The 57671-nt window shown below is 62.5% G+C and carries 48 protein-coding genes, 4 tRNA genes and 2 pseudogenes (1 of these 54 running past the window's edge); 6 read left to right on the forward strand and 48 right to left on the reverse strand.

The window, feature by feature from the left end:
* Positions 1-533 (forward strand): transposase (locus tag AB5750_RS01050; protein ID WP_368154880.1); only part of this gene is annotated, 533 nt, incomplete at its 5' end.
* A 232-nt stretch (positions 534-765) separates the two neighbouring features.
* Here AB5750_RS01050 and AB5750_RS01055 read toward each other — a convergent pair.
* From AB5750_RS01055 to AB5750_RS01195, 30 genes and pseudogenes are all read right to left on the reverse strand, one after another.
* Positions 766-2109, reverse strand: coding sequence for a bifunctional folylpolyglutamate synthase/dihydrofolate synthase (locus tag AB5750_RS01055; protein WP_368145259.1), 1344 nt, complete (start codon positions 2107-2109; stop codon positions 766-768).
* A 275-nt stretch (positions 2110-2384) separates the two neighbouring features.
* On the reverse strand, positions 2385-5081 hold the full coding sequence (locus AB5750_RS01060; protein WP_368145258.1) for a valine--tRNA ligase: 2697 nt from the start codon (positions 5079-5081) through the stop codon (positions 2385-2387).
* A gap of 286 nt (positions 5082-5367) precedes the next feature.
* Entirely contained in the window at positions 5368-6777 is a 1410-nt protein-coding gene (gene clpX, locus AB5750_RS01065; RefSeq protein ID WP_368145257.1) for an ATP-dependent Clp protease ATP-binding subunit ClpX, read from the reverse strand.
* A gap of 1 nt (position 6778) precedes the next feature.
* On the reverse strand, positions 6779-7399 hold the full coding sequence (locus tag AB5750_RS01070; protein ID WP_022095182.1) for an ATP-dependent Clp protease proteolytic subunit: 621 nt from the start codon (positions 7397-7399) through the stop codon (positions 6779-6781).
* Between the two features lie 163 nt (positions 7400-7562).
* On the reverse strand, positions 7563-8864 hold the full coding sequence (gene tig, locus AB5750_RS01075; protein WP_368145255.1) for a trigger factor: 1302 nt from the start codon (positions 8862-8864) through the stop codon (positions 7563-7565).
* Between the two features lie 87 nt (positions 8865-8951).
* Positions 8952-9035, reverse strand: a tRNA-Leu gene (locus AB5750_RS01080).
* A gap of 140 nt (positions 9036-9175) precedes the next feature.
* Positions 9176-11386, reverse strand: coding sequence for a xanthine dehydrogenase family protein molybdopterin-binding subunit (locus AB5750_RS01085; RefSeq protein WP_438266009.1), 2211 nt, complete (start codon positions 11384-11386; stop codon positions 9176-9178).
* Positions 11387-11563: 177 nt separating this feature from the next.
* Positions 11564-12007 (reverse strand): annotated as a pseudogene (locus AB5750_RS09690) ((2Fe-2S)-binding protein); the annotation flags it as partial.
* Positions 12007-12909, reverse strand: a complete 903-nt coding sequence (locus AB5750_RS01090; RefSeq protein ID WP_368145252.1) for an FAD binding domain-containing protein — start codon at positions 12907-12909, stop codon at positions 12007-12009. The gene AB5750_RS01090 and the pseudogene AB5750_RS09690, both read right to left, overlap by 1 nt.
* A gap of 242 nt (positions 12910-13151) precedes the next feature.
* The gene (gdhA, locus tag AB5750_RS01095; RefSeq protein WP_195232019.1) at positions 13152-14507 is read right to left on the reverse strand and encodes an NADP-specific glutamate dehydrogenase; all 1356 of its coding nucleotides are present in this window, start codon (positions 14505-14507) and stop codon (positions 13152-13154) included.
* A gap of 257 nt (positions 14508-14764) precedes the next feature.
* Complete coding sequence (locus tag AB5750_RS01100; protein ID WP_368145250.1) at positions 14765-15160, reverse strand: putative Se/S carrier protein; 396 nt, start codon at positions 15158-15160, stop codon at positions 14765-14767.
* A 15-nt stretch (positions 15161-15175) separates the two neighbouring features.
* On the reverse strand, positions 15176-15808 hold the full coding sequence (gene mobA / locus AB5750_RS01105) for a molybdenum cofactor guanylyltransferase (RefSeq protein ID WP_368145248.1): 633 nt from the start codon (positions 15806-15808) through the stop codon (positions 15176-15178).
* A gap of 155 nt (positions 15809-15963) precedes the next feature.
* A tRNA-Sec gene (locus AB5750_RS01110) sits at positions 15964-16060 on the reverse strand.
* A 149-nt stretch (positions 16061-16209) separates the two neighbouring features.
* Positions 16210-18177 (reverse strand): selenocysteine-specific translation elongation factor, encoded by a 1968-nt coding sequence (selB, locus tag AB5750_RS01115; RefSeq protein WP_368145246.1) that lies wholly within the window; start codon positions 18175-18177, stop codon positions 16210-16212.
* Positions 18174-19631, reverse strand: coding sequence for an L-seryl-tRNA(Sec) selenium transferase (gene selA, locus AB5750_RS01120; RefSeq protein WP_368145244.1), 1458 nt, complete (start codon positions 19629-19631; stop codon positions 18174-18176). Before selA ends, selB begins: the two co-directional genes overlap by 4 nt.
* Before the next feature lie 52 nt (positions 19632-19683).
* Positions 19684-21801 (reverse strand): molybdopterin-containing oxidoreductase family protein, encoded by a 2118-nt coding sequence (locus AB5750_RS01125; RefSeq protein WP_368145242.1) that lies wholly within the window; start codon positions 21799-21801, stop codon positions 19684-19686.
* A gap of 122 nt (positions 21802-21923) precedes the next feature.
* On the reverse strand, positions 21924-22763 hold the full coding sequence (locus tag AB5750_RS01130) for a formate/nitrite transporter family protein (protein WP_368145240.1): 840 nt from the start codon (positions 22761-22763) through the stop codon (positions 21924-21926).
* A 39-nt stretch (positions 22764-22802) separates the two neighbouring features.
* Positions 22803-23306 carry a hydrogenase maturation peptidase HycI gene (gene hycI, locus AB5750_RS01135; protein ID WP_368145239.1) on the reverse strand — a complete coding sequence of 168 codons (504 nt, stop codon included), beginning with the start codon at positions 23304-23306 and terminating at the stop codon, positions 22803-22805.
* Positions 23306-23887, reverse strand: a complete 582-nt coding sequence (locus AB5750_RS01140) for a formate hydrogenlyase maturation HycH family protein (protein ID WP_368145238.1) — start codon at positions 23885-23887, stop codon at positions 23306-23308. The genes hycI and AB5750_RS01140 overlap by 1 nt, the downstream gene beginning before the upstream one ends.
* The gene (locus AB5750_RS01145) at positions 23888-24670 is read right to left on the reverse strand and encodes an NADH-quinone oxidoreductase subunit B family protein (protein WP_368145236.1); all 783 of its coding nucleotides are present in this window, start codon (positions 24668-24670) and stop codon (positions 23888-23890) included. It abuts the gene before it with no gap.
* A gap of 2 nt (positions 24671-24672) precedes the next feature.
* Positions 24673-25389, reverse strand: coding sequence for a formate hydrogenlyase complex iron-sulfur subunit (locus AB5750_RS01150; protein ID WP_070097519.1), 717 nt, complete (start codon positions 25387-25389; stop codon positions 24673-24675).
* Between the two features lies 1 nt (position 25390).
* Positions 25391-27163 (reverse strand): hydrogenase large subunit, encoded by a 1773-nt coding sequence (locus AB5750_RS01155; protein ID WP_368145235.1) that lies wholly within the window; start codon positions 27161-27163, stop codon positions 25391-25393.
* Positions 27164-27167: 4 nt separating this feature from the next.
* Positions 27168-28733 carry a hydrogenase 4 subunit F gene (locus AB5750_RS01160; RefSeq protein WP_035138046.1) on the reverse strand — a complete coding sequence of 522 codons (1566 nt, stop codon included), beginning with the start codon at positions 28731-28733 and terminating at the stop codon, positions 27168-27170.
* A gap of 3 nt (positions 28734-28736) precedes the next feature.
* Positions 28737-29390, reverse strand: coding sequence for a hydrogenase 4 membrane subunit (gene hyfE, locus AB5750_RS01165; protein ID WP_368145233.1), 654 nt, complete (start codon positions 29388-29390; stop codon positions 28737-28739).
* Positions 29391-29400: 10 nt separating this feature from the next.
* Entirely contained in the window at positions 29401-30858 is a 1458-nt protein-coding gene (locus tag AB5750_RS01170; protein WP_368145232.1) for a hydrogenase 4 subunit D, read from the reverse strand.
* Between the two features lie 16 nt (positions 30859-30874).
* Entirely contained in the window at positions 30875-31798 is a 924-nt protein-coding gene (locus AB5750_RS01175) for a respiratory chain complex I subunit 1 family protein (RefSeq protein WP_055309580.1), read from the reverse strand.
* Positions 31799-31815: 17 nt separating this feature from the next.
* A complete protein-coding gene (gene hyfB, locus AB5750_RS01180) occupies positions 31816-33834 on the reverse strand; it encodes a hydrogenase 4 subunit B (protein WP_368145230.1) in 2019 nt (672 codons plus the stop codon).
* A complete protein-coding gene (locus AB5750_RS01185; protein ID WP_022095203.1) occupies positions 33827-34444 on the reverse strand; it encodes a 4Fe-4S dicluster domain-containing protein in 618 nt (205 codons plus the stop codon). Before AB5750_RS01185 ends, hyfB begins: the two co-directional genes overlap by 8 nt.
* A gap of 78 nt (positions 34445-34522) precedes the next feature.
* Complete coding sequence (fdhF, locus tag AB5750_RS01190; RefSeq protein ID WP_195444593.1) at positions 34523-36745, reverse strand: formate dehydrogenase subunit alpha; 2223 nt, start codon at positions 36743-36745, stop codon at positions 34523-34525.
* Between the two features lie 74 nt (positions 36746-36819).
* The gene (locus tag AB5750_RS01195) at positions 36820-37338 is read right to left on the reverse strand and encodes a 4Fe-4S dicluster domain-containing protein (RefSeq protein ID WP_022095206.1); all 519 of its coding nucleotides are present in this window, start codon (positions 37336-37338) and stop codon (positions 36820-36822) included.
* A 427-nt stretch (positions 37339-37765) separates the two neighbouring features.
* Here AB5750_RS01195 and AB5750_RS01200 point away from each other — a divergent pair, with 427 nt between their 5' ends.
* The 3 genes from AB5750_RS01200 to AB5750_RS01210 all read left to right on the forward strand — a co-directional run bounded on the left by AB5750_RS01200 (position 37766) and on the right by AB5750_RS01210 (position 38558).
* Positions 37766-38020, forward strand: a complete 255-nt coding sequence (locus AB5750_RS01200) for a type II toxin-antitoxin system RelB/DinJ family antitoxin (RefSeq protein WP_368145229.1) — start codon at positions 37766-37768, stop codon at positions 38018-38020.
* Positions 38021-38081: 61 nt separating this feature from the next.
* On the forward strand, positions 38082-38240 hold the full coding sequence (locus tag AB5750_RS01205) for a hypothetical protein (RefSeq protein ID WP_368145228.1): 159 nt from the start codon (positions 38082-38084) through the stop codon (positions 38238-38240).
* 30 nt (positions 38241-38270) lie between these two features.
* Positions 38271-38558 (forward strand): hypothetical protein, encoded by a 288-nt coding sequence (locus AB5750_RS01210; RefSeq protein ID WP_368145227.1) that lies wholly within the window; start codon positions 38271-38273, stop codon positions 38556-38558.
* A gap of 110 nt (positions 38559-38668) precedes the next feature.
* Here AB5750_RS01210 and AB5750_RS01215 read toward each other — a convergent pair whose 3' ends face one another.
* From AB5750_RS01215 to AB5750_RS01290, 16 genes are all read right to left on the reverse strand, one after another.
* Positions 38669-39670: a hypothetical protein gene (locus tag AB5750_RS01215; RefSeq protein ID WP_368145226.1), complete on the reverse strand. Its 1002-nt coding sequence runs from the start codon at positions 39668-39670 to the stop codon at positions 38669-38671.
* A gap of 332 nt (positions 39671-40002) precedes the next feature.
* A tRNA-Gly gene (locus AB5750_RS01220) sits at positions 40003-40076 on the reverse strand.
* A gap of 6 nt (positions 40077-40082) precedes the next feature.
* A tRNA-Pro gene (locus tag AB5750_RS01225) sits at positions 40083-40159 on the reverse strand.
* Between the two features lie 91 nt (positions 40160-40250).
* Entirely contained in the window at positions 40251-41609 is a 1359-nt protein-coding gene (gene brnQ, locus AB5750_RS01230) for a branched-chain amino acid transport system II carrier protein (RefSeq protein WP_368145225.1), read from the reverse strand.
* Between the two features lie 68 nt (positions 41610-41677).
* A complete protein-coding gene (locus AB5750_RS01235) occupies positions 41678-42817 on the reverse strand; it encodes an aminotransferase class V-fold PLP-dependent enzyme (RefSeq protein ID WP_368145223.1) in 1140 nt (379 codons plus the stop codon).
* Positions 42814-43065, reverse strand: coding sequence for a putative Se/S carrier protein (locus tag AB5750_RS01240; protein ID WP_368145222.1), 252 nt, complete (start codon positions 43063-43065; stop codon positions 42814-42816). The genes AB5750_RS01235 and AB5750_RS01240 overlap by 4 nt, the downstream gene beginning before the upstream one ends.
* A 19-nt stretch (positions 43066-43084) precedes the next feature.
* Entirely contained in the window at positions 43085-43711 is a 627-nt protein-coding gene (yedF, locus tag AB5750_RS01245) for a sulfurtransferase-like selenium metabolism protein YedF (protein ID WP_368145221.1), read from the reverse strand.
* 59 nt (positions 43712-43770) lie between these two features.
* On the reverse strand, positions 43771-44820 hold the full coding sequence (gene selD / locus AB5750_RS01250) for a selenide, water dikinase SelD (RefSeq protein ID WP_368145220.1): 1050 nt from the start codon (positions 44818-44820) through the stop codon (positions 43771-43773).
* A 70-nt stretch (positions 44821-44890) separates the two neighbouring features.
* The gene (locus AB5750_RS01255; protein ID WP_368145218.1) at positions 44891-45655 is read right to left on the reverse strand and encodes an acyl-CoA dehydratase activase; all 765 of its coding nucleotides are present in this window, start codon (positions 45653-45655) and stop codon (positions 44891-44893) included.
* A 155-nt stretch (positions 45656-45810) separates the two neighbouring features.
* Entirely contained in the window at positions 45811-46974 is a 1164-nt protein-coding gene (locus tag AB5750_RS01260) for a double-cubane-cluster-containing anaerobic reductase (RefSeq protein ID WP_368145217.1), read from the reverse strand.
* A 154-nt stretch (positions 46975-47128) separates the two neighbouring features.
* The gene (locus tag AB5750_RS01265) at positions 47129-48412 is read right to left on the reverse strand and encodes a double-cubane-cluster-containing anaerobic reductase (RefSeq protein ID WP_368145215.1); all 1284 of its coding nucleotides are present in this window, start codon (positions 48410-48412) and stop codon (positions 47129-47131) included.
* Between the two features lie 429 nt (positions 48413-48841).
* A complete protein-coding gene (locus tag AB5750_RS01270; protein WP_368145213.1) occupies positions 48842-49912 on the reverse strand; it encodes a sulfate/molybdate ABC transporter ATP-binding protein in 1071 nt (356 codons plus the stop codon).
* 3 nt (positions 49913-49915) lie between these two features.
* Positions 49916-51397, reverse strand: coding sequence for a molybdate ABC transporter permease subunit (modB, locus tag AB5750_RS01275; RefSeq protein WP_368145212.1), 1482 nt, complete (start codon positions 51395-51397; stop codon positions 49916-49918).
* 116 nt (positions 51398-51513) lie between these two features.
* Entirely contained in the window at positions 51514-52389 is an 876-nt protein-coding gene (gene modA, locus AB5750_RS01280; protein WP_368145210.1) for a molybdate ABC transporter substrate-binding protein, read from the reverse strand.
* A 203-nt stretch (positions 52390-52592) separates the two neighbouring features.
* Positions 52593-53072 (reverse strand): MogA/MoaB family molybdenum cofactor biosynthesis protein, encoded by a 480-nt coding sequence (locus AB5750_RS01285; RefSeq protein ID WP_217750452.1) that lies wholly within the window; start codon positions 53070-53072, stop codon positions 52593-52595.
* A gap of 10 nt (positions 53073-53082) precedes the next feature.
* Positions 53083-54345 carry a molybdopterin molybdotransferase MoeA gene (locus tag AB5750_RS01290; RefSeq protein WP_217750453.1) on the reverse strand — a complete coding sequence of 421 codons (1263 nt, stop codon included), beginning with the start codon at positions 54343-54345 and terminating at the stop codon, positions 53083-53085.
* Between the two features lie 211 nt (positions 54346-54556).
* On the opposite strand from AB5750_RS01290, the gene AB5750_RS01295 reads away from it, so the two are divergent.
* Positions 54557-55978, forward strand: a complete 1422-nt coding sequence (locus tag AB5750_RS01295; RefSeq protein ID WP_368145209.1) for a chloride channel protein — start codon at positions 54557-54559, stop codon at positions 55976-55978.
* An 87-nt stretch (positions 55979-56065) separates the two neighbouring features.
* Positions 56066-57028, forward strand: a complete 963-nt coding sequence (locus AB5750_RS01300) for a diacylglycerol/lipid kinase family protein (protein ID WP_368145208.1) — start codon at positions 56066-56068, stop codon at positions 57026-57028.
* An 87-nt stretch (positions 57029-57115) separates the two neighbouring features.
* On the opposite strand, the pseudogene AB5750_RS01305 reads toward AB5750_RS01300, so the two are convergent.
* Positions 57116-57424 (reverse strand): annotated as a pseudogene (locus AB5750_RS01305) (peptide chain release factor-like protein); the annotation flags it as partial.
* Between the two features lie 156 nt (positions 57425-57580).
* Positions 57581-57671 carry the end of a xanthine phosphoribosyltransferase gene (locus tag AB5750_RS01310; RefSeq protein WP_368145207.1) on the reverse strand. 488 nt of this gene lie beyond the right edge of the window, so only the last 91 of its 579 coding nucleotides appear in the window; its start codon lies beyond the right edge, outside the window; it ends in the stop codon at positions 57581-57583.

Below are 57671 nucleotides of genomic sequence, written 5' to 3' on the forward strand. Positions count from 1 at the left end.
CGACGACCGCCGCCGCCCTGGTCGTGGCCGCCGGCGACAACCCCGGCAGGCTGAAGGGCGAGGCGGCGTTCTCGATGCTGTGCGGCGTCTCCCCGATCCCCGCGTCGAGCGGGAAGACGGAGCGGCACAGGCTCAACCGCGGCGGCAACCGGCAGGCGAACTGGGCGCTCTACGAGATCGCGATCAAGCGCATGGCGTACGACGAGAGGACGAGGAGGTACGTGGCGAGGCGGACCTCCGAGGGGAAGTCCCGGAGGGAGGCGGTCCGCTGCCTGAAGCGCTACATAGCGCGGGAGGTGTACCGCGTGCTCATGGACCCGAATCCCGACGGCGCCGCGCCGGAAGGCCCCGAGCTCGCGAAGATGCGCAAGGCGATGCGGGTGACCCAGAAGCAGGCCGCCGCGGGGCTCGGCATGTCCGCGGCCTCACTCGGTCACCTGGAACATGGGAGACGGCGGTCGACGAAACTGGAGAGGAGGTATTACGAGCTCCTGTGCGAATTGAAGGGAGCGCTCCCGCAAACTGCCTATTGACAACTTATAGGAGCGTCGGTTTTGTTTTCGCGATTCTCGGTGTGGTCGAGGGTGACCGGTAAAACGTAGTAGATAGGCCCATTTCGTGGCAAACGAGACAACTCGGAGCACAGAGCAGCTAAAAAAGCCCCGTCCCAAATTGACTGCTTTTTAGCTGCGGTGAGATAGGGACTGTTTAAGGCTTCTGGCCCAGAAACAGTCCCTATTTCACCGCAACTGATGAGGGAATGGGTTAGCGTAGCAGGCCGGCTACTTCGCCGGCTAGGGTGATGGTGCCGGCTGCTACGAAGGGCTCGCCCGCGGCATCGAGGGCCGCGAGGGCCTCGGGCACGCTGGGATACACACCCGCGAGCTTGTCGGCGTCCACTAGGGCGGCGAGCTCCTCTGCCGGCAAGGCGCGGTCGGAATCGGTCTGGGTCACGACCACGCGCGGGAAGGCCGGGATCAGTACGTCGACGATGCCCGCCACGTCCTTGTCGGCCAGCGCAGCGCACAGCAGCGTGGGGCGATTCTCCACGCACGGATCGATCTCGTCCAGCGCGCTCACAAAGTTCTCGCAGCTCTGAGGGTTATGGCAGGCGTCGATCAGCTTGAGCGGATCAGTTCCCAGCACATCAAAACGACCCGGTGTGGGGCAACCCATAAGCGATGCATCCAGCACATCGTGGTCGAGCTCGCGACCCAGATACCCCTCGCACAGCATGATCGCACACGCGGCATTCTGCGGCTGATACGCCGGCTTAACCATGCTCGACGTATAGATGGCACGCGGCGTAGTACAGCTAAACTCCACGGTATCGCCCACGTGCTCCGGCACCTTGGTCGTGGCATGGTTCACCACCAGCGGCACAATGCCGCACTCGCAACAACGCGCATCCATCACGCGCTGAACACTCACCTCATGCGTGCCCTCGCCCAAAACAACCAGGCGCCCAGGCTTAATAACCGCAGCCTTCTCCCCCGCAATAGCCTCGAGCGTATCGCCCAAAATTCGTGTGTGGTCGAGCCCGATGCCGGTAATGGCAACGGCGACGGGATCGGTCGCGCTCGTAGCATCCCAGCGTCCGCCCATGCCAACCTCGAGCACGGCAACATCCACCGCAGCCTCGGCAAACACGACAAGCGCGGCAGCCGTCAGCAAGTCAAACGGCGTGATGGAATAGGCGCGCTCCCCCGCCGCCACACGACGGGCATTCACTCGATGTCCCGCCTCAACAGCGGCAGAAACGCCACGGGCAAACGCCTCATCGCTCACAACGCGCCCGTCAACCTCCATGCGCTCGGGATAACGCACCAGCTGCGGCGACGTATACAGTGCGGTCTTTAACCCCTCACCACGAAGGATGGAAGCCGAAAAACGCGTGGTCGAAGTCTTGCCATTAGTACCGGCAACCTGAATGCAATCGAAATACTCATCCGGACGCCCGAGCTCATCGAGCATATCGACAACCGTCTCGAGCAAAGGACCAGCATCCCCGGAAATCCGCCCCGTATCAGCAGCCAGCCCAACAGCCTCATCAAACGAAAGCAAATCAAACTCAAAAGGAACGGTATACAAGCCGGAACGCTTAGCCATAACCCAAAGTCCCCCATAACAGAAAAAGAGGCCCACCAAAAAGAATGAGCCCCTCGCGTTGGCAATATCAGCCTTTATCCGCTTGCAGCAAGATCAAGGCCACAACCCAGTGGCCCTACCAGGCAGCGGACGCCCCCGTAACCGCTGTGGGAGCGGTTTGGGGCTTTGCTCGATACAAGTTCCGCACGAGCCGAAGGCCACTTAATGTGGCCTTCGTGCGAGCAGGACTGTCCGCAGTAGCGAGCAATGCCCCAAACCGCGTCCCCCAGTAACGCCTACGAGAAGTCAGCCACCTGAGCAGTCAAAGCCGCCAGGATCTCCTTGAGCTCAGCTGCACGGTCCCTCTTCTTCTGGACCACCGCGGGCGCAGCCTTGGCCACGAAGCCATCGTTGGCAAGCGTCTTCTCGCAGCCGGCGAGCTCCTTCTGGGCCGCGGCAATCTCCTTCTCCAGGCGCGCCTTCTCGGCCGAAAGGTCAACCTTGCCCTCGAGCACCACAAAGGCCTCGACGCCGCTGTCGACCACGGCGATGCTCGCGGCCGGCTTCTCGACGTCGGTGCCCATGACCAGCGAGGCGGTGTTTGCCAGCGGCTCAATGGTCGAGCGCAGGCTCTCGAGCTTCTCGATGTCCTCGGCGCCGGCGCGCACGACCACGTCGAGCTCGGCCTTGGGGCTCAAGCGATAACGCGAACGCGTGGCGCGAGCGGCAGACACGACGGTACGGCACAGCTCAAACGCGCGCTCGGCGTCCTCGTCAACATACTTGGCGTAGTCGGCGGGCTCGGGCCACTTGGCGATCATGAGCGCCTCGGCGCGGTTCACGTTGCCCTCGGCGTCCAGATCGAGCACGCTCGCCGGCATGTTGTCCCAGATCTCCTCGGTGACAAACGGCATGAGCGGGTGCATCAGACGAATGGAGGTGTCGAGCACAAAGATCAGGTTGCGCTGCGCCTGCAGACGGCCCTCGCCCTTCAGACGGGCCTTGGTGACCTCGATGTACCAGTCGCAAACCTCGTTCCAGAAGAACTGCTGCACGCCGCGGGCCATGTCGCCAAAGGTGTAGTTCTCAATGCCCTCGGTGACCATCTTTACGGTCTTGGCCAGGCGGCTGAACATCCAGGCGTCGGCCGGCGTCTCCACGACGGGCTCGCCGGGCGTGTAGCCCTCCATGTTCATAAGCAGGAAGCGGCTGGCGTTCCAGATCTTGGTCACAAACGACTTAGCCTGGTCGGTACGCGGGCTGTCGATGAGCTTCTTGGTCTTCTTATCGATGTTCGCGTCAAACTTGACGTCCTGGTTGTTGGTGCACAGCGTCAGCAGGTTGTAACGCATGGCATCGGCGCCGTACATGCCAATGAGGTCCATGGGGTCAACGCCGTTGCCCTTGGACTTGGACATACGGCTTCCGTCCTTGGCAAGAATCGTCGGGTAGATGACGACGTCCTTAAACGGCACCTCGTCCAGGAAGTACAGCGAGCTCATGACCATGCGGGCAACCCACAGCGCGATGATGTCGCGTGCGGTGACGAGCGCCGTCGTGGGGTGATGTCCCTCGAGCAGCTCCGGCTTTTGCGGCCAGCCCTGCGTGGCGAAGGTCCACAGCTGCGAGCTGAACCAGGTGTCCAGCACGTTCTCGTCCTGATGCACATGATGGCCGCCGCACTTGGGGCACACGTCGGTGTCCTCGGTGAGGGCGTCCTCCCAGCCGCAGTCCTCGCAGTAGAACACGGGAATGCGGTGGCCCCACCACAGCTGGCGGCTGATGCACCAGTCCTTAAGATTCTCCATCCAGGTGGTGTAGGTCTGCGTCCAGCGCGCAGGGTGGAAGGTGACCTTGCCGGAGTTGACGGCGTCGAGCGCCGGCCCCTTGAGCTTGTCGACGGCGACGAACCACTGCTCGGACAGCCACGGCTCCAGAGCGGAGTCGCAACGGTAGCAATGCATGACGGAGTGGTCGAGGTCCTCGACGTGATCGAGCAGGTCGCGCTCCTCGAACCACTTGATGACGGCCTCGCGGCACTCGTCGCGCGTCATGCCTGTAAACTCACCATAGCCCTCGACGACCACCGCGTGCTCGTCGAAAATGTTGATCTGCGGCAGGTCGTGAGCCTGACCCATGGCGTAGTCGTTGGGGTCGTGGGCCGGAGTAACCTTAACGAAGCCGGAACCGAAGTTGGCGTCGACATGCCAATCCTCAAAGATGGGGATCTCACGGTCGACGATGGGAAGCTTGACGGTCTTGCCCACGAAGGCGGCCTTCTCGGGGTCCTTCGGGGAAACGGCGACGCCCGTGTCGCCGAGCATGGTCTCGGGGCGCGTGGTGGCGACGACGATGTAGTCCTGGCCGTTGACCGGCTCGGTCAGCGGGTAGCGCAGGTGCCACAGGTGGCCCTTCTCGTCCTTGTACTCTGCCTCGTCGTCCGAGATAGCGGTGGTGCAGTTGGGGCACCAGTTGACGATGCGCTTGCCGCGGTAGATCAGGCCGTCGTGATACCAGTCGCAGAAGACCTTGCGCACGGCCTGGGCATAGTCCTCGTCCATGGTGAAGCGCTCGTTATCGAAGTCGACGGAGCAGCCCATGCGCTTGATCTGCTCGACGATGATGCCGCCGTACTCGTGGGTCCAGTCCCAGCAGGCGTCGACAAACTTGTCGCGGCCAATCTCCAGGCGGCTGATGCCCTCGCTCTTGAGCTTCTTATCGACCTTGGTCTGTGTGGCGATACCGGCGTGGTCGGTGCCGAGCACCCAGCGCGTGGACTTGCCGCGCATGCGGGCCATGCGGATGATGGCGTCCTGGATGGAATCGTCGGTGGCGTGGCCCATGTGGAGCTTGCCGGTCACGTTGGGAGGCGGAATGGTGACGGTGCAGTCGCCCACGCCCTCACGGCGCTTGTAGTAGCCGCCGTCAAGCCACTTCTGCAGGATCGCCGGCTCGTTGGTCGACGGATCGTAGTTCTTGGGCATTTCTTCCATATATCTCTCCCTTGCCCGTCGGCGTGTCCGCCTGCTTGGTTTTCGCTCGGTCAGGTCCTGGGCTCGCACGAAGAGCACATTTAGTGCTCTTCGGCTCGTGCGGAATCTACGAAAACCAAGCAGGCGGACACGCCTTAGGTATCGATTACTTCAGTCTGAATGGACTTTGCTGAGACTTTAAACAAACACACAGAATAACACAGGTAGTTGGGGTTATTGCGTATATATAAAATAGCCTCCGACCGCGGGTGGTCGGAGGCTATTTGCAAGCACGTTTTAGGCTGGTTTAGCCGTAGATGCGCTGGGGCTGCTCTTCGCCCTTTACGGAGGCTTCGGTTACGACGACCTTGGCTACGCCTTCCTCGCTGGGGAGGTCGAACATCGTCTGCTGCAGCACGTCCTCGCAGATGGAGCGCAGGCCGCGGGCGCCGGTCTTGCGGGCAAGCGCCATGCGGGCGATCTCGTGCAGGGCCGCGTCCTCAAACTCAAGCTCAACGTCCTCGAGCTGGAACATCTTGCGGTACTGACGCACCACGGCGTTCTTGGGCTCGGTCAGGATCGAAACCAGGTCGTCCTCGTCGAGCGCCTGCGTCTGGGTAACGACGGGCGTACGTCCCACAAACTCGGGGATCATGCCAAAGGCGTTGAGGTCCTGCGGGAGCACCTGGCGCAGCAGGTCGTTCTCGTCGACCGAAGTGGGGCCGGCGATCTCGGAGTTAAAGCCCACGCCCTTGTTGCCCACGCGGTCGGCGATGATCTTGTCCAGGCCCACAAAGGCACCACCACAGATGAACAGGATATTGGTCGTGTCGATCTGCAGCAGCTCCTGCTGGGGATGCTTGCGGCCGCCGGTGGGCGGAACGCTTGCCACCGTGCCCTCAAGAATCTTAAGCAGCGCCTGCTGAACGCCCTCGCCCGAAACATCGCGGGTGATGGAGAGGTTCTCGGCCTTGCGGGCGATCTTGTCGATCTCGTCCACGTAGATAATGCCAACCTGCGCGCGCTCAATGTCGCCATCGGCGGCATTGATGAGCTTGAGCAGGATGTTCTCCACGTCCTCGCCTACGTAACCGGCCTCGGTGAGCGCAGTGGCGTCGGCGATGGCAAACGGCACCTCGAGGATGCGCGCGAGCGTCTGGGCAAGCAGGGTCTTACCGGTACCAGTGGGACCGAGCAGCAAAATGTTGGACTTGGCGAGCTCCACCTCGTCCATATCATCGTCGAGCTGCGAGTCCAAGCCATCGTCAAAGGCCGAAAGCGCGGCACCGCCCTCGATCACGCGGCGATAGTGGTTGTACACGGCAACCGACATGGCGCGCTTGGCGTCCTCCTGGCCCATGACATAGGCCGAAAGCTCGTCATAGATCTCATGCGGCGTCGGCACGTGCGTAATGACCTGACGGGCGTCGTCCTCCAGCTCAAAACCCTCGGCCTCGGGGTCAACGGCGGGCTGGGACGCAGCCTGGCCATGGTCGTTGAGGAAGCCCGGCAGCTTGCCGTTGCGGGCGGCGTCCATAAAGTCCGAAGCCAGCGACTCCTCCAGAATCTCGGAGCAGGCGGCAACGCACTCGTCGCAGATAAAGATGTTGGTCGGACCCTTAACAAGGCGACGAACCTGTCCCTGCTCTTTTCCGCAGAAGGAGCAGCGGATGGGGTTGCCGTTCTCGTCAAAGTTGTCCTGCATGTTACCTGCCATCCTAGGCATCCTTCGCGGCGAGATCTCGCGAGGTGACGATACGGTCGATCAGGCCGTAGTCGAGGGCCTCGGCAGCGGTCAGGTAGTTGTCGCGCTCGGTGTCGGCCTGGACCTTCTCGATGGGCTGACCCGAGGCGTCGGACAGGATCTGGTTGAGCTCGCGGCGAGTCTTCTTGATCTCCTCGGCAACGATCTCGATTTCGGTCTGCTGACCCTGGGCACCGCCGCTGGGCTGGTGAATCATGACCTTGGAGTGCGGCAGGCAGAAGCGCTTGCCCTTGGCGCCGGCCGAAAGCAACACGGCAGCCATAGACGCGGCCATACCGACGCAAATGGTCGAGACCTGCGGCTTGATAAAGTTCATGGTGTCAAGAATCGCCAGGCCGGAGTAAACCTCGCCACCGGGTGAATTGATGTAGAGCGAGATATCCTTCTCGGCATCCTGGCTCTCAAGATGCAGCAGCTGGGCAACGACCAGGTTGGCGCTGACGGAGTTGATCTCCTCGCCCAAGAAGATGATGCGGTCGTTGAGCAGGCGCGAATAGATATCGTAGCTGCGCTCGCCGCGCGGCGTCTGCTCGATAACGTATGGCACGAGGGCGGAATCGAACTTGGCGATCATACGCATCTCCATTTCTCTCTTGCGGACCAAATTGGTTCTAGATAAACGTACGGTGCCCGCATGCTATGCATTGGCTGGCACCGTACGAAGCAACCGGATAACCGGTGTATAACTTTACCCCATCACGGGCGCACGCATGCGCTCGCGGGCAATGTGGCGAGAATTACTCGGCGTCCTTGGCGGTCTCGTCGACCTCGGTCACCTTGGCGTTCTCGACCAGGTGGTCGACGGCCTTGGAGCGACGGATGGACTCGCGGACGGCAGGCATGCGGCCATCGGCGATGAACTCGGCCTTGGAAGCCTCGACGTCCTTGACGCCGGCCTTCTCGAACTCGGCGTTGATGTCATCCTCGGTGACCTCGATCTTGAGCTCGCGGGCGAGGGCGTCCAGAGCCAGGGACTCACGGGCAACGTCGTTGGCCTGCTTGTGCAGGTCGCCGATGAACTGCTCCATGGTCAGACCGGAAGCGGGCAGCCAGGTGTCGAGCGTCATGCCACGAGCAGCGAGGTTGGACAGGAAGTTCTGGCCGAGCTCCTCAAAGACGGACTGCTCGTAGTCGGCGTCCATCTCGTCGAGCTGCAGACGCTCGGCGAGAGCGGAGACGCAACGGTTCTCCTTCTCGGCCGGCAGGCGGGAAGCCTTGTCCTGCTCGATCTCGATCTTGATGGCGTCGCGCATAGCGTCGATGCTGTCAAAGCCAAAGTCGGACTTGACGAGCTCGTCGGTGAGCTCGGGGGTGTTGCGGACCTTGATGCCCTTGACGGTGACCTCGACGGTGTGGGTCTCGGCCTCCTCGCCCTCCTCGACCTCGTCGGTCCAGGTGACGGTCTTGACGTCTTCAACGTTGGCACCGATCAGGGCCTCGTTGAACTCCTTGGGGTTGCTGTCGCTACCGACGATGAGCATGCGGCCCTCGGCGGCAAAGTTGTCGGCGTTCTCGACGGCCTTGAGGTCGACGGTGACGTAGTCCTCGGCCTCGACGGCACGACCCTCGACGTCCTCGAAGGTGGCACGGTAGTTGAGGAGCATCTCAACCTGGTTGTTGATCTCGGACTCGGTGACCTCCGCAGGGGGCATCTCGATCTCGACAGCGTCGAAGGAGGAGAGCTCGGCAGCGGGACGCAGGGAGAACTCGACGGTGTAGGTGTAGTCCTCGTGATCCTTGGCGAGGTCGAGCTCCTTGTAGTCACCGTTCTTGGTGGGGACGATGTCCAGCTCGTTGAGGACGGCGGGCTCGTTGGCGGCGATCAGGTCGTTGGTGGCCTGAGCGAGGGTAGCCTCGGCGCCAAGAGCGGAGTCGATGACCGGACGGGGAGCCTTACCGGCGCGGAAGCCCGGGAAGCGGTACTTCTTGGCGGTATCCTTGTAGGCCTTCTTGATCGCGGCGTCGACGTCGGCGGCCGGGATGGTGACCGTAGCGGTGAGCTTGGCGTCCTTGACGTCAGAAGCGGTGATGTTCAACACGTTCCTCCTCATACTGCCCAGCTTATCTGAGGTGCTGGTACCTTTATGCAACAAGCGTCGCGAGGGCATAAGCCGACGCGGGTGCGTTGGTGCGGGCGAAAGGACTCGAACCTTCACGGGAATCCCACCAGAACCTAAATCTGGCGCGTCTACCAATTCCGCCACGCCCGCATGAGCGCACAGACTAGGAATGATAGCAGATACGAACGACAAGCGCACGCACACCTTTTACAGGCTCACGACCTCACCACGAGTGCAAAAGGCGGGACGAGTTGCCCCGTCCCGCCCATTACGACTTGTTCGCTGACCCGCTACTCCCCCAGCAGGGCCTTCTCGGGCGTGATCGGCAGCGAGCGAACCTGGTGGCCGGTGGCGTGCGCGACGGCCGAGGCCACGGCGGCGAGCGGCGTGTTGATGACGACCTCGCCGATCGACTTGGCGCCAAATGGGCCCGTCGGCTCGTAGCTCGGCTCAAAGGCCACGCGAATGCTGCCGATATCCAGGCGCGTGGGCAGCTTGTAGCTCATAAAGTTGCCGGTGCGCAGGCGGCCGCGGTCGTCGTGCTCGACAATCTCGTAGAGCGCGTGACCGATACCCTGGGCAATGCCACCCTCGGCCTGGACGCGCGCGAGCGCCTCGTTGATAACGGTGCCGCAGTCCACAGCCGCCGCGTAGTCCACCACAGTCACCTTGCCGGTGGCCTTGTCGACCTCGACCTCGGCAATGCCGGCCATAAACGGCGGGGGCGAAACGGGCAGGCAGGCTGAGGCGTGCGAGGTGAGCGCGTCGCCGCCCGCGATGTTCTTGACGCACAGGTTGGCAAAGTCGCGCAGCGTGAGGTAGCGGTTCTGCTCGCGCGCGGCACGCTCGTCGGACAGGCGCACGTACTGGCCATCGAAGACCACGTCGGCGACGTCCACGTCCCACATCTGGGCGGCCTTGGCGCAGATCTTCTCACGCAACTCGGTCGCGGCGTTCTTGGCGGCAAGGCCCGTCACGTACGTGCCCGAGCTCGCGTACGAGCCGGCGTCGAACGGCGACACGTCGGTGTCCACGCCGCGCACCACGATAAGCGAGCTCTCCACGCCCAGCTCCTCGGCGGCAATCTGCGCCAGAATCGTGTCGACGCCCATGCCGTTATCGGTGGCGCCGGTGCCGATGGTAATGAAGCCGTCCTCTTCCAGGCGCATGTCGATGCCGGCGATGTCCACGTTGGAGATGCCCGAGCCCTGCATAGTGAGCGCGCAGCCCAGGGCGCGCACGCGGTCGCCCAGGTCCATGGCCAGCGGCTTGTCGCGCCAACCGATCATGTCCATCGCGCGCAGCAGGCAGCGGTCGAGCGCGCAGGCGTTGAGCTTCTCGTTGTAGTACTGCGGCATGATCTCGCCCTCGTGCACGATGTTCTTAAGGCGCAGGTCGGCGGGATCCATGTGCAACATGTCGGCGAGCTCGTTGACGGCGCTCTCCACGGCAAACTGGCCCTGGGTGGCACCGTAGCCGCGATACGCGCCGCCGCGGTTGGTATTGGTGTAGACGGCGTCCCAGCTAAAGCGGCTCGCCTTCACGTGGTTGTAGATCGGCAGGCTCTTGTGGCCCGAAAGGCCAATCGTCGTGGTAGCGTGCTCGCCGTACGCGCCGGCGTTGGACAGCGTGTGCAGGTCGATGGCCGTAATGGTGCCGTCGTTCATGGCGCCCAGCTTAACGGTCATCTGCATCTGGTGGCGCGAGTTGCCCGCGGTGATGGTCTCCTCACGCGTGTAGCAGCAGTAGCTCGGACGACCGGTCTGCTGGGTCACGAACGCCACGAAGATCTCGCAGCAGCCCGTCTGCTTGGAGCCAAAACCGCCGCCGATGCGCGGCTTGATGACCTGCACCTGCGACTGCGGAATGTCGAGCGACTGCGCGACCATGCGGCGCACGTGGAAGGGCACCTGCGTAGAGGTGGTCACCGAGATGCGGCCGAAGGCGTCGGTCGTCGCGAAGGCGCGGAAGGTTTCCATGGGCGCGGTCTGCGTGGCTTGGCTGGTGTAGGTGCGGGTGAAGACGATGTCGCTCTGGGCGAAGGCCTCGTCAAGGTCGCCAAAGTCGCTCGTGCCGCTGCACACCAGGTTGCGCGGAACGTCGCCGCCCTGCGGGAACATAAAGGTCACGTCGCCCTCGGGGTGAACCACGATGTCATTATCGAGTGCCTGGGTAAAGTCGAGCAGCGGCTCGAGCACCTCATAGTCGACCTTAATGAGCTTGAGCGCCTTGTCGGCGGCCTCCTCGGTCTCGGCGGCGACAATCGCCACCTCCTCGTTTTGGTAACGCACCAGGTTCTCGAGAATCAGGCGGTCGTAGGGACTCGGCTGCGGATAGCTCTGGCCGGCGATGGTAAAGCGGCGCTTGGGCACGTCCTCGTAGGTGTAGACACCCACGACGCCGGGCACCTTCAGTGCGCGCGACGTATCGATGGAGCGGATCTTGGCGCGGGCATAGGGGCTGCGCTTGAGTTTGACGATCAGGGCGCCGGCGGGCACCATGTCGCCCGTGTAGACGGGACGGCCCTCGAGCAGCGCCTTCGAGTCTTTCTTGGGCTGCTTGTGGGTGATCTGCTTGTACGCGACACCGTCGGAGCTGGTGTTATTGACCGGCAGCTCGGGCATCTCGAAGCCCACCTGCACGCCGGACTCGTTGAGGAAGCGCACGATGGCACGCAGCTGGCTCTCGTAGCCGCTGCAACGGCAGAGGTTGCCGGCAAGCTGGCGCGACAGCTCCTCGCGCGTGGCGACGAGGCTCGGGTCCTCCTTGGCGGCGCGGGCAAGCGCCAGCACGTTCATGATGAGGCCGGGGGCGCAAAAACCGCACTGCTCGGCGCCTTCGGCGGCCATTGCGCGGGCGAGCGCCTCGGACTCGGCCTTAAGGCCCTCGAGCGTGGTGATGGTGTGGCCCTCAACACGGGCGGCGGGAACCGAGCAGCTCAGCACCGGGTCGCCGTCGAGCCACACCGTGCACAGACCGCAGTTGGTGGTCTCGCAGGCGCAGCGCACCGACGCGCAGCCCTGCTCGCGCAGCAGCGCAAAGAGCATGGTGTCGGGGGCAATCTGAACCTTGACCTTGCGGCCGTTGAGCGTAAAGGAAAGATCGATGAGTTTGGCAGCCATTAGCGCACCTCACTAGAATCGACGCCGGGCACGCGGCGGCAGGAATACTCGTCCGTGGCAAACTTGGGGACCCGCACGGTCTCGAACTCGCGGGCAAGCGCGGCAGAAAGCTCGATGCCGGCGGCGCGGCGCACGGCCTGAATCGCCAGCGGGGCAGAGATGCGGAGGCGGTAGTCGGCCGAGCCCCACAGGTTGGTGCCGTAACTCAGGGCACGCACGGATGCGGCCAGAGCGCGAAACTCATCCTCGGAAGGCTGCTCGTTGATAAGGCCGCACGCCTCGTCCTGCAGCAGGGTCGCGCGCAGCGGGCGGGCGCCCACGGTGACATGCCAGCTGTTGTCCCACCAGGCGGCGGTGACGTTTAAGGAGGGGAAGTCGGTCGCGGCCTTGCGCACGGCCTCGTAGCTCGCACGGTAATCGTGCTTGACGACCACCACGTGCTCGATCACGTCGCGCACATAGCCCATGTCCACGAACTCGGCGAGCGGCACGCGGCCGGCGCCCGTTAGCTCAACATAGGAATCGAGCGCAAGGAAGGCGGAGAGAACGTCAGAGAAGCCAAAGCGGCCGTAGATGCTACCGCCCACCGTGGCGGTGTTGCGCAGCTGCACGCCCACGATATCGTGGACGGCGAACTCAAAGACATTGTTGACAAGCACGTTGAGCCCAACATGACGCTCGAGCTGGCGCAGGGTGCACATGGCACCGATGCGAAATTCGGTCTCGGTCTCCTCGATCTGATCGAGTCCGCAGGCCGAAAGGTCAATCGCCGTCGCCACACGACGCGAACCCAGGCGCATCCAGATGCCGCCGCCCACAATCTTATTGTTGCGGTTCTTCTGCAAGAGCTCATAGGCTTCGGCCGCGTTTCCAACACGGACGTAGGTACCGAACTTGAGCACGTTCTCCCCCATCTCTTCACTTGTCCAGTACTTTTAAGTGTACCAAACGAGGAGCCGCACACCGTTTTAGGACAAAATCCACCCACCCATCCATAACTTGCGGTGATATACGGACTGATTAGCCGTTCTGGGACGCTAAACAGTCCGTATATCACCGCAAGTTATGAGGAGTCCTCCGGGATAGAAAAGGCTCCCAGCCGGAATGGCTGGGAGCCTCATCACAGGCTATGTCGAGCGAAGATTTAGCAGACGCCCTGGGCGAGCATGGCGTCGGCGACCTTCAGGAAGCCGGCGATGTTGGCGCCCATGACGAAGTTGCCCTCCTCGCCGTACTCCTTGGCGGTGTCGTCCACGTTGTGGAACATGCCGCGCATGAGCTGCTCGAGCTTGCCGTCGACCTCCTCGAAGGTCCAGGACAGGTGCTCGGCGTTCTGGCTCATCTCCAAGCCGGACACGAGCACGCCGCCGGCGTTGGCAGCCTTACCGGGCATAAAGGCGACGCCGTGCTCCTGGAAGTAGGTCGTGGCCTCGATGGTCGTGGGCATGTTCGCGCCCTCGCCGACCACCTTGCAGCCGTTGGCGACGAGCGCCTGGGCGTCCTCGAGCAGCAGCGTGTTCTCGCGAGCGCAGGGCAGCGCGATGTCGCAGGGCAGCTGCCACACGCCGCGGCCGTCACCCTCGTGCCACGTGGCATTGGGCTTCTCGTCGACGTACATGGCGAGCGTAACGCCCTTGTCGTGGCCGGAGCGCTTCTTGTTGTAGACATGCTCGAGCACGGTGTAGTCGATGCCGTCGGGATCCTCGACCCAGCCATGGGTGTCGGAGCAGGCCAGCACCTTGCCGCCGAGCTGGGAGACCTTCTGGACCGCGTAGATGGCGACGTTACCGGAGCCGTGAACGACGACGTTCTTGCCCTCGAAGGAGTCGCCGCGGCTCTTGAGGTACTCGTCCACAAAGTAGGCCAGGCCGTAGCCGGTGGCCTCGGTACGGGCGAGCGAGCCGCCAAAAGAGAGGCCCTTGCCGGTAAGGACGCCGGTCCACTCATTGGTCAGGCGCTTGTACTGACCGAACAGGTAGGCAACCTCGCGGCCGCCAACGCCCAGGTCGCCGGCGGGAACGTCGGTGTTGGGGCCGATGTGGCGATAGAGCTCGGTCATGAAGGACTGGCAGAAGTGCATGATCTCGTTGTTGGACTTGCCCTTGGGGTCAAAGTCGGAACCGCCCTTGCCGCCGCCCATGGGAAGGGTGGTCAGGCTGTTCTTGAGGATCTGCTCCAGGCCCAGGAACTTGAGCATGCCCAGGGTGACCGTCGGGTTAAAGCGCAGGCCGCCCTTGTAGGGTCCAATGGCAGAGTTGAACTCGACGCGGTAGCCGCGGTTGACCTGAACCTTGCCCTGGTCGTCGACCCAGGGAACACGGAACATGACGATGCGCTCGGGCTCGACGAGGCGCTCAAGCAGGGCGGCCTCCTCGTACTCGGGATGGGCGTCGAGCGCCGGCTGAATGGTGCCGAGGATCTCGGTCGCGGCCTGGATGAACTCAGGCTGCTCGGGATAGCGGGCTTTGAGCTCGTCGAGAACTTTCTGCGTGTAGCTCATGCTTCCTCCAATTGATGGAAAAGAAAAGTGTCGTTCGAGGCGCCCCATGCGCCGCGAGCTTTATCGAGTATGGATAATATCGCACTGTTGCAGCAAAGTTTCGCATAAGCCGACGAGCAGATGTTTCGTTTTGATTACGATGCAGGTAGAAGCGTTTTTGAGCACCTGACAAACAAATCACGTGTTTCGAAGCTGTTTCGTCCACATGTTCCGAACCACCACATTGGGGACAGGCACCTTTGTGGTGGTGTTGGTGGTTAGAGGACGAGCTGATGGTAGTCGGCGGGGGTTATGCGGCCTTCGGTGGCAGCACGGAAGGCGGCGAGCGCATCGCCCGAGAACGGCATGGCCCAGCACAGACCGCAACCCGCGGTAATGGAGCCGGGCAAAGGCATAATGCGCCCGGGCACGCCGGCATCCAGACACAGCTGTTCGCATTCCATCACATCAAAGGTGCTGTCAAACGACACGATGATCTTGCGTTCGTGGTCGAGGGCGTCACTGGACGGGCCTTCGCGGTGTGCCTCACGATACGCCGCGGCGGCCGCTTCCTCTTCCGCAGTATGTCCACAGCCACCGCAGCCGCAAGTACAAGGCTCGGACCCATCGCAAGCGCAAGGTTCCCCGGTATCGGGGCAAATATTGTGAGGCATGGCATCTCCCATCGTCTAGGCGAGCAGCTCGGCTGCCGCAAACTCCTCGGGTGTATTGACGTTTTCGAAGCAGAGCGTGGAGCCGGCAACCTCGACAATCTGGGGCTCATCCAGATAGCCGGCATGGACCCGGTCGATCAAACAGCGGATGCGTTGGCGGTCCTGGTCGAGCAACTCACGGGCAACCGGCGCGCAAGCCTGGCGGCACCACACGGCGCACAGCGGCTCAATCCCCCGCTCCTCGCGCGGTACGCACACATCGAGCGGGCCTTCCTTGACCCGATCCGAAAGCGCGCCGATCAGTTCTGGCGAGACGAACGGCATATCGCAGGCGACGATCGCCGCGAGGGGCAACCGAGCGGCATCCAGCGAGCTCGCGATGCCACGCATGGCACCCGCCGGCCCCTCAAGGTCCGACACTATTCGCGGCACCAGGCCGCCAAACGCGCGCTCCTCAAGGTAGACAAGCTCGCTGGGACGCGAAGTCGTCACGACCAACTCGCCGGCAACTGGCGCCAGCCGACCCAGCACGCGTTCGATGAGCGGCTCGCCGCAAAACAACATCCGCGCCTTGTCGCAACCCATGCGCGACGACAGCCCGCCCGCCTGGACGACGCAAGAAAGATCGGCTCGTCTTACGGTAGTCATACGGCAAAACACCCCCATCGGCATGCTCGAAACCCGGTGCACGAAGCTAAACGCCATAGCCCATAAAGCAGGCGACATGACGGCTCCATATCAAAACAAAACAGCGCCTTTGCGGCACGCAGCAAGACCGCGAGCACAAAAGCGCTGGTAGCGTATGGCGGGAACGTATGTGAATCGAACACATCCAAGACGTTTTGCACGCCTCGCAACGGTTTTGAGGACCGCGGAGCCCACCGGAGCCCATCCGTTCCCAAGTGCGGCGGTATTTTACCAAACCGAAACGGCTCCATCCCAAAAAGAGGAGCAATAAGTTGCGGTGGAATAGTTCCTGTATTTGCTGCCAAAGCCTCCAAATAGGAACTATTTCACCGCAACTGAGGAGGCGGGAGCGGGTGACCGGCCTAGCGCAGGGACCTCAGGCCGCCGGCGTCCTTGTCGAGCACCGTAAAGCGTACGGCATCCAGGTGCTCCAAGATGCTGATGGCGCGTTTGCGCGACACACCCAGCGCCTCGCGCAGCACACTCGTGGTGGCAGCGCCGCCGGCTGCCTCAATGGCGGCGGCGGCGAGCTCGCGCGCATGGGCCTCGGCGGCAGCGGACAGGGCGACGTCGCGCTCGACCTTCACGATCGAGCGGTTGAGCGAAAGCTCGCGAAGGGCACGCGTCATGGTGTCGCGATCGAGCTGCAACTGCTCGCCCACTTCGGGCAACGTCGGTGCATCGAGGCCGGCTTCGTTCAGCAAGGCAACGATACGTTCGCAGGCCTCGCGCACCACACGCGCCGCGGCGGCAGCGGAGTGCGGGTCGAATACCTCGGCACCCTCGGCGGCACACACGCCACGCGAGCAGCCCTCGGCAATCAGAGCCGCGGCAACGCCATCATCAGCGGCAGGCCACGCAGCATGGGCAACGGCGCCGGGCGTAAAGCCCGTCTCCTTGGGAGACGCCGCGTGCATGGCTGACAGGGTCGCCGCCAGTGCATCCATCGCAGCGTCGAGCACCACGGCGTCCGCCAAGTAGTCCGCATCACCCATAGCAAGCTTGCGAACAGAGCCCTGCGACACCAACCCGCGCAGTGCGGCATCGACCTCGCCGACACCAAGATCCAAAGCGTCAGTAACATCAACAGCCGTAACTGGCAGTATCTGCAGCGCCAGCCAAGCGCCCACACCGCCCGCGGTATCGCCGGACTCAAGCGCCGCAAACAGTGCGCGCTCGCCGGCAGAAAGCTCGCGCGAGCGATGGCAGCGCGAAAGCAGCACGCGCCCGCCGCCGATGAGCATAACGGGCGAATACGACAGCACCACGGCATGGTCTCCGGCACACAGCGGCAGTGGCTCCTCCAGGCGCACCTGCACGGTACGGGTCTCGCCCACCGCCATGGGGGCCTCGCCCTCCATGAACATGATGCGACCGACAACCTCGGCCGTACCCACCATCACGTGCACACGCGCGCCAGACTCGAGCACACGCGGCTTGGCTCCCTCGCGACCCAAATACGTAAACGTCATCATAAAGCGCATCGTCTGGCCAAAGCGGCCCGCCACGCCGAGCATCTCACCGCGATCGAGCGCGGCGACACCGTCGCCCACCAAGTTGAGCGCCACACGCTGACCGGGCAACGCCCGCGGTGTATCGCCATGCACCTGAATCCCGCGCACGCGACAGACCGTACGCGACGGCAGCACGACAAGCTCATCCCCCACCGCAACGGGCGCATCGTGCAACGTTCCCGTCACCACGGTACCGGCGCCCTTGATCGTAAAGCAGCGGTCGATAGGCAGACGCGGTGCGGCATCGGTGAGCTCGGCACGGGCACGGCAGGCACCCCAGCAAGCGGCAACCTGCTCGTCGAGCGCAGCCAGCAGGTCATCGATTCCCGCACCGGTCTTGGACGACACAGGCACGATCGGCGCGTCCGCAAACACGGTACCCGACAAAAAGTCATCGACATCGAGCTCGGCAAGCTCGGTCATCTCGGCGTCGGCCAGATCACACATCGTCAGCGCGACCACCATATGCGTGACGCCCAGCAGCTCCAGCACATGCACGTGCTCGCGGGTCTGCGGCATCACGCCCTCGACGGCCGAAACCACCAGCACGGCAACGTCGATGCCCGTGGCACCCTGCACCATGGCGCGCAGGTAATGCGCGTGGCCCGGCACGTCGACCAGGCCAACGATCTTGCCACTCGGCAGCGCCAGCTCGCCAAAGCCCAGCTCCACCGTCATGCCGCGACGACGCTCGACCTCCAGACGATCGGGATTCTTGCCGGTCAGCGCCTCGATCAGCGCCGACTTACCGTGGTCGACGTGACCCGCCGTGCCAACGATAACGGGACACTCCACCAGCGCTTGAACCTCACTCATCGTGCAACCGCCTTCTTAACGCACGCGGCGAGCGTCGATGCCGCCGTCTCGATATCGCGATCGCCCACGAGCGTACGGACGTCAAACAAAATGCGATCGTGCGAGGTTCGCGTGACGACCGGCGTGTCGAAGTCCTGGACAAGAGAGCGCTTGAGCGCATCGACCGTCAGGCGCTCGTCAACAAGACGCACGGCAACGCACATCGTGGGCAGCTCCACGGTAGGCAGCGAGCCGCCACCGGGGGTCGACGATTCCTCGACGATCTCCACCTGAACGGCGCACGGGCAACCGGCCTTATCGAGCCCGGAGACCATACGATCGCGCAGCTTGCGGGCACGTCGTTCCAAATGGGCCTGCGGCAGCGTAAGCATGCTGAGCACCGGAATATCACGATGGGCCACGTCGTCGCCGTCCATGTAGATACGCAGCGTGGCCTCGAGCGCCGTGAGCGCCAACTTGCCCGGGCGCAGGGCGCGCATAAGCGGATGCGACCCACAGGCCTGGACCAGATCGCGACGACCCATGATAATGCCCGCCTGTGCGGCACCGAGCAGCTTATCGCCCGAGCACGACACCAGATCGAGCCCTGCCGAAACCGAAGCCGGCGTGGTTTCTTCGCCGCCGCGCACCAAGATGTCGTCGGGCAACAGCGCGCCCGAGCCCTGGTCCTCGTAGAACAGCAGGCCATGCTTGTGAGCAAGCGCCGCAAGCTCCCGAGAACCCACCTCCTCGTGAAAACCCTCGATGCGATAGTTGGAAGGATGGACCTTAAGGATCATCGCCGTATCGGACGTGATGGCGCGCTCGTAGTCCGACAGGTGCGTGCGGTTGGTGGCCCCGACCTCAACGAGCTTGGCACCCGAGGCCTCCATAACATCGGGGATACGGAAGCTGCCGCCGATCTCGACAAGCTCGCCGCGGCTGACGATGACCTCCTTGCCTGCGGCATGGGTCGCCAGCACCAACAGCACCGCGGCGGCGTTGTTGTTGACGACCAGCGCGTCCTCGGCACCGGTGAGCGAGCGAATCAACTGTGCGGCGTGCTCCTTGCGCGACCCGCGCGAGCAGGTGTCGACGCTGTACTCGAGCGTGCTGTACCCGCGCGCAACCTCGGCCACGGCCTTTGCCGCCGACTCCGCGAGCGGGGCGCGGCCCAGATTGGTATGGATGACCACACCCGTGGCGTTGACGGCGGGGCGCAGGCTCGGCAGTGCGGAGCGATGCGCACGCCACTCGATGGCCGAGGCCAGCTCGCGCTTGGAACGCGGGGCGGCACCGGCACGAATCGCGGCGCGCTCCTCGTCGAGCTCGGCCGTGACGGCGGCATGCACCACCGCGTCGCAGGTCTCCCCAGCAGCCTTCACCACCGGCCACTCGGCAAGCAGCTCGTTGACGGAAGGAATGGCGCGCAGGCGGGCGCGCACCTCATCGGACATGTTCTGGCTATCGCTCATGTGCGGCCTTTCAAAAGAAACGTGGATCAGTCGAATACATCAGCTGAGTCAATTACTCGTCATTATCCCCGCGCGCGACAATCTTTTCCACGCGAACGGCGTTTTCTTGGGTGAGCGCGGCACCCGTCAACGGGTCCCAACGCAACGGCGTATGGTCGAGCGGGCCCACGCCCAAGCCTTGAGCGCCACCGGCATCGGCGTCAAACGAACGCCCACCGGGGGCGGCCGAGGTGAAGATGCACGCCGGATGCAGATACGGCGTCGTCTCCACACGCGCGCGGTCGCGGCCCATATCGCTCACGAGTTCGACGATCTCGCCGTCGGCGATGCCCATGTGCGCAGCAGCATCGGCATTCATCTGCACGGCATCCAGGTCCGACCCAGCCTCAGCGGCACCTTGGGCTGCAAGCCTTCGCGAGGTATGCGACTCAAAGGGACGGTTGCCGCTAATGAGGCGAAACATCCCCGGGCCAGGCTCCACCATGGGAGCGATCCAGTTGGGCACACGACCCAGACCGGCTCGTTCCCATACGTCGCTTGCCAGCGCAATTTTGCCGCCATCCAAGGGAATCGCCGGCTCGCCCGTACGCGACGGCAACGCAACACCCGTGTCGGCCCAGCCGCGCTCCTTGAGCTCGTACAGATTGATCCCAAAAGGCGCCACCTGGGCAGCCGCCAGATCGTCAGACGTAAACTGGAAGTACTCGCCCACGCCACACGCCTGCGCCAGACCGGTAAAAATCTCCCGACCGGGACGCGTGTCGTCATGCTGCACGGGCAACACGGCATTGCGGTAGAACACGCGCGCATCGTTGGCGCCCACAACTGTGCCCACACCGCGATCGGCCTCCAGATACGTCACGTCGGGCAGCACGAAGTCAGAAGCACGCGCCGTCTCGGACCAGCGAATATCAATCGTCACGAGCAAGTCGAGCTGCTGCAAAATACCCAACCAAGCCTGTGCATTACCATAGCCCGCACCGGGGTTACTGGCATAGACGATGAGCCCACGCAAATCGCCGGCAAGAATCGACTGACCGATGGTCGTACACAGGCCGCGCACCGGATCGACCAGTGGATAGCGCTCGGATCCCAGCTTGGACATGCGCGGCACCGGCGGCGTCGCAAAGCGTGCGGGATCAAGGTCGCCCAGCGCAAGCGGTGTGGGTGGATTGAGCGCGCCGCCCACATGTCCAATACAGCCCAGCAGCACATCGACCAAGCAGATAGCGCGCGCGGTCTGGGTGCTATTGGCATACGCGATGCCAATGCCGCCATGAAAGCCGGCGTCCACCACGGCATCAGGCGCGGCCGCAGCTAGATCGCGCGCCGTGGCGGCGATCTCTGCGGCCGGCACGTCGCACATCGACTCGGCCCACTCGGGCGTCCAAGCACGGGCCGCCTGCGCCAGCTCGTCAAAACCCGTGGTATAGCGGGTCACGAACTCGTGGTCATACAGGTCCTCGGCAATCAAGACATGCGCAATACCCAACAGCAGCGCCAAGTCGCAGCCCGGGCGCACGCGCAACCAGCGGTCGGCAAGTGCAGCCGAGCCGCTGCGCCGGGGGTCAACCACGATAATCTTCGCCCCACGGCGACGGGCATCGTTGAGCGCGTCAACGGCCCCCATCGTCGACGAATCGACAATGGAACGCCCCAGGTACATAATGCAATCGGTATGCGCCAGGTCGGAGGCGGGACTGTAGCCCAGGCTGTGCTCCCAGCCGGTAAGTCGGCTTACCTCGCAGGCACCGTCGGCACCGTACACGTTGGGCGAACCCAGCGCGTGCATAAGACGATAGCCCCAGTAGCGGTCGAACGAGGGCACGCCGAGCGTCATGCCCAGCGCACGGGGCCCGCGCTCGTCAACAATCCCCAAAAGACACTCGGCAATCTGGGCAAACGCCTCATCCCAGGAAATCGCATCAAACCCCGAGCCATCAGCTCGGCGGCGCATGGGATGCAAAATCCGATCGCGCTCAGCAAACGGCATGGACAGGCGATGCCGCCCGCGGGCGCACAGGGCACGCGCCGCGCATGGATGCCCCGGCACCGGCAACTCGGCCACCACACGACCGTCCTCAACGCGTGCCGCAAAGGCGCAATCGGCATAGCATCCCCCGCATGTGGTCACCACGGCGCGACCGTCACGCTTCACAGCAGATGCCATCTCGATTACCCCTTTCACCAGCCAAACAGAACAGGCCAACAGCCCGGCAACGAGCCCCAGACCAAAAAAGCCTCCCGCACGGCAACGCCCCGCGGGAGGCCCGACGTCAAACAGACGGTACCTTACGCCTCGGACTTCTTGGCGTAGATAAACCAGTAGCCGAGCGCAACCAGAACCGCGCCGCCCACGATGTTGCCCAGCGTGGCGGCGGACAGGTTAAACGCAATGCCCGCGGCGTTGAGTGCATCGGCCCCGGCGACCTCGGCACCATAACCGCATGCATGCATCACGGCACCCATGGGCAAAAAGTACATGTTGGCAACGCAGTGCTCAAAACCGCAGGCCACAAAGGCTGCGATGGGCAGCAGAATGCCAACGACCTTATCGACCACGGTCTTGCCGGCGGTACCGATCCACACGGCCAGGCACACAAAGATGTTGCACAGGATGCCGCGGAAGAAGATCGTCACCCAGTCGATCGTCACCTTGCCGGCGGCGACGCTCACCATGGAGTTGGCGACCGCCTCGCCGTTGAGCTTATAGATGCCGGCCATGTACACCAAAAAGACGATGAACAGAGCACCGACAAAATTGCCGACCCACACGACGACCCAGGCCTTAAGCATCTGGACCAGCGTGATCTTTTTGCTCTTGAGCGCGCAGACCATAAGCGAATTACCGGTGAACAGCTCGGCGCCGCACACCAGCACGAGCACCAGGCCCAGGCAAAAGCACAGGCCGCCCACAACGCGCTGGGCGCCCCAGCCCAGCGTGCTATCGCTCAAGAACACGGTAAAGAACAGGCCGCCGAAGGCAATGAACGCACCAGCGAACATCGCCAAAACAAAGGCCTTTGCGACCGGCAGGTTGGCCTTGGTCACGCCGGCGGCCTCGGTCTTGACCTCGATCGCGGCGGGCGCAAGGCAATCGGGAGCGGGATATTCTGCCTTGGAATCTGCCATGTCAATCACTTCTTTCCTAATCAGCAGGGACAAGCGCTCCTATTGCTCTTGTCCCAAGCGGACAAAGTGGGAAAAGTCGTTGGCGACCACGGCGTCGTACACGGCGTCGACGGCGTCAAAGACCTCCGGGGACATAGGGTTGTAAAACTCCGTATCGCCCGGCTGAATCCCTATGAAGACGATATCTTCGCACGATTGCTCGATTTCCTCGATCAGAATCGACAAAGGGAGCGAATGCGTGGTGAACATCGACTTGCGGGCCACATCGCGCTTATCGAGCAGGCGGATAGACCCGACGGGCAGCGCCATGTCGGCGGCATCGACCAAGACCAGGCGAGGCGGACGCTCGCGCTTGACCTCGATGATGTCGTCCTCGGGCGTTTGGCCACCGTCGATGGTGTACCAACCGGCAATGGGCGCGTCCTCCATCTTTTTGGAGAGCACGGGGCCGGCGGCATCGTCGGCACGCAGCACGCTTCCCGCCGTGAGCACGATACCCGCAAACGGGGCGCCGTTCACACGTCCATCCACAACGCGACCCATTACTGCAACCTTCCCGTCAGGTACACGCCCGACACATCGCGCACGCGCTCAACCAGATCGCGGAACTTCATCAGAAACGCGACCTGCTGGGCATGCAGGCCAAAGTCGTCGTCGAACACCGAGATGCCGGCCTTGGCCGAGCCGCGAAAACCGCGCTCGTCGAGCAGCGTGTCGCAGGCCTCGAGCAGCGACGGCACCGCCGCCTTGTCAAGCTGGCACTCGCCAAAGGAGCGGATGGCCTCGAACTTGGTCTTGGCCTCCCCCTCCGGCAGCGCGTCGACGAGCGAATAGAACACGTTCACCGGCACCGACAGGCGCGGCTCAAAGCAGTCGAGCACGCCGGTGTGGTGGCCCACGGCGAGCGTGTAGTACAGCACGTCGCAGGCCTCCTGGGGAACGTCTTCCTCGGTCTCCACAAACTTACGCGTGAGCTCATAGAAGACCACCTGGTCGGGCGTACGGCCCAGGCAGGGGTCGGCGACGCCCTCGGCGGCCTCGTCGCTTGCGCGCGAGGCATCGCCAAAAGAGCCGCCGAGCATGCCGGGGCCCGCAAAGTAACCAGAGCGGTCCGTGAGCTCCATCTAGCGACCTCCGGCCAACACCAGATCCTGTAACGCCGAGTACACCTCAACGCGGCGAGGATCATCCTGCTTGTCGATGAGCAGCGCCATGGCGCCGCGGATATCGCCCTTGGGCGCGCCCTCGAGCGTATCCATAAACTCGTTGGCCAGGTCACGGCCGTAGCGGTAGCCGCTCATGGCGCGAGCCTCACGCTCGATGGCCACACGCAGCTTGTACGGCACACCGGGGTGCAGGATATCGGCCTGCTCGCCGGCGGCCTCCACCGTGGTCTCGGCATGGAGCTTTTGGTCCAGCAGGCCAAGTGCCATGGCAAAGCCGTAGACGGTCTGCGCGGGGCTGGGCGGGCAGCCGGGGATATAGACATCGACCGGCAAGATCTTGTCCGTGCCGCCCCAGACGCAGTAGTTGTCGTAGAAGATGCCGCCGGTGCAGCCGCACGCGCCATAGGACACCACGATCTTGGGATCGGGTGCGGCCTCAAAGGCGCGCAGGGCCGGCATGCGCATGGCACGCGTCACGGCACCGGTGTACAGCAGCACATCGGCGTGACGGGGCGAGGGCACGACCTTGATGCCAAAGCGCTCGACGTCGAAGACGGGCGTGATGGAACCGAAGATCTCGATCTCGCAGCCGTTACAGCCGCCGCAGTCAACACGGCAGACGTACACCGAGCGCTTGATCTTCTTAAGAAGGGTCGCCTTGGCCTTCTCGATGCTCTCGTCGAGCTCGATCTTGGTCGGGCGGTACTGAAGCCGCTCGGGCAAAAGCGTGGGTTCGGCCATGGTTATTCCTCCTTCGTTTCAAAATCCATGATGATGCCCTCGACCGGCGCCGGACCGGCGGGAATCTCGGGCGCATCGGGGTTGAGCTCGCGGTCGATATACTCCGGGTTCACGCCGTGGCCGCCCAGATACTCCATGCCGGGGCCCTGGGGCTCGCCGGACGCAAGCGTCTCGTTGGCAGCCATGCCGGCAGCGTTGCCGGTCTTTACGGCCGAGGCGGCGCGCAGGGCGTCGAGCTCGCGCTTGCACTCCTGGCACATACCGACAGTACGGGCGGCCTGCTCGGCCTCCATGCCGCCGGCCTTTTGCAGCAGGCGCTTGGCGTAGTCGATTTCCTTGTGCGGGGCAAACGGCTTGCCGCAGCGCGAGCAGTGCTCGAGCGTGTAGACGCTCTTGCTGGTGAGGTCGTCTTTGCTCATGACGGCCAGCTCAAACTCCTCGGTGAGCTTGATGGCCTCCATGGGGCAGGCCTCCTCGCAGCGGCCACAAAAGATGCAGCGACCGTAGTCAATCGACCAGGTGATGGTATCGGCCGCAAGGTCGGTGTCCATGCGAATGGCATCGGCCGGGCACGCCACGCCGCAGGCACCGCAAGCGATGCAGAGCTCAGCATTGTGCTCGGGCTTGCCGCGCATGTCCTTGTTGGTGGGGAACGGCGCAAACGGGTACTTGACCGTCGCGTCGCCGGCCTTGGCGTTAACCTTCCAAAGCTTCAGCATATTAGAGCGCCTCCTCATCGAGCGGGGCGGCCATGGTGCCCTCGCCCGCAAGCGGCGACTTGTCGCGCCAGACGTTCTCGAACTGCTCCTTGTCGAGCACGTGGTCGCGCTTGGCGGCGACATCGGTCACCGTCACGCGGTCGGTGCAGGAGTAGCACGGGTCGAGCGAACCGACGATCAGCGCCGCATCGCCCACGGTGTTGCCGCGGAACATGTAGCGCAGGACCGGCCAGTTGCTGTACGTGGCGGCCTTGGCGCGCCAGCGGTAGCACTTCTGGTTGTTGCCGAGCATGGCCCAGTGCACGTCCTCGCCGCGCGGCGCCTCGGTGGCGCCGATGGCGTACTTGTGCGGGGTGTACTCCCAATCCGTGGTGAGGATGAGGCCCGACGGGCAGTTCTCGAGCATGGTCTCGATCATATCGATCGAATCGTAGACCTCCTGGATGCGAACGGCGGTACGGCCGAAGGCATCGCAGGTGTCAGCCGTGGCGGCGTGCATCTTTTGGACGTCCGGATCGGCGTAGCCGTCGAAGGGATGGTCAAAGCGCACGTCGCGGGCATAGCCCGAGCCACGCATGAGCGGGCCGACCGGCGAGAAGTCGCGAGCGATCTTGCGATCCAGAATGCCGATGCCACTCGTACGCTCAATAAAGTTGGGCGTGGAGAGCAGCATGTCGACGAGTTCCTGAACCTCGGAGCGCAGCTGGTGGATGGTCGTGAGCGTGGAGAGCTTCTGCTCGGCCAAAATGTCGCGACGCACGCCGCCGATCACGTTGAGGCCGTAGGTCTTGCGGTGACCGGAGAGCTTCTCGGCCAGGTCCATGGACTTCTCGCGGACGCGGAAGAACTGCTGGAAGCCGGAGTCGAAGCCCGTGTAGTGCGATGCCAGGCCAATGTTGAGCAGATGCGAGTGCAGGCGCTCGACCTCGAGCATGATGGCGCGGATGTACTGGGCGCGCGGCGGGACATGAATGCCCTGGGCGCGCTCGACGGCCTCGGCATAGGCCACCGAGTGGGCGCAGCCGCAGATGCCGCAGATGCGGTCGGCGAGGAACGTCACGGCGTCATAGTTCAGGCGCGTCTCGGCGACCTTCTCCATACCGCGGTGCACGTAGAACAGGCGGTAGTCGGCGTCGACGATCGTCTCGCCCTCAACGAACAGGCGGAAGTGGCCGGGCTCGTCGGAGGTAATGTGCAACGGGCCCATGGGGACGAGTGTGGTCTCCTTGCCCTTGGTATCGGCCAAGAACTCGTAGTTTTCCATGTCGCTCGCGGGAGCGGGACGGAAGCGGTAGTCCATGGAGTCCTTGCGCAGCGGGTACAGGCCGCTGGGCCAATCGTCGGGCAGCACCAGGCGACGACGGTCGGGCAGGCCCTCGGGGATCAGGCCGAACATGTCGCGAAGCTCGCGCTCGCCCCACACGCAGGCGGGAACGAACGGCGTCACGGACGGGAACGTCATCTTGGCGGGGTCGACCTCGGCACGCACGGTAACCCAGCCGGGGTCCTCCCCCTCCATGGAGATGACGTAGTACACGGCGTAACGGCCGCACAGGGAACGCTCGTCGTTGCCGACAATCACGGGAATCCAGCCGTAGCGCTCGTAGTACAGGTAGTGGACGGCCTCGGGCAGACGGTCCAGCTTGACGGTGATCGTCAGCTGGTCCTCGCACTGCCACTCAACCTTCTCGATAGCGCCCGGCACTGCGGCGCGCAGGGCCTCGACGTGGCTTTCGCAACGACGAGCGTAGTCCTTCTTTTCAGGTTCTGCCATGGTGCTAATTCACCTCGCTTGTCTTGGTCTGGGAACTGAACACCATGCGGTAGAGAGGAGCCTCGTGGAGCTCTTCGACGCTCTGGTTCAAAACGACGGACGTTGCATCCTCGACGCCGCTCGTGATGGCGACCGGGGTGGCGATACCGAACCACATGACCACGATCGCGAGGGCGATCTCGGGGATGATCATGAGGGCGGGCACCTCGTGGCGCTTCATGCCCTCGGGCGCCTTGCCGAAGATGGACTTGAGCGCGATGCCGGTAAGGGCAAAGTACACGCCGGTGAGGCCAATGGCCACGAGCACGACCACCCAGATGGGACCGGACTGGACGCCGGCCACGAAGGTGAGGAACTCGGAGATGAACAGGGCGAACGGCGGGAAGGCGGCGAGCGCGAGCAGGGCGATGATGGTGAGCGCTGCCGTGACGGGAGCGATCTCGACGACGCCCTTGATCTTGTTCAGGTCGCGGGTGTGGTAGATGTGCTGGATGTTACCGGCCATGCAGAAGGCGAGCGCCTTCGTGAAACCGTGGAAGATGCAGTGCAGCAGGCAGGCGGCGATACCGAGCGGACCACCGATACCCAGGCACAGCGCGACCACGCCGACGTTGTCGACGGAGGAGTACGCGAAGCGGCGCTTGATATCGTCCTGCTTAAAGATGCACAGGGCGGCCACCAGGATGGACAGCGTGCCCAGGATGAGCAGGAGCGTACGCGGATAGGTGTCGCCCACCGTGATGATGGACAGGGAGTAGAAGCGGATGATCACCAGCATGGCGCACTTGAGCAGCACGCCCGAGAGCAGCGCGGAGACCGGGCTCGGAGCCTGGGAGTGCGCGTCGGGCAGCCAAGTGTGCATGGGGAACAGGCCCGCCTTGGTGCCGAAGCCGATGACGATGAACGCGAACGCGAGGCGCACGAGCATCGGGTCGAACTGGTCGGCGTAGGGCATGATGGAGGTGAGGAAGGCTGCCTCATGCGCGTTGGGCATGATATCGGCGGCGTTCGCGTAGATGAGCAGCGTGCCGAACAGGCCGAAGGCCACGCCGGCGGTGCAGACCATCGCGTACTTCCAAGACGCCTCGAGCGCCTGCTTGTTCTTGTAGATGCCCACGAGGAACACGGTCGACAACGTGGTGGCCTCGACCGCCGCCCAGGTGAGGATGATGTTGTTGGACAGGCAGGCGAGCAGCATCGTGAAAACGAACAGGCTAAACAGCGCGTAGTACTGCTTGGTGCGCTCGGCCGGCATGGTCTTCTCCTCGATATCGATCTTGATATAGGAGATGGAGTACACGCCGGTGATGAACCCGATGATGCCTACCAGAAGGACGAAGATCGACGAGAGCGAATCGAGATGGAGCCACAGGCCCAAAGCGTCGATATTCTGCCCGCTCGAGAGCATGGTTCCCGCGGTGACGACCGAAAGGACGAGGGTCGCCGCGACGGAGATGGTGTTGAGCCCCGCAAAGACGCTGTAGGACGTCGTCTTGGGGAGCGCAGCCATAATCAGGGAGAACACGAGGGGACAAGCGAGCAGGGCGACCGTCAGCATTGAAACATCCATGGCCTACCCCTTCAATTCGGTCAGGTCGTGGGAGTCGAGCGACTTGGTGTCGTTCCAAATCCTCACGACGACGGCGGACATGATGATGACGGCGAAAATGGCGTCGGTGGCGATGCCGATCTCGATGATCTCGGGGGCCGTGGGCGCGAGCAGGGCGAGCGTCACGTGGCTACCGTTCTCCATAAGGCAGTACCCGAAGATCTGCTTGAGGATGTTGCGCTGGGAGATGATGCACGTGAGGCCGACGAAGAAGTGCGCGAAGCTGATGGCGAGGGCCGGAGTGGCCACCTCGGCGGTGGGCAGGCTAAGGCGCGTGACCACCGCGAAGCAGACGGCCACCTCCAGACCGGTGAGGATGATGGTCCAGGCCGGCTTGATGGAGGAGGTCAGCGTGCCATCGGCAGGCGAACCCATCTTCTTGTAGGCACGGTTGAGAATGAACGGAACGAGGATCACCTTGGTGACGAAGGCCGACGCGGCCCACATGAGAAGCTCGGTGGCACCGGTGGTGAGGCCCAGGGTGAGCAGCACGCCCACCAGGACAACCGACTGGATCGCGTACCACTTAATGGCGGACGGGATGGTCTTCGAGACGACCACCATGGTGGAGGTCACGATCAGAAGACCGCCCAGGATATTGACTAACGAATAACCCATGTCCTACCTCCTAACCCATCCAACTAGAGGACAGAGGACCGGCGACGACGACCATGATCATGAGGACGACGAACACGAACGCCATGGCGCGCGGAAGGGGCTGGCCGGCGGCCACGGTCTCGCTCGGCTCACCGGGCAGGACCTTACCCATCCAACGCAGGAACCATGCGAAGGTGGCGACGGTCTCGACGACCATGACGCACACGAGGACGAAGATGACCGTGTTGGAAGCACCAACCGCGAAGCCACCGGAAATAATCTGGAACTTGGAGAAGAACGTACTCATGGGGGGCACGCCGGCGATAGCGGTCGCGGCGACCGCGAAGCCCACGCCCGTGACCGGGTACTTCTTCATGAGGCCCTGGATCTTGGGCAACATACGGGTTCCCAGCGTGAAGCTGAGGGAGCCGGCGATGAGGAAGAACAGGGTCTTGGTGAACGCGTGGTTGAAGATGTGCTCGACGGCGCCGTTGAACGCCATCTGGCTTCCGAACACGGAGAGGCCCAGGCCGAAGAACACGTAGGCGAGCTGCGCGATCGTCGAGAAGGCGAGCAGGCGCTTCATATCCTTCTGGGGCAGGTACATGAGGAAGCCGAAGAGCATGGTCACGACGGCGTCGATGATGGCGACCCAACCGACGATCTCGGGGATATCGCCGGCACTCGCAAGAGCGCGGGCGAACACGCACACGCCGACCTTCACCATGGACGCGCCATGGAGGTAGGCGGAAACGGGCGTGGGGGCCTCCATTGCGGAGGGCAGCCACATGTAGAGCGGGAACTGGGCGGACTTGGCCCAAGCGGCGAACAGGATGAGCAGCAGCACGACGGTCTTCATACCGGAATCGAGCTGGGAGATCGCGCCCAGCGCGAACGTGCCGGTTCCGGCGAACAGGAAGGCCGCGCCGATGTAGAGTCCCAGAGCGCCGATATGGGTGATGATGAGCGCCTTCATACCGGCCTTCTTGGCCGTGGGCGTCATGTAGTAGCTGATGAGGCCCCAGGAGCACACGCCGGTGATCTCGAAGAAAACGAGCTGGCCGACGATGGTGGAGCTGTAGGCGAGACCGGCCATGGCGCCGATGAACGTGGAGAAGTACACGTAGAAGCGGCGACGGGGCGCGTCGGGATGCTCCTTGTTCTTATCGCTCATGTACGGGAACGAATAGATGACGACGAGCAGGCCGATAGCGACGAACGCGGGTGCGAGCAGCGTGCTCATCCGGTCGAATATGAAGCCCATGACCAAGGTCTGGCCCATACTCGCCCAGGTTACATCGACCGCGTTCATGCCGTTTCCGGCAAACGTCGCGGCCAAGCCAACGGAAGCGACCGTGGCGATGCCGCCGGCAAAGGCGCAGATCCATTTAGCGTAGGGACGCGGCAGCATGACGATGAGCAGGGAGCCCAGCATGGGGACGGCGATCGCCACCATGGCAAAGAGGGACAAGCTCGATTCGATTGACATAGTTTCTCCCTTCTCCCTACACGCCTACGACGACGAAGACGAACGCGAGGACCGCGATGCCGACGACGGCCCAGGTCTGGTTACCGAGCACCTTGAAGCGCGAACGGGAAACGGAGTTCTCGAGCACGCCGCAGACAACGAAATCGACCAGGCACTTGACAAGGAAGACGACGGCGCCCACGAGAGCGGTGACGCCGATGGTCGCGGGCTCTCCCCAGGGGATGAAGATGGAGGTGAACCAAGCGACGACCACGACCTGCTTCATGCCCATGGCGAGCTTCATCATGGCCAGGGACGGGCCGGAGAGCTCGGCGAGCGGGCCCTCCTGGAGCTCCTGCTCGGCTTCGGCCTGATCGAACGGAAGCTTGCCGAGCTCCATATAGCAGGCGGCCGCGAAGGCGACGCCGGCGAGGATGACGGCGACGACGCTCGAGACGTTGCCCGTAACGATGTGCTGACCCATGGTCGCAATGTCCGTGGAGCCGCACACGATGGCGACGGTAAACAGCGCGATGAGCATGGACGGCTCGATGAGCACGCTCATGAGGAGCTCGCGGATACCGCCGAAGCCCGCGTAGGCGTTGGAGGAATCCACGCCGGACAGCGCGAAGAAGAAGCGGGACAGCGCGAGCGCGTACATGATGGTGATGGCGTCACCAAAGACGGGCATGGGGCTCTCGAGCGTGAACATGGGCAGGCCCATGGCGAGCATGAACGACACCGCGAGGAACAGCGGCGGCATGATGCGCAGCACGAAGCTCGAGTCGGAACTCACGGACTCGGGACGCGCCATGAGCTTCGCGAGGTCCCGGTAATCCTGAAGGATGGACGGACCGCGGCGATTGTGCATCTTCGCGCGAATCACACGGGCGAGGCCGGAGAAGAAGGGCGCGACCAGCATGACCACGAGGCCCTGCGCTATCGCAAGAACGATGTTCATAATATCCTCTCCCCTCTCTAGACCATGACCACGGCGAGCACGAGGAAGACCACGAGCGCCGCGACGATGTAGCAGATGTATACGGAGTAGTTGCCGCCCTCGATCTTGGAGGCGAGGCCGGCCAGCTTATCGGCACCCTCGCTCGGTGCATCGACCAGCAAGCGGTCGGGCAGGGGCTCAACGCCCTGGGCGACACCGGTGAGCTTCTGGAACACGTGCGCGATAGACCAGCAGATCTTGGTGCATACCTCGCGCAGGGTGTAGAGCGGGCCCATGAAGAGCTCTACGTCTGACGCGAAGCTCGTGGCGACGACGGGCATGTGCTCGTTGGGCTCGTAGCCGCACGCCCAAGGGTCGGTCTTCTTAGCGGGGGCCTTGGTGCCGAGGCAGGACCTCAACACGAACGCGAGGCCGGTGAGGACCACGAGCGCGATGGCGATCGCGGGGGTGGAGGTGGCGGCACCGGAAATCTCGTTCACCAGAGACACGCCCGAGGTGGCTGTGATGGCAGAGCCGGCAAGCACGCTCTGGGCGACGTCGCCCAGAACCGGGGCGATGACGGGAGAGCCGATTCCCAGCACCACGCAGATGGCCGCGAGGAGCATCTGCGAGAACAACATCGGAGCCGGGGACTCCTTGGCGTTCGCGGCCTCCTGGGAACGAGGGCTGCTCGCGAACGAGACGCCGTAGGCCTTCACGAAGCACGTGACGGCCAGGGCACCGGTGATGGCGAGGGCGGCCGCGGAGGCGACGGCGAACACCATGACGACCGGGTCGGAGAGCGTCGAGATGTTGAACAGGGACTGGTAGGTGAACCACTCGGAAACGAAGCCGTTGAGCGGCGGGATAGCCGAGATGGCAAGGGCACCGATGAGGAAGCAGACGGCCGTGACCGGCATACGGCGGAACAGGCCGCCCATCTTCTCCATGTTGCGCGTACCCGTGGCATAGAGCAGGGAGCCCGCGCCGAGGAACAGCTCGCCCTTGAACATGGCGTGGTTGAGCGTGTGGTAGAGGGCGGCCATGAGCGCGATCGTCGCGATGACGTCGTTGCCCAGGGCGTGCGCCGTCATGGACGCGCCGACACCGAGCAAGATGATGCCGATGTTCTCGACGGAGTGGTAGGCCAGCAGGCGCTTAATGTCGTGCTCGTGGAGGGCGTAGACGACGCCCAGGACCGACGAGATGGATCCGAAGACCAGGACCATGAGGCCCCACCAGAGCTGGACGCCCGAACCCGCGAGCAGGTCGAGACCGACCTTGAGGATTCCCAGGATGCCGATCTTGATCATGCCGCCGGACATGAGGGCGGACACGTTGGACGGCGCCTCGGGGTGCGCCTGGGGCAGCCAGGAGTGCAGCGGGATGATACCGGCCTTTGCGCCGAATCCGAAGAACGCGAGGACGAAGCACGCGGAGGAGACGGCGGGTCCAAAGTCATGCGTACGGAAATCACTGAAGCTGAAGGAACCGCCCACGCCGTTGGTCATGAGCAGGAAGCTCGCCATGATAAGGACAAAGCCCACGTGCGCGATGACGAAGTAGAGCCAACCGCCCCTAATGGAGTTCTTGTTCTCCTCGATAACGACAAGGAAGTAGCTCGTAAGGGACATGAGCTCAAAGGCGACCAGGAACCAGAACACGTTGTCGGCGGTGATGACGAGCATCATCGAGGCGACGAAGGTGTTCATGAAGAAACCGGCGCGCCCGACCTTGCCCGGGTACTCATCGAAGTAGGACAGACCGTAGATGAAGCCCGCAAAGGCGAGGATTGAGATGAGGACCACGATCAGGCCCGCAAGGCCGTTGAGCAAGAGCTCGAGACGGGCGAACGGGAAAAAGAAGACCGTGTTGAGGGACGAAACGTCGCCAAGCACGGCCTCGAGGCCCGCGATGAACGACAGCACGGCCGCGACGGCGCCGATCAGGCAGCCGGCGGTCTTGGCGGCGTTATCGGCCTTGATCAGCAGAACCGAGGCGAGCGCACCGATGCACGAGACGGCAAGCGATGCGATAAACAGCGTCATGCTATCCATTGTTTACGCTCCCTTCTGCTTTCTCGGACAGGCCCTGGGCCACAGCGGTAACGTCGACGACCGGACCGTTTTCGATCGAGCGCAGGCGCTTGGCCTCGTCGAGCTCGCGATCGGCCGCGCCGCCCATGACGGTCAGCGCCTTGGTGGGGCACGCCGCCACACAATGCGGGCCGTCCGGATCGAAGGCACACAGGTCGCACTTGACGGCGCAGGTGTACTGGCCAGGAGCCCACGTAAGCAGGCTGCTCAGGGACTTAGGATACGAAGGCGTCGGGTCGCACATGCCTGCGACACCGGCGATAGACGTGCCATCGGGATGGATGGCTCCGAAGGGGCACGCGATGGCGCACAGCCTGCACCCGATGCACTCCTGCTCCTTGACGTGGATGCGATCGCCATCGTGCTCGATGGCATTCACCGGGCAAACCTCGGCGCAGGGAGCACCCTCGCAATGGTGGCAGGCAAGGGCGGCCGAAATACCGCCGGTCTTCACGAGCGCCAGGCGCGGCGTATCCTGAAGACCCTGCATCCGGTGGGCGTCGGCACAGGCGGACTGGCATGTTCCGCAGCCGATGCACCTCTCCGGGTTGATGTCGATGAAGCGGTTCATCCCCACTTCCTTTCAAAATAACGGGCCGGGCTCCCGAACGTACGGGACGCCCGGCCCAAAAAGCCAACGAGAACGGGACTACACGATTTGGTTCACGTGCGTCTCGTCGTCGAACTTGGCGGCGCCAGGCTCAACGTCCTGGGGAGCGGCGGCGTCCACCAGAGCCTGCTTGAGCTCGGTGTACTGACGCTCGACCTCGCCCTCAGCCCAGACCTGGTCGGCGATAGCGTCGACCTGGCAGGCGGAGAACTTGTCCTCGGGCGTGTGCGAGACCGGGTCGACCTTGTGAATGGTCAGCTCGTTGCACTTGCCGATCCACCACTGATAGGTCATGTAGACCGTGCCCTTGTTGATGCGATCGCTCACGTCGGCGCGGCTGTATACCTGGCCGCGGCGGCTGTGAATCGAGACGATGTCGCCGTTCTTGATGCCGCGCGCCTGGGCGTCCGCGGGATTCATGCGGACAAAGCCGGGCTCATCGGCGAGCAGCGCCAGCGTCTTGCAGTTGCCGGTCATCGAGCGGCAGCTGTAGTGGCCGACCTCGCGGACGGTACACAGGATGAGCGGGTACTCATCGTCGGGAAGCTCGGAGGGCGCCTCCCAGTCGTGCGCCATCAGGTTGGCGCGGCCGTCCTTGGTGGTGAACTTGCCACCAGCGAACATGTCGGGCGTACCGTGGTCGTTCACATCGGTGCTCTTGACCGGCCACTGGGCGTAACCGCCCTCGGGAGCCATCTTCTCGTAGGTCGCGCCCACAAAGTTGGGGCACAGGCTAATGCACTCGTTCCAGATCTGCTCGGTGTTGTCGTAGTGCATGGGATAGCCCATACGCGTGGACAGGTCCGCGAAGATCTCCCAGTCGTGGCGGCACTCGCCCTTGGGCGGAACAGCCGCGTCAAAGTGCTGGAAGCTACGGTCGGATGCGGTAAAGACACCCTCGTGCTCGCCCCAAGAGGTAGCGGGCAGGATGACGTCGGCGAGCATGGTCGTCTGCGTCATAAAGATGTCCTGGCAAATGAACAGGTCCAGCTCGGAGAGCGTCTTGCGCATACCGGCCGAATCGGGCTCGGTCTGCACCGGGTCCTCGCCGTAGTTGTAGAAGCAGTGCACCTTGCCCTCGTCGACCAGGTGGCCCAGGTCGGTGAGCTTGTAGCCCTCCTCGAGCGGGAGCTTTTCCTCGGGCACGCCCCAAGCCTTTGCAAACTTGGCGCGCACGGCGGGGTCGGTGACTTTCTGGTAGCCAGGGTACAGGTTAGGCAGCATGCCCATATCGCAGGAGCCCTGGACGTTGTTCTGACCACGCACGGGCGCGAGGCCGGAATTGGGTTTGCCGATCTGGCCGGCAACGCAGGCGATGGAGGCGATGGTGTGCACCGTCTTCAGGTTCTGCTTCTGCTGGCATACGCCCATGCCCCAGCCAATGATGGCGGAGGGCTTCGCCGTGGCGTACATCTCGGCGGCTTGGTGGATCAACGCGGGCTCGACACCCGTGATGTCCTGTACGGATTCGGGAGTGTAGTTCTTGATGGTCTCCCACCACTCGTCAAAGCCGTTCGTGTGCTCGGCGACGAATTCCTTGTCGTAGAGGCCATCGTTGACCAGACAGTTAGCAAAGGCGTTGAGGAACGCGACGTTGCAACCGTTCTTGATCGGAAGGTAGAGATCGGCGATACGCGCGGTTTCGATATGGCGCGGGTCGGCGACGATGATCTTGCAACCCTTTTCTTTGGCTCGCACGATACGCCTTGCGACGATGGGGTGCGAATCGGCAGGGTTATAGCCGAAGAGGAAAATGCAGCCCGCATCCTCCATACCGGGGATGGAGCATGACATGCAACCTGAACCAACCGTGTCCATCAGACCGAGGACAGTAGGGCCGTGTCAAGTACGGGCGCAGTTGTCTACGCTGTGGGTGCCGATGCACGCACGCGTAAACTTCTGCATGACGTAGTTCGCCTCATTGCCGCCGCCTCGCGAAGAGCCGGTGGTCATGACAGCGTTAGGACCATATTCGTCAATTATGGCCTGCATCTTAGATGCGGTGAAATCCAGTGCCTCGTCCCAGCTTACGCGCTCAAGATCCGCGCCCTTAGTGCGGCGGATCATCGGGTGCAGTACGCGAGGAGTCAAGATCTTGGTGTCGTTGATGAAGTCGTAGCCGCTCATGCCCTTAAGGCACAGCTCGCCCTGATTGGTGATGCCGTTGAGCGGTTCGGTGCCCACGACCTGGCCGTTTTGGACCAAGAGGTTAAACTGGCAACCGGCGCCGCAGTACGGGCAGATCACTTTATGCTTCTCCATGACACCCTCCTTCCTTTCTCTGCTACCGAATGCTCGGTACTTATTTGACAATCATTGGGTCTGTCGTCCGACGCTTACGCCTCGTTTTCGATGGTGGCGCGGGCACGCTCGGCAGTCAGTTCTGCCAGGCGTTCCTCGTCTACCAAGGTGAGGCCCTTGGTCGGGCACGCCTCGGCACACGCCGGACCGCCGGGACGGTCCACGCACAGGTCGCACTTGAGCACGAAGCTCTTAGTCTGCGAACCCACGCGCACGTCGCCCATCAAGACGGGGACCTGCGTGGTCGCCACGCTCACGGCGCCAAAGGGGCATGCCATGACGCAGCTCTTGCAGCCGATGCAGTTGTCCTCGTTGACGCCGATGCGATGGTTCTTTGGATCAAAGAACAAGGCGCCCGTAGGACAGGCCTTCGCGCACGGGGCATCCTCGCAGTGATGGCAAGCCACCGGTGCGGAGATCTCGTACGTACGCGTCACACGCAAGCGAGGTGCGGCGATGTTGCCGGGAATATCGTGTGCCTCGATGCACGCCGCCATACAGGTTTGGCACCCAATGCAGCGCGAGGAATCGGCTACGACTCGTTTATTGCCCATGTTGTTCACTCCCTCCTGAATCCCATGCCGGAGAGACCCTGTCGACGTTGCCCCAAGCCGCCCGTGGCCTGGCGTCGGCGTATCGAATGCATGCGGCGAAACAGGCACTCGGTAGAATTTCTCCAACGGTATACAGGTTGAATATACGCAGTTGCAGGGGGCAAACTTGAGCATAGGCCCTGCAATACGGGTGTATTGCAGGGGTTTTGGCAGGTTGGAATTATTCTCTAGAAGCTATAAAGGTGAGTGTATTACGTGCGTACATCCAAGGGAGATTTCACGCTCGTTTATAAAGGATGTAATACGTTTGATATCTATTTCGCTCTCATTTACTTGAGTGCAATAAAGCAGTGGTTATAAGATTGGCTATTATTAGCCAATGTTGTAATTGACCATTCATGTTGCACGCTCATTAAGGGGGCCAGTGATGTCATCGACGCAAAAACGAGCCATCCTGCAGGTGCGCATTCGCGAAGAGGACAAACAGCATGCCGAGCGCCTCTACGACGCCATGGGCACATCGCTCGCCGAGGCTGTCCGTCTATTTGTCGCGCAAAGCATTTTGATGCGCAAGCTTCCCTTTCAGCCGGTCGCCGTGCGCTCAAAGGACGGCACCGCCGCCTATGGATCGCTCAAAGCATATGGGGACCCCAATCGCCGCTCCGAGGAGCGCAATGCCTGAATTGAGTACCTTGCTACAGAATGCGACGATTCGATTTTGGGTCCCGAGGAAGTAGATATCCATGAGTAGCACCATCATCGACGAGACCGTCATCCTACGCTACCTGCTTGACGACGACGAAGTTCTGTCACCGCGCGCCGCCAAGGTCATCGCCACGCGCACCGCTCGCGTCTACCCCGAGATTATCACGCGCGTCGTGGTCACACTGCGCGACGTCTAAAAGGTTCCCCGCGTTGAGATTGCTACGGCCATGAGAAGGCTGCTCGATGACGTCATGGTCGACGAGCCCACCGTTGTCGCCCTCGCCGTCAAACTCTTTGGCAAGACCCATATGGACTTTACCGACTGCCTCCTCGCAGCCCGAACCGCCATCTACAACGATGATGTCGTGAGCTTTGGCAAGCCCATCATTCAAGGCATGATCGATTACCGCCGCCAGCGCCAAACCGCCGCCGACGCCCGCGACCGCGCCGCCGAAGCCCGCAGCCGAAGCACCGACTCCACCATCGACAAGCTCCGCCACCGCCCCCGCAGCTAACCCCATCCCCTCCTAAGTTGCGGTGAAATACGGACTGTTTCATGCCTTTAAAGGCCTCAACAGTCCGTATTTCACCGCAACTTATTGAAGGTGGACCGCGAACGATTTCGCTATCGGGATTCGGCGTAGGGTTTTGTTGTCGGAATGCCGTAACCGCGCATCATGGCACCGAACGATTCTACGTCGTAGGTGTCCGAGAGTTTGAAATGAATGACGTTGTGGCCCATGGCGCGAAGGTTCGCGTCGCGCATGAGGGCCGCTCGATACGTTTTTGCCGCCGCCCGCTCTGGATCATTTTGACCCTCGTCTTCAAACTTGCCTAGCCCATGCAGCTCTGCCAGCGTCCATGAGCCGTCTGGCATCTGCCAGCCATAATCTGCTAGATAATAGCCAGCGTTTCCCGGTCGCGTTATCTCAACTTGAAGCTCGGGCGCGGCAACCCCAGCGAGAATCATCGCTGCTCTCGCCTCGGACTCGCCGCCATTGTCTGACCTGCCGTCCATATACTCAAAAACGTCAAAAGCACGCGCGATGCCATGCAGCCCTCGACAATTTGCCTGCGCATATGCTCGCAGCTCTTCGCGTTCGACATCGTACTCACGGGCCAAGCCATCGACATAGCCCAGCGCATAGCGAAAGGCGCTCGTTCGAGCGATATCAACAACCGTTCGACACGGATCCGTCAGTGTAAAAGGACCTAGCCGCCACACTTCGCCCGGGCGCCAGCGCTTGTATTCAACGAACTCATACGTATCACGCCTTGTAGACCGTGGCAGCAGCACTTGCACTTTATCCAGAAGCGTATACGCCGAGCCGATGCCGTAGAGCAGCGCTGCTGTCGATCCGCAAAACACAGCATCCGATTCAACGACCGCAATAGCGGATGCCAGCTGAAAGATGCGATCTTCAACCCCAAGATTATTCCAATAGACCGGATCCGCATACACGTGGTTGTAAAGACGAAGCATGAGCTCTTCCTGCATAAGCTCACGCGCACGGCGTTCATCCCAAGGATCAATTGTTATAAGCAGCTGTCCATCTTGATGAATTCCAACGGCCGAGAATAGCATCCTTGCATATGACTGCGGAAAATGTTTTCCTTTATCGAGCATGGCCAACCCCATAACCATCACGGCGGAGAGAATACCATTACGCTATCGCATGCTTCCGTCCGCAGGCCTTGCCAAAAGCTGTCCAAAAGCTTGACGCCGCAGGTCAGAGCTTCAAAAAATATTTCCACTCTCGGTAGACGGTCGCTACGACCCTCCCAACGGCATCAAAATCCACCCTTACAATTAGTTGCGGTGAAATACGGACTACATGGGCCATAAAAGCCGAAAAACAGTCCGTATTTCACCGCAACTTAGAAGGGGATGTGGGGTCCCGGCATGTATATGAAAATGGCTCTGGTCCCAAAAGGAACCAGAGCCATTCATCTATCTTATGGAGCGGGCGACGGGAATCGAACCCGCGTCATCAGCTTGGAAGGCTGGGGTTCTACCATTGAACTACGCCCGCAAGATATGGTCGGGACGACAGGATTTGAACCTGCGACATCCTGCTCCCAAAGCAGGCGCGCTACCAAACTGCGCCACGTCCCGAAGGTGTTGAGCAGCTAAGGTCTAAACCTTGCGTGTCCCAAAGCGAAGGAAATTATAGGGGAGACTCCCCGCCTGTGCAAGCATTGATGCCTTAGCTCCTCGAATGTGCAACAAAACGACTATGGAGCAGACCGATCACAAAGGCAACCACGGCAACCGGCGCCCACGCGGCACCGATATCCGCCAGAGGCAGTGCATCGAACGGCAGCCACGCGCCCGTAAAGAACGCGTCACGGATCGAGGTGATCACGCTCTGCACCGCGACAACGCCGCCGACCCAAACCCACACTTGCGGATGCGCGTCACAAAAACCATGCACCAGGCCCATAAGCACCAGCACAATGGCGACGGGGTACAAGGCGTTGAGCATGGGCACCGAGAACATAAGAATCACGTCGAGGCCCACATTGGAGAGCACGCACGAAAACGCCGCGAACACAAAGGCGAGAATCGCAAAGGGACGGCGCATGGCCCCCTCGGAGGCCTCCGCTCCCCCTTCGACCACATACGTCTCGCAGAAGTACCGCGAGCAGCAGCTGATGAGGCCGATGCACACGTTCATGCAGGCAAGGAAAAAGATCGCAAAGACCACGACCGTGCCGGCAAGGCCAAAGTGCATGGAGGCAGAGCGGGCAAGGATGGCGGCACCATTGGTGGCATCGGGCATCACGGTGCTGAGCTGCGTGCCGGCAAGCGCCAGGCCGCAGTAGATGACGGCCATGAGTGCGCCGGCGATCACACCGGAGCGGGAAATCTCAAAGGCCACGCGCTTGTCATCGGTAACGCCCAGCTCGTGGATGGTCTCGGCGATGATGATGCCAAAGGCGAGCGACGCGAGCAGGTCCATGGTTTGGTAACCGGTCAGAAAGCCCTGCACGGCAGCACCGGCATTGTAGGGAGCCTGCGGCGCGGCAGCGGGACCCAGCGGCGAGATCACGGCAGCACCCACAACCAGCACGATGAGCGCGATAAGCGCGGGGCCCGTAATACGACCGAGCACGCGCGTGATGACGCCCGGACGCAGTGTGAGCGCAAACGCAACCACGAAGAACCCGATGGCAAAGACCAGGCGAGCCGTGCCGAGCGAAACGCCCTCGGGCAGCAGCGGCACCAGCATCTCGAAGGCCGTGGAGCTCGTGCGCGGAATGGCCAGGCACGGGCCGATGGCCAGATACACCGCCGCGACAAAGAACTCACCAAACTTGGGGTGCACGCGACCGGCAAGCTCGCGCGCCGTTCCGGCAAGCGCGACGGCGATAAATCCCATGACGGGCAGGCCGATGGCGGCAATCAGAAAGCCGAGCATGGCGACCGGCGTGGCAGAACCTGCCTGCAGCGCCAGCAGCGGCGGAATAATGAGGTTACCGGCGCCAAAGAGCATCGAAAACAGCGCAATGCCGACGGTAACGACATGGTCGGAGCGCAAACCGCGCGGAGCGGATGAGGCCATATGCACACCTTTCGGGTCGAAACAAAAACGGGACGGGCAAAAACACCCGTCCCGCAAGTATATACGCTCTAGCAGGCTAAATCGCGCAAAGCGTCGATCGCGGTGTCGACTTCTCCGGTCGTGTTGAAATACCCAAACGAGAAGCGAACGACACCCTGGCGCTCGGTCCCCAGCGCGCGGTGCATGAGCGGAGCGCAATGGGCACCGGGGCGCGTCGCAATCCCCCACCCTTGCATGAGTGCGTCCGAGATCTCGGCAGAGTCGATATCACCCACGTTGAGTGAGACGATCGCCGAGCGCACGGGCTGGTCAAACGCACCGTAGAGCGCAATGCCGGGGATTTCGCGAACACCGACGAGGAAGCGCTCTGCAAGCGAGCGCTCATGCGCCGCAATCGCCTCGACCCCGCCTTGTGCCTCGATATAGTCGAGACCGGCAGAAAGTCCCGCGATGCCGTGACCGTTGAGCGTGCCCGCCTCAAGGCGCGTGGGCCACTCAAGCGGCTGCAGTGCATCGAAGCTGTGCACACCCGTGCCGCCCATGGCCCACGGCGCCACGTCAACGCCCTCTGCCACGGCCAGGCCGCCGGTGCCTTGGGGTCCCATGAGCCCCTTGTGGCCGGTAAAGCACACCACGTCGAGCCCCATGGCATCCATGTCAATCTTCGCCGTACCGGCAGACTGCGAGGCGTCGACGATCGCAAGCGCGCCGGCCGCATGCGCGATGGCAGCCACACGCGCAACGTCGACCGCGTTGCCGGTCACATTGGAGGCGTGCGTCACCACCACGGCACGCGTACCCAGCGTGACCAGTTGCTCGAGCTCGTCGTAGTCGAGCACGCCGTTCGCGTCGCAGCCCGCATGCTCAACGGTCACGCCCTGCTCTACCGCCAGGCGGTTGAGCGGACGTAGCACCGAGTTGTGCTCAAGCACCGTCGTGACCACGCGGTCGCCGGGGCGCACCACGCCGCAGATGGCGGTGTTGAGCGCCGCGGTTGAGTTGGGCGTAAAGCACACATGGTCCGCCCTCGGGCAACCTAAAAGGCGCACGAGCTTGGCACGGCAAGCGTGAATCGTACGAGCGGCATCGAGGGCACCCGACGTGGCGCCGCGCCCGGCATTGCCGAGCGAGCACATCGCCTGCGTCACGGCATCGATGACCGTCTGCGGTTTGTGCATGGTCGTCGCCGCGTTATCCAGGTAGATCATCGCACGACCTCCCACATATCGATCACGGTATAGCCCTCGGTAGGAATGCCCGCCGCGGCGAGTTCGCCGCGCAGCAGCTCCTCATCGGTAGGCAACGCCTTCCACGCCAAACCGCAGCCGGCAGCGACCTCCCCGGGCACGGGAATCGTTCGCCCGGGAAGGCCACGCTCGATGCACAGGGACTCGCAACCCATGGCGGCCGCCGTGGTGGGAAACGTGATGACAAGCGCCGGGCGCTTCTCCCTCATGGCAACTCCAACCAATACGCTACGGGCGCACGACGCGCACGGCCTGCTCCATCTTTTCGACGATCACGTACATGTTCGTGACCTCGCCCACCGCAAGCTGGTCCTTAATGCCATAGTGGTCCAGGCAGGTGCCACAGGTAAGGATCTCGACGCCCTGCTCGGCCAGCCCCTTCAGGTCGTCGAGCACCGGCGAGCCCTCGACGGTGAGCTTGGCACCGCCGTTGTAGAACAGCATGGTCGCGGGCAGCTCCTCCTGCTGCGTCACGGCAAAGATGAAGGCCTTCATGAGCTTGTGGCCCAGCTCGTCGTCGCCGCGGCCCATGCAATCGGTGTAGACAGAAATGACGAGCTTGCCCTTGCCGGCGCTGGCGTCGCAGAAAGCAGCGCCGTCCTGCTCGGGGTCCGCAACGGCCACGGCACCGGCGGTCGCGACGGTCACGTGCCACTCAGCGTCAGAAACCTTCTCGACTGAGGCCGTGCAGCCCTTCTTCTGCGCCATCTTGGAGATGTTCTTGACGGCGGTCTCGTTGTCGACCGAGGTCACGACTGTGCCCTCGCCATCGAGCTGCTTCAGGGCTTTGAGCGTCTTGACGACGGGCAGCGGGCAGGCATCGCCCATGGCATTGACTTCAATTTTGGTAGACATAGTTTTTCCTTTCAAAAGGGACCGCCCAGAACAGTAGGCGGTCGCATAAACGGTTTTCCTTAATGCACAACGCGAACGGCAGGACCGCCTGGTACCGGCTCGTACACGCGCCCGACGACGGCGGCGATACGTCCTTCGGCATGTAGACGGCTCGCAAGCTCATCCACATCAGCAGCAGGTGCCGCGATAAGCAGGCCACCAGACGTCTGCGGGTCGTACAGCGCGTCGAGCATGCCCGGCTCAAGGTCCTCGTCGGCCGTCACGCGCGGGCCAAAGAAGTCCTGGTTGCGGTAGGAGCCCGCGGGGATAATGCCCAAACGCGCCATGTCGAGCACCTGGTCAAAGAGTGGCACCGCCCCCGACGCAAGCTCAACTTGCACGCCCGAGCCCTCGGCCATCTCGCACGCGTGCCCGATCAGACCAAAGCCCGTAATGTCGGTGCAGCCGTGAAGCTCAAGTCCCTCGGCCAGACGAATCGGAGCCTCGTTGAGGGTGCGCATCGAGTCAAACATGGCTGCGGCCTCGTCCTGCTCGATGAGCTCGCCCTTAATGGCCGTGGTGATGATGCCCGAGCCAACCGCCTTGGTCAGCAGTAACGCATCGCCCACGCGCGCGCCGCTGTTGGCGAGCATGCGGTCGAGCGCGACAAACCCGCTCACGGACAGGCCGTACTTGGGCTCGTCGTCGTTGATGGTGTGACCGCCCGCGATGGAGCAACCCGCCTCGACGCACTTGTCGGCACCGCCCGCCAGAATCTGACCGGCAACCTCAACGCCCAGACAGCTCGGGATGCACAGCAAGTTCATGGCATGGCTCGGCCGCCCGCCCATGGCGTAGATGTCCGACAGTGAGTTTGCCGCGGCGATCTGGCCAAATAGAAACGGGTCGTCGACCATCGGTGGGAAGAAGTCGATGGACTGCACGAGCCCCAGGTTCTCCCCTACGCGGAAGACGCTCGCATCGTCGGAGGTATCGAACCCCACGAGCAAGTTGTCGTTATGCACATTGGGCAAATCGCCCAGGACCTGGGCGAGGGCTCCGGGAGCCAACTTAGCGGCTCAACCGCTCGCGGCAGTCATAGACGTGAGCTTAATCTGATCGTCAGCCATCGATACCTCCTCTCATCGGTCAATCATTTTCTCCCAGTATACGCATGAATGCGAGCCTGCGGCGGATGCATTAATTGAGCGCCTGTGCGCGAATCGCCGCGCCGATCGCTCCGGCAAAGCGAGCCTGGGGTGAGGTGGTCACCGGCGACCCCAGTAGCTCGCCCAACCGCTCCACCACGAAGGCGTTCTCGCACAGGCCACCGGTCAGGTAGTACGGGGCGCCCGCCGCCTGCCCGGCCATAGTGGCCACGCGCGAGACCACGCTGTCGATCACGCCACGCGCAATGTTCTCGCGCGGCTCACCGCGACCGATCAGGCTGATAACCTCGCTTTCGGCAAACACCGTGCACATGCTGCTGATCTTGGTGGGCTCGCCGGAACGCGCCAGGTCGGCCATCTGCTGCTGGGAAATGCCCAGGCGGTCGGCCATGATCTCCAAAAAGCGCCCCGTGCCGGCGGCGCACTTGTCGTTCATGGCAAACTTGGCCACGCGGCCACTTTTAAGCTGAATGACCTTGGTGTCCTGACCGCCCACGTCGATCACCGTGCCGTGATCGCCAAACAGGCGCACGGCACCGGTGCCGTGGCAGGTGATCTCGGTCACGACCTTGTGCGCATAGGGCACGGCGACACGACCGTAGCCGGTCGCGATCACGCGCACGTCGTCGGCCGTCACGTCGTAGCCGGCCGCTGCCAGCGCCTCGCGCAGCCGCTCGGAAGCATCGACCGAGGAAAACCCGGTTGGCTGCACGCACGTCCACGCCACCGAACCCTCCCCATCGACCAGAGCAGCCTTAGCCGCCGTAGACCCGATATCGATCCCGATCCCTATCATGGCTCTCTCCCAATCTAAACATCAAAGACAGCGGCGCGTTCAGGCGCCTTAGCTCTAGGTTTCTCAGGTGCCGAAGATTGCCCCGAAAGAGGAGCGCAGCGTACTTTGGGTACGCAAGCGACGGTTTGAGGGGCAAGATCCGGTGCCTGAGGAAGCTAGAGGGTTTCGATGAAGGCGGCGATGCGCGTCTCGATCTGGCCCATGTCGCCGTTGCTGTAGCCGGTCTCGATCTTCATGTACGGAATACCCGCACCCTCGACGGCCTCCTGCATGCGTGCACTCTCCACGTTAAAGGTGTGGCACGCCTGGAGCACGCTCTCCACTACACCATCGACGTGATACTTCTCGCACATGGCCAGCGTGTTTTCCATACGGCCGTCGTTGGGCGTCATGACCGAGCAGTTGATATCCAGGTAGCGGTCGGCGATGGCGCGCAGGATGTCGGGAGCCTCCGGATCGATCATCATGGCCGCCGTGCGCTCGCCCGAGCAGTCGTCCATGCACACGACCACGCCGCCGTTGGACTCGATGGTGCGACCTATCTTGTTGATCACACCGCCCACCGGGCAACCGGTGATCAGAATGCGCTTGGCATCCGCCGCAACCGGGCGCTCGCCCGCGTCGTAGGCCTCGCGCAGCTTGGCAACCTTTTGCTCCAGCTGCTGCGTATAGGCCTCGATATCAAAGCTGAACGTGCCGGCAAACATGGTGCTCATCAGGTCGACGCCGCTCATGGCCGCCGGCTGGTTGGCCTGCAGCGCAAACATCTCGAGCTGGGCCGCACGCAAGCGGTTGCGACGACGGACGGCAGCGCGCAGGTCATCGTCGGTAATCGTAATGCCGTAGAAGTTCTCGAGCTCCTCTTTGAGCAGGCGGCACTCCTCGTACCAGCCTTCACGCTCGTAGGCGCGATCGCGACCCTGCGGCAGGTGCAGAATGTGCGTGCGCTTGAGCTCGTTGAGTAACTCATACATCTTCTTCTTGCCGTCGCAGGTGGTCTCGCCGATGATCATGTCGCTAAAGTACGTAAACGGGCACTTTTGCGAGTAGGCAAAGCCGTACGTCGACTTGATGAGCGGGCAGAGGTTAGCCGGCAGCACCTTCTCGGCCTCGGGAATCACCTCATCGGACGTACCGCACAGCGCCACGCTCGAGGCGCCCGCTGCATCGATAATCTCGAGCGGCGTATAGCTGCACAAAAAGCCGACCAGGCGATTGCCCGCCTGCTTGTAATCCTTAACGCGAATAAACGCCGCCTTGCGCTGCTCGTTGAACTCCTCAAACGTGGATGGCAACGGCTGCTCCATATTTTCCGACATATAACTCTTTAACAAACCTTTTGACCAACCAAGGAAACGGCTTTCCCAGGTGCCCGAGGTTGCCGTGAAAGAGAAGCGCCGCGTACTTTGGTACGCAAACGATGGTTTGAACGGCAAGATCGGGTGCCTGGGGAAGCCGCCGGGACGGATACCCCTAAATGGTTTCCAAGAAAGCTTCAATGCGCGTCTGCAGCTGGCCGGCGTCCTCACCGGCGTAGTCGGTCGTGATGTGCATAAACGGAATGCCTGCCTCCTCGGCGGCCTTCTCCACGGCAAACGACTCCATCTCGTAGAGCGTGCAGAACTGCAAGGCCACGTCGACGACGCCGTCGGCATGCAGGTCCTTGGCCATCTGGACAATGTCCTTCATACGCTGGTCGTTGGGCGTAAAGACGGCGCAGTTGATCTTAAAGTAGCGCTCGGCGATGGCGTCGAGCATCTCGTCGACCGTCTCGCCGGACTCGTCGACCAGGTCCTTGTAGTAGCGCGAACCCGTGCAGGACTCCTCGCCCACCACAACGCCGCCGGCCTTCTCGATGAGGTTGAACAGCTTCCAGTTGGGCACGGCCATGGGCGTACCGGTGTACAGGATGCGCTTGGTCCCCTTGGGCGCCACGCCCTCGCCGGCCTCGACACGCCGCTCGCACTCAGCCGCCATATCGTTGATGGCTCCGGTCAGACGCGGCGTGTCGTCCATAAAGGCGGCCTGAACGGTCAGCAGGCTGTCGAGACCGCTGATGGGCGCCGGATCGGCAGCGCGCGTGGCAGCCAGACGCTGCAGGGCGCGACGCTTCTCGTTGACGGCGTGGATGGCAGCCTTCAGGCGCTCCGGCGTAATCTTGACGCCGCACTCTTCCTCGATCTTGGCGGCAAGCTTTTTAACCTCGGCCTTCCAGGTCACGAGCGTCGACTCGTCGTGCACGTTGGGGATATCCATGACGTACATGTTCTTTTGCGTGGCAAAGAACTCGTAGGCCTTCTTCTTGCCATCGCAGGTGTTCTCGCCCACCACCAGATCACTCGACTCAATGTAGGGGCAGACCTCGCCCAGCTTAAAGCCGGCAAAGCTCTTGATGAGCGGGCAGGTGTTGCGCGGCAGATGCTCCTCGACCTTGTCGGTCGCCCAGTCGGCACCCGAGCACAGGCCAACGGGGATGCCATCGCAGGCAAGCACGATCTCCTCGGGCACGTACACACAGAACGAACCGACGATCTTGGTGGCCTCGCCGGCCTCCTTCTTGTCGAGCATCTCCTTAATACGGCCGCTGTGGATGTTGGTGGCGACAAAATCCAGGTAGGACGTGGACTTGGGGCGATTGTTCTGCGTCAGGAACATATCGCCGTACATCTGGCCCACAGCGCCCAGCAGCATGTCGTGATCGGCAAGATTCATGCCGAGGCTCTCCCACATCGGATGGAAATCGAATTCTTCAGCCATGACGGTTCCCCTCTCGAACCAAATACGGACAGCTACGGTATTGCTGCACGGCGGGCGGCGAAAACCCAGCCGTGCCTAAACCCGGAATTTTGGGGAACCTGCTTTGCGGTCGATTATTTAGTTGTGCGTCGTCTCTCCCGGAGCCGTGAACATACCTGCTCATATGCGACTCCGAGCCATATACAGGGCGCGCGCGGCAACGCGGCGAATGTATGTCGTCTGCGGCATGTGCGCGCCCTCCTTTACAAGTTAAGGTCAACTATATCAACGGTCGTCGACCATGCAAACACCGTTGACATTCGTACGACAGCGTCGTGTGCCGCCGTTTAATAAATAATTATCTGTGTTGATAAGAGTTTGTCATTCCCCATTCGGCGAACGGCAAGACAAAGCCGCCGAGACTTATATCCCCGACGGCATTACCCGGCGCTACCGACAAACCAAATGGATCCTACTCGCATCGAAATGCATGCGCAGCGTCTCGCCTGCTTGCGGCAGCTCGTCGACAGGCACGCCCACCTTGTTGACCTTCCACTGCAGACGCGTGGGCGCATCAGCACGCGGCACGTCCAGCAGCACCAGGCGCTCAAAGCGCGAATCGCTCACTCGGGCCACGTGCAAATCATAGCTGTTGCGACCCCGCTCCGCGCGATTGTCAACATGGAAGTAGCTTGCGCGAATGCCCAGGTACGCCACGTCGTCGGGCACCTCGCGACCCACGTTAAAGGTCATGCCCCAGTCGAGGGCCTCAACTTCTTCGTCGCCGATCTTGCGCGCCCGGCTTGTGTTCTTGCAGCCCGTCAGGCGCAGTGCCGCCAGCGTCTGCGGACGGCGGACCACGTCCTCGACGGAGCCGATCTCCTCCACATGCCCGTCGTGCATCACGCAGATGCGCCCGCACAGGCGGCACGCTTCGTCGATGTCGTGGCTCACGTAGAGCACGGTGCGGTTGCATACATCGAACAGGTCGAGCATGTTCTGCTCGAGCGCGCTCTTAAGATAGGAATCGAGCGCGCTCATGGGCTCGTCGAACATAAAGATGCCCGGATGCGCCGCCACCATACGGGCAAGCGCCACGCGTTGCTGCTGCCCGCCCGAAAGGCGCGCGGGATATCGGTCGGCAAAATCGGCCAGACCGAAAATGCCCAGATAGCGCTCGGCGAGCTTTTTGCGCGCGGCGGCGTCGCCCGCATCCTTTACACCGGCACATACGTTATCGGCCACCGTCATGTTGGGAAACAGCTGATAGTTTTGGAACAGCAGGGTGCATTTTCGCTCCTGGGGCGACAGGTTGATGCCCGCCGCCGAGTCAAAAAAGGTCACGCCGTTGACGACGATCTTACCCTCGTCGGGCGTCTCCACACCGGCGATGCAGCGCAGCGTACAGCTCTTGCCGCAACCCGAGGCGCCCAGCAGGGCCACGCGCTCCTCGCCGGCCTCAAGCTGCATGTCGAGCACAAACCCGGGATAACGTTTCTTAATATCCAAAACGAGCGACATAGCTTATCGACCTCCCCGCGGCGCCGCATCATCACGCATGAGCTCGGCCAGCGCCTCGCGATCGATACGCAGCGCATCGCCGCCGACTGGGTCGAGCGAATCGCCCTGTCCGGCGAGACCTTTGGCCTGTTTGCGCTCCGCACGGGAAAGGCCACGTTCGCGATACTTTTGCGAATGCGCCGTGTACATATTGATGAACAGAATGACCAGGAAGCTGAACGCGATTACGACTACGACCCAAAAGAGGGCCACCGACGTATTGCCGCCCATCCACTCAAAGTAAATCGCAATGGGAATGGTCTGCGTAATACCGGCGTAGTTGCCCGCAAAGAACAGGGTGCAGCCAAACTCGCCCATCGCGCGGGCAAAGGCGAGCACCGTGCCGGCGGCAATCGAGGGCCAGCCAAGCGGCATCATGAGCTTGGCAAAGATGCGACGCTCGGACCATCCCAGGGTTCGCGCGGCGTCGAGCATCTGCGCGTCAAGACTCTCGAAGGCTCCGAGCGCCGTGCGGTAAACCAGCGGAAACGACACGACGACGGCCGAAATGACCGCCGCGGGCCACGTAAAGACGATCGAGATGCCGTGCGCGATAAGCCACTGGCCCACCCCGGTCGATCGACCAAATAGCATAAGCAGCAAAAAGCCGCAGACCGTGGGTGGCAGCACCATAGGAATCGTAAAGACCGAATCGAGCAGGCCCTTGATGCGACTCGAGGTACCCATAGTCTTCCACGCGGCGAACAGGCCCAGCGCAAAGGAGATCAGCAGGGCAAGGCCGCTCGTTTTGATAGAAACCCAAAACGGACGGTAGTCGATGCCGCCAAAAAACGTCTGGGCGCACTCCGCCAGCGAAGGTGGCTCCGTCGTCGAGACGCTCGCATACGGCACTAAGGCGGCGTTGTCGCTCCACAGGGCTCCGCCACCCAGATCAAGCTCGGCGTTCGCGGCCTCGGCGGCATTCACCACCGTGTAGCAATCGCCGTCTTCGCCCTTCACCTTAAACTGATAGCGATAATCGCCCTGCACAAGTTCGTTGTCCGAGGTAAACACCCACTCAAGCCTGGAGTCCTCCAGCAGCGCTCCGCCCATGGAGTGAGACTTATCGAGCCCCGTGAGCATCTTCTTAAGCGCCTTTTGGTCAGAGGCGTTTGTAATGTCGAGCCCCGCGTCCTTAGCGGCGTGTGCATCAACCCACACCACGATGTTCGAAGGCGTCGTCACCGTCACAAGCGTCGTCTTTTTGTAGATGGGAAATCGATAGCCCTCGGGCTGACCTGCAAACGAGCGTGCCGTGCCCTTGGCATTGCGCTCAAACGCGTTGAGGCCAAACTCGACGCCATCGATAAGCGCGGAGTCCTCGGTCGCCTGGCACCCATCGGCGGTGGTAAAGAGAGCCTCGGCACAGGCAGCCCCAGGCAGCGAGGTAAACGCAAAGAGAACCGCTGCCAGCGCGGCGAGCAGGCGAATCGTTTTCCTTGACACGGGCGACTCCTCAAACACAGGGCAACGGCGCGCAGGCACGCCGGTTCAATCAAAAAGGACAGGCGATCGCAAGAACGCCCGCCCTCAAGAATATCGTTATACAGTGCCCTTTCGCACTACTCGGAAAGCTCAAAGCCGTACTTGGCCCAAATCTTCTGGGCTTTCTTGTTGGTCAGGCAGAAGTCGATGAACGCCTTGGCCTCGTCGGCATGCTCGGAGCTATCGGCGACAGCGCCGGGATACACGATGGGCTTGTGCGAGTCCTCGGGGCACACGAAGGCCTCCTCGATGCCGTCGTAGCGGAAGATATCGGAGCTGTAGACAAAACCCGCCACGCAGTCGCCTGTAGAGACGTAAGACGCAGCGGTGCCGACCTTGTCGGCCAGGGCTACCTTGTCGGCGAGCTCGGGCGCGTACTCGCCGTCGTCGCCCTCGGTACCGGTATAGAGGCCCACGGAAGCCAGCGCCTGGTTGGCGTACTTGCCGGCGGGGACGGTCTTGGCGTCGCCGATGGCAATCTTACCGTCCAGATTCGCGACGTCGGCGATGGCCTCGACCTTAGTATCGGAGCCCTCGGCGCGAATGATCACGAGATCGTTGACGAACATGTCCTCGCGGGTGTCGGTGTCGACGAGCTCGGCGGTCTCAGCGTCATCCATGGTGCCCTTGGAAGCGGTGATGAGCACGTCGACCGTGGCGCCGGCCTTCATCTGCTCGACGAGGTCGCCGGAGGCCTTAAACTGCGTGTCGGCAAAGGTGGTGCCGGTTTGGTCGGTGTAGAGCTCCTGAACCTCGGGCAGGGCCTTCTCGAGGGAGTTAGCGGCAAAGACCTGCAGCTCGACGGTTTCCTTCTTGGAAGAGGCCTTGGCGGAGCCGACATCGGATCCGGCCGGCTCGGACGTCTTGCTGCCCGAACAGCCGGCAAGACCAAGGTCGGCAGCGGCGACAGCAGAAAGCGAAACGAATCCGCGGCGAGAAACCATATCGAACATGTTCAACCCTTTCGAACGCTATGCCCGGGCACCCCGCCTCGGGCTTTAATCTGCAATCAGATTATACTTCTGCGCGAATAATGATAGTGAGATATTATTCTCGTCAGAGAATATAGTTTCAAGTTACCGTGCACCTCGGCGTCGATTCGGCGGAAAACAAAGGCGGAGCAGCCGTTCAGGTCGCCCCGCCGCAGGTAAACCGCTTAGTTGGTATGTCCGCCGCCCGCCGTCATCTGAGCCGCATGCTCCAGCTGGTCTGTTATGGCCTCCCAGCTTTCGCGGGCGGCCTTCGTAGAACCGGGAAAGTTTACGACAAGTGTATGACCTCGTTGCATGCAAATAGCGCGCGAGAGCATGGCGCGGCGCGTCTTGGTCATGGAGTAGGCACGAATTGCCTCGGCAATACCCGGCACATCGCGGTCGCAGACGGAACGCGTCGCCTCGGGCGTTACATCGCGCATCGAAAGCCCCGTGCCGCCGCAGGTGAGCACGACATTGGCGTGGCACTCATCGGCGGCTTCCATAATGGCATCACCGATCTCGCTGACGTCGTCGCGCACGACCACATGTGAGGCGACCGTCCAGCCCTGTGCCTCGATAAGTTCCTCGAGTGCGGCTCCGGCCTCATCCTGCAAAAGATCGCGTGTGTCCGAGCACGTCACGATCGATATCTTCAGCTCCATAGCATTCCCCCTACAACACGGCGCCCTCGGGCAGGTCGACGCGAACAACGTCCACGGCATCTCCCGCCTTGAGCTCGCACGGTCCTTCGTCAATACGCAGCAGGCAGTTCGCACGCTGCATAGTTCCAAGCAGCGCCGAATTCTGTGTCTTAGCCTCGGTCACCAACAACTCACCGGTCTCGGGGTCGCGCAAAACCGTGGCGCGATCGAAGAAGCGGCGATGCTGTCGCTTTTTCACGCCGTGCGTGAGCGTCGCCTGCTGCACGGGACGCGCAACCTCGGCAAAACCGCGCATCTTGCGAATCGCCGGACGGGCAAGCATCTCAAAGCCCACATACGCCGCGGCCGGGTTGCCCGAAAGCCCCAGGTAGGGCTTACCCCCGAGCAAGCCAAACGTGATGGCCTTGCCCGGACGCATCGAGATGCGGTCAAACAGCACCTCGCCCTCACGCCGGACGAGCGCCGTCACATAGTCGTAATCGCCCGCCGAGGCGCCACCGCTCGTAATGACAAAGTCGCACTCCTGCACGGCACGATGCACCAGCTCGGCGATCGCTTGCTCATCATCGGGCGCAATGCCGTAGAACACGGGCTCCGCGCCGGCATCGAGTGCTTCGGCCATCAACGCCGACGAGTTGGAATCGCGAATCTGCCCGCGCGCCGGCAGCTCACCCGGCGCGACCAGCTCCGTGCCCAGCGAGATAATGCCCACGCGCGGAGCGGCATGCACCTTCACGTTCGCATACCCGGCGCTCGCCAGCAGGCCGGCGCCCGCCGGAGCCACAACCTCGCCGGCGCGCATCACGACGTCGCCGGCATGAGCTTCCTCAGCAGCCGAGCGAACGTTCTCCCCCACCTTGGCCGGCGCCGAGAACCTCACACGCGAGCCCTCGTTGCCGTCACCGTCGAGCACATCAACGATCTCATACTTCACCACGGCATCGGCACCTTCGGGTACCGGCGCGCCCGTCATGATGCGGACCGTCTCGCCCGCGCCGATTGCGCCCTCAAACACATGGCCCGCAGCCTCGTGTCCGATAACGTCGAGCGTCACCGGCGCCTCGCCAGATGCCTGCGCCAAGTCCGCCGAGCGCACGGCATATCCGTCCATAGCGCTGTTGGCAAACGGCGAGATGTCGATATCGGCCACCGCGTCCTCGGCCAAGGGAAAACCAGCCGCCTGCCACACGGGAATCTCGATGAGATCCGTCGGAGCAACGTGCGACAAAACAATCGACTGCGCATCCTCCAACGGTATGAGTTTCTCTGCCATATGCACCTCTTAATGCCACGGCGCACAACAGGGGCGCCAATTCTTTATGCTTGTCTCAGTATAATCCCCCGACGCACGACCGCGACTCGGCCTGTACCCGCAAATACACCTGTCGGTTGCAGGCCGCGAAACAGAATGGAAACCAACCCACCGGCTCGTCGCGTTTACCGCGTTTTATAATTGCTTGCGTTGCAACCTAAAAGAGGAACGTATGGCTCATAACGACAAACCCGAAAGCGCAAACAAAGCGCAGGATCATTTCCAGCCGCTCGACGACGGCGGTTTTTTCTCCCTTAATGACGTCATCACGGCAGGCAGGCATCAACTTACCCGCTCCGAGCATCTCTTGGCTGCCGACACGCGCCGCAACGCCCGCAACCTACTAGCGAGCACTAAGTTGCTCGTACTCGTCGTCACCGTCTCGCTCGCCATGGGCGTTGCCGCTTGGGCGTTTTTGGCCTCATTAAATATCGCGACCGACTATCGCGAGCACCATGCGTGGATTTACGCGCTGCTTCCCGTTGTGGGCGTTGCCACCGCATGGGTGTACAAAAACCACGGTCTCGCCGCCAAGCGTGGCAACAACCTGGTCATCGACTCCGCTCTGGGCACACGCCTCATCCATATGCGCATGGCCATCCTCACCTTCGTCTGCTCCACGCTCACGCACCTCACCGGCGGCTCGGCCGGTCGCGAGGGAGCTGCGGTGCAGATTGGCGGCACCATCGCCAGCAACATCTCGAGCCTCGCCCACCTCAAAAAGCATGACCACCACGACCTCATGCTAGCCGGCATCTCGTCGGCCTTTGGCGCCGTGTTCGGCTCGCCCCTTGCCGGGGCTTTCTTTGGCATGGAGATGTGCTTCATCGGCAAGATCGACTACACCGCGGGCATCTACTGCCTGGTCGCTTCGTTTACCGGCTACTTTACGTCGCTTGCCTTGGGAACCGAGTACGAGGCGAATGTTATCGCCAGCGTTCCCAACATGACACCACGGACGGTTGTCATCGTTGTTATCAGTGCCATTATCTTCGGTCTGACGGCACGCCTCTTTGCCTGGTCAGTTCGAACCGTCAAGAGCCTGTACGGTCGCTTTATCACCAATTACCTCGTTCGCGCACTCATAGGCGCACTCGTGGTTTTGGCCGCCTATGCCCTCCTCGACGCCTGGGACTACGCCGGCCTTTCCACGTGGCTTTCCGGCGCCGGATTTGCCGGCAACACCACCCTGGCGGACGCAGTCATCAAGTTGGTCGTCACAGCGCTCACCCTGGGCGCGGGCTTCCAAGGCGGCGAGGTCACGCCCCTGTTTGGCATCGGTGCGGCACTCGGCGGCTGGATCGGTTGCCTCGTCGGAATCGACCCCAGCTTTCTGGCGGCGCTGGGCATGCTCGGTGTATTCTGCGCCGGCCTTAACGTGCCCATCACCACCTGCATGATGGCCATCGACCTGTTCCACGGCACGGCCGCCGGGTTCTTTGTCATCGTGGCCTTTATCAGCTATCTCGCCGGCGGACACCGCGGCGTGTACCCCGCCCAGCGCATCATCTCACCCAAGCGCCGTTCGCTTATTGTGGATGAGGGCGGTACGGTAGCGGATGCCATCGAGCGCCACAACGACCTGATAGAGTAGACGTTAGTATTCGCCGTGCAGCCACAATCGGGGGCAATTCGACCTGAGCGCGACCGCACCGTCACGTCATACGCCGGGAGTCGCCCCATGCATGCAACTGATTTTGCCCGCACGCTCATCATCGCCAACCCAGCCGCCCAGTCGGGTGCGGCGCGCGAAGTTGCCGAGCGCCTGCAACGCTTTTTGGATATGACCGCGCGCGCATCCCAGTTTGACCTGGTGCTGACCGAGCGCATGGGACACGCCAAGGAGCTGGCCGCACAGGCTCAGGGCTATCGCACCGTTATCGCCCTTGGCGGCGACGGCGTGATTCACGAGGTCGTCAACGGGCTTATGACGCAAGAGGAGGGCACCCGCCCCGCCCTTGCCGTCCTGCCCGTGGGCTCCGGCAACGATTTTGCCCAAACGCTCGGCATCGACGATTTCTCCGGCAAGGATTTTGGCGCGCTGCTCACCTGCGAGCTGCAGCGTCAGGACATCGGGCGCATTCGCTCGTGGAGCCCTGCGAGCGGCAGCGGCGAGGCTACCGTTGAGTACTACGACCAGACACTTTCGGTCGGCATCGATGCCGCCATCGGCCTGGGCACCACCAAGCTGCGCAAAAAGACGGGCTTGACGGGCGCTCCGCTCTACACTCTCTCGGGACTTGAGCAGTTTGGCCTACGCTATCGCAACTACCCCATGACCATCAGCTTTGATGGCGCGCCCGCCGAGCGCGTGCGGGCGATTATCATGGCCATCCAGCTGGGACCCACCTATGGTTCGGGCTATCGCATCTGTCCCAACGCCGACCCGTGCGACGGCATACTCGACGTCTGCTACGCCTGCGGCCCCGTTCCGCGCGCGGTCGCGCTTCCCATGTTCCTTTCGGCCAAAGATGGCCACCATACCAAGCTGCCACCGGTTCGCATGCGCCGCTGTCGCCATGCCGAGCTTACCTTTGAGGAGCCCGACTACCCCGTTCAGGCCGACGGCGAGCCCGTTGTCGCCTCGCGCATCGAGGTCGACATCCTCGCCGGCGCCCTCCACGTCTGGCACCCCACCCGCTAACCCCACCTAAGTTGCGGTGAAATAGGGACTGTTTATGCAGCTAAAGCCGCAAAACAGTCCCTATTTCGCCGCAACTTATTGAGAAGATCATTCCTCCCCGCCCGGCTTGCGTCGGTTGGCCTTTTTAATGGCGTTGAAGTGTTTGTCGTTGAGCCTGCGCTGGCGCGATCGCTGAGGCACTTTGGTCTTGACGCGACGGCGCGGTGGACGCCCGCGACGCTCAAGCTCAGCGCGTAGCTTACGCAGACAGCAGCTACGGTTCTGGAACTGGCTGCGGCTCTCGCGCGCTGTCACGGTAATCCCCGTGGGCCCATGTTTCATGCGCACCGCAGAGTCCGTCGTGTTCACGCCCTGCCCGCCCGGACCCGTCGCGCGAAACACCTGTACCTCGCAATCGTGCGCCAGCTCCTCGACCGACATCTCGGCATAGCGCGCATACTCACGCCATCCCATCTTGTTCTCATCCATATCAGCACCTCCCCTCATACAAAAAAATGTGACAAAGGGACAGTCCCTTTGTCACATCGCATACCAATCGCTTGTGTTGCGCGCTTAGGCGAAGGTGATCTCGCCGTTCTCGCAGTCCATATCGGCGATACGGGCCAGGCTCTCAACGCGGAAGCCGCGCTGACGGAGCTTATCG

The sequence above is a fragment of the Collinsella aerofaciens genome, assembly GCF_040926185.1.
GTDB classification, from domain to species: Bacteria; Actinomycetota; Coriobacteriia; order Coriobacteriales; family Coriobacteriaceae; genus Collinsella; species Collinsella aerofaciens_BC.

Bases quoted from the DNA above. Each gene is read 5' to 3' on its own strand.
- AB5750_RS01215 (WP_368145226.1), bottom strand. From the start codon at position 39,670: ATGCTCGATAAAGGAAAACATTTTCCGCAGTCATATGCAAGGATGCTA.
- AB5750_RS01070 (WP_022095182.1), bottom strand. From the start codon at position 7,399: ATGATCGCCAAGTTCGATTCCGCCCTCGTGCCATACGTTATCGAGCAG.
- hycI (WP_368145239.1), bottom strand. From the start codon at position 23,306: ATGGGTCGCGTTGTGGATGGACGTGTGAACGGCGCCCCGTTTGCGGGT.
- AB5750_RS01235 (WP_368145223.1), bottom strand. From the start codon at position 42,817: ATGATCTACCTGGATAACGCGGCGACGACCATGCACAAACCGCAGACG.
- AB5750_RS01100 (WP_368145250.1), bottom strand. From the start codon at position 15,160: ATGCCTCACAATATTTGCCCCGATACCGGGGAACCTTGCGCTTGCGAT.
- AB5750_RS01085 (WP_438266009.1), bottom strand. From the start codon at position 11,386: ATGGTGCCCGCCGGCGCCCTGATCGTCAAACTCAAGCGCAGCCCCTAT.
- AB5750_RS01295 (WP_368145209.1), top strand. From the start codon at position 54,557: ATGGCTCATAACGACAAACCCGAAAGCGCAAACAAAGCGCAGGATCAT.
- AB5750_RS01125 (WP_368145242.1), bottom strand. From the start codon at position 21,801: ATGGCATCTGCTGTGAAGCGTGACGGTCGCGCCGTGGTGACCACATGC.
- AB5750_RS01170 (WP_368145232.1), bottom strand. From the start codon at position 30,858: ATGTCAATCGAATCGAGCTTGTCCCTCTTTGCCATGGTGGCGATCGCC.
- AB5750_RS01145 (WP_368145236.1), bottom strand. From the start codon at position 24,670: ATGGCCGAACCCACGCTTTTGCCCGAGCGGCTTCAGTACCGCCCGACC.
- AB5750_RS01265 (WP_368145215.1), bottom strand. From the start codon at position 48,412: ATGGCTGAAGAATTCGATTTCCATCCGATGTGGGAGAGCCTCGGCATG.
- AB5750_RS01130 (WP_368145240.1), bottom strand. From the start codon at position 22,763: ATGGCAGATTCCAAGGCAGAATATCCCGCTCCCGATTGCCTTGCGCCC.
- gdhA (WP_195232019.1), bottom strand. From the start codon at position 14,507: ATGAGCTACACGCAGAAAGTTCTCGACGAGCTCAAAGCCCGCTATCCC.
- AB5750_RS01290 (WP_217750453.1), bottom strand. From the start codon at position 54,345: ATGGCAGAGAAACTCATACCGTTGGAGGATGCGCAGTCGATTGTTTTG.
- yedF (WP_368145221.1), bottom strand. From the start codon at position 43,711: ATGTCTACCAAAATTGAAGTCAATGCCATGGGCGATGCCTGCCCGCTG.
- mobA (WP_368145248.1), bottom strand. From the start codon at position 15,808: ATGACTACCGTAAGACGAGCCGATCTTTCTTGCGTCGTCCAGGCGGGC.
- AB5750_RS01300 (WP_368145208.1), top strand. From the start codon at position 56,066: ATGCATGCAACTGATTTTGCCCGCACGCTCATCATCGCCAACCCAGCC.
- AB5750_RS01060 (WP_368145258.1), bottom strand. From the start codon at position 5,081: ATGGAAGAAATGCCCAAGAACTACGATCCGTCGACCAACGAGCCGGCG.
- AB5750_RS01200 (WP_368145229.1), top strand. From the start codon at position 37,766: ATGTCATCGACGCAAAAACGAGCCATCCTGCAGGTGCGCATTCGCGAA.
- AB5750_RS01205 (WP_368145228.1), top strand. From the start codon at position 38,082: ATGAGTAGCACCATCATCGACGAGACCGTCATCCTACGCTACCTGCTT.
- AB5750_RS01210 (WP_368145227.1), top strand. From the start codon at position 38,271: ATGAGAAGGCTGCTCGATGACGTCATGGTCGACGAGCCCACCGTTGTC.
- AB5750_RS01155 (WP_368145235.1), bottom strand. From the start codon at position 27,163: ATGGCAGAACCTGAAAAGAAGGACTACGCTCGTCGTTGCGAAAGCCAC.
- AB5750_RS01255 (WP_368145218.1), bottom strand. From the start codon at position 45,655: ATGATAGGGATCGGGATCGATATCGGGTCTACGGCGGCTAAGGCTGCT.
- AB5750_RS01285 (WP_217750452.1), bottom strand. From the start codon at position 53,072: ATGGAGCTGAAGATATCGATCGTGACGTGCTCGGACACACGCGATCTT.
- clpX (WP_368145257.1), bottom strand. From the start codon at position 6,777: ATGGCAGGTAACATGCAGGACAACTTTGACGAGAACGGCAACCCCATC.
- AB5750_RS01175 (WP_055309580.1), bottom strand. From the start codon at position 31,798: ATGAACATCGTTCTTGCGATAGCGCAGGGCCTCGTGGTCATGCTGGTC.
- AB5750_RS01160 (WP_035138046.1), bottom strand. From the start codon at position 28,733: ATGGATGTTTCAATGCTGACGGTCGCCCTGCTCGCTTGTCCCCTCGTG.
- AB5750_RS01185 (WP_022095203.1), bottom strand. From the start codon at position 34,444: ATGAACCGCTTCATCGACATCAACCCGGAGAGGTGCATCGGCTGCGGA.
- brnQ (WP_368145225.1), bottom strand. From the start codon at position 41,609: ATGGCCTCATCCGCTCCGCGCGGTTTGCGCTCCGACCATGTCGTTACC.
- AB5750_RS01195 (WP_022095206.1), bottom strand. From the start codon at position 37,338: ATGGGCAATAAACGAGTCGTAGCCGATTCCTCGCGCTGCATTGGGTGC.
- selB (WP_368145246.1), bottom strand. From the start codon at position 18,177: ATGAGTGAGGTTCAAGCGCTGGTGGAGTGTCCCGTTATCGTTGGCACG.
- modA (WP_368145210.1), bottom strand. From the start codon at position 52,389: ATGTTCGATATGGTTTCTCGCCGCGGATTCGTTTCGCTTTCTGCTGTC.
- AB5750_RS01270 (WP_368145213.1), bottom strand. From the start codon at position 49,912: ATGTCGCTCGTTTTGGATATTAAGAAACGTTATCCCGGGTTTGTGCTC.
- AB5750_RS01240 (WP_368145222.1), bottom strand. From the start codon at position 43,065: ATGAGGGAGAAGCGCCCGGCGCTTGTCATCACGTTTCCCACCACGGCG.
- AB5750_RS01140 (WP_368145238.1), bottom strand. From the start codon at position 23,887: ATGGAGCTCACGGACCGCTCTGGTTACTTTGCGGGCCCCGGCATGCTC.
- AB5750_RS01150 (WP_070097519.1), bottom strand. From the start codon at position 25,389: ATGCTGAAGCTTTGGAAGGTTAACGCCAAGGCCGGCGACGCGACGGTC.
- hyfB (WP_368145230.1), bottom strand. From the start codon at position 33,834: ATGGATAGCATGACGCTGTTTATCGCATCGCTTGCCGTCTCGTGCATC.
- hyfE (WP_368145233.1), bottom strand. From the start codon at position 29,390: ATGGGTTATTCGTTAGTCAATATCCTGGGCGGTCTTCTGATCGTGACC.
- AB5750_RS01260 (WP_368145217.1), bottom strand. From the start codon at position 46,974: ATGTCGGAAAATATGGAGCAGCCGTTGCCATCCACGTTTGAGGAGTTC.
- AB5750_RS01055 (WP_368145259.1), bottom strand. From the start codon at position 2,109: ATGGCTAAGCGTTCCGGCTTGTATACCGTTCCTTTTGAGTTTGATTTG.
- selA (WP_368145244.1), bottom strand. From the start codon at position 19,631: ATGAGCGATAGCCAGAACATGTCCGATGAGGTGCGCGCCCGCCTGCGC.